The following is a 47253-nucleotide window of genomic DNA, read 5'->3' as shown; positions in this document are numbered from 1 at the left end:
AAGACCCGAAACCCTTCGTCTGGACGAAGACCGCGGACGACATCCTCGAACGCCTCGCCGGATATCTGAACCGAATTCCTGACTCAGGACACTAGCTGGCCCGCGCTGAACTCCCGCCCGTCCACCGCCCGAAAGGCAGAGCCACGTGACCTCCCCCGTTTCCCCTTCGGATCACGTCACCCCCCGTCCCGCTCCGCCCGCCCGGCAGTACGCCCCGTCCCGGCATGCGGCGTGGCTCGGCGCCGCCGCGATCATCACCGACGAGGTCGACCGGGTCCTGCTCGTGCACCCCACCTACCGCGAGGACGGCTCGTGGCTGCTGCCTGGAGGCGTGGTCGAAGCCGGCGAGCACCCGCACGTCACCTGCCGGCGCGAGATCACCGAGGAACTGGGCCTGGATCTGCCTCTGTCGGCCGTGCTCGCCGTCCACTCCTTCTCCCAAAACCACCCCGACCTTCAGCCCGGCACGCCCTGCCCCGGCGAGGTCCGATTCGTCTTCGACGGGGGAACCCTCACCCCCGCCCAGGTGAAGGCGATCCGCCTGCCACCCAAGGAACTCTCCGAGTACGCCTTCCTGGAGACCCGGGACGCGGTCCAGCGGCTGCGCCCCGTGGACGGTCAGATCATGCTCGCCGCCTACCGTGCCCGGCTCGGCAACACCGCCACCGCTCACCTCGCCGACGGCCAGCACATCCTCGACGTCCCGGCGCTGGACCGGCACGACGTCCACGTCCGCTACCGGCCCTTGTGGGACAGCCCTCTCCACCACGGCCGCGTCCCCGATCGGCTGCCCGTACGGCAAGCCTGGGCGTGGTGCTTCGTCCCCGACGGCCGGGTCGTCCTGGTGGCCGATCCCGGCCCGCGGGGCGCGCTGCCGAGGCTGCCCGGCGGCACTGTGGAGAACACCGACGCGACGCCCGAAGACACCCTGCACCGGGAAGCCGCCGAGGAGGCCCAGCTCACCTTGGCCGATCCGGTGCGACTGGGCTGGGTGCTGGACGAGACCGGTGAGGTCTACGGCGGCGTGGGGCCCAACGCCCGGCTCCGCCTGGCCGCCCAGGTCACCGCCATCGGGCCGGCGGCCGTCGACCCCGCCACCGGCCGCCCCTTCGTCCGCCTGCTCGCCACCCCCGCCCAGGCAGCCTCCCTGCTGGGCTGGGGCCCGCCCGGCGCGCGGCAAGCCCAGCTCGCGGTGGACACGGCACGAGAGCGGTGGTGCCTGCCCACCGCCCGCGCCACCACCATCAAGGAGATCCCTGCCGAGGGGATGCGGCAGAGCTGACCCGCACAGCCGCCCCTCCTCGACTCGTCCCGCGCCACGCCCCTCTGAGGTAGCCCCATGCCGCTGTCGCACGACCACATCCGCACCACTGTCGAGACCTACCTCGCCCGTCACCCTCACGAGCACGAGCAGCTCGGCGCCCTCTTGCACGCCCTCGAACGTCCCACCGACATCGCCAGCCGCTCCACCTTCACCGGACACGTCACCTGCGGCGCGATCGTCCTCGACCCGCTCGGCCGCGTCCTGCACGTGCTTCACCTGGCGAGCGGGAAAGTTCTTCTCCCCGGCGGACACGCCGAGCCCTCTGATGAGTCCCTGGCAGGGACGGCGCTGCGGGAGCTGCACGAGGAAACCGGGATCCCGGCCCAGGCGATCACGCTGTGGCCCGGCTACGAGACCGTGCCGTTCGACATCGACATCCACGACATCGACGCAAACCAGGGCAAAGGCGAACCCGGCCACCAGCACTTCGACCTTCGGTTCCTCTTCCGCCTGCACACCACGAACGAGGTGGAGGTGATGCTGCAGGAAGAGGAGGTCGGCGGCATCGAGTGGCGCCCCGTGGACAAGGCGGCCTCCCCTTCCCTGCGCGAGAAGCTCCTCAAACTCCCGCTCCAAGTCAAACCGGAGACGGCCAACGCCTCCGCACTGATCTACAACGACCGCGGCGAGTACCTGCTCCACCTGCGCGACTACCTCCCCGGCGAGATCTGGGAGCCGGGCATGTGGTCCCTGCTGGGCGGCGGCCGAGAGCCCCAGGACGTCACCCTGGAACACACGGTGCGGCGCGAGCTGCACGAGGAAGCCGGCCTCCACATCGCCGACCTGGCCCCGTTCGGCACCGAGGAAGCGACCGACGACGCCGGCAGGACCGTGCCCATCGCCATCTACGCCGGGCGCTGGAACGGTGACCCTCGTGACCTCCACCTGACGGAAGGGGTGATGCTGGCCTGGTTCGCTCCCGGCGACCTCGACCGCCTGCGTATCGCGGCCACCACCCGCGACCTCGTACGGCGCCACGCTGCCAGCCGTTCCGCTAGCACCGCGCCGCGGAGCGGACTCGCATCGCACGAGGAGCGCCGTCCAGCTTCGCCGCACGGCACGGTCCTCAACGTCATCGGTGTCCACCTCTACCTGGAGCGCCCCGACAGGACGGTGTTGCTCGGGCTGCGCCACCCCAACTCCAAGTTCGCGCCCTCCACCTGGCACGTCCTGGCCGGCCACTGCGAGCAGGAGAACGCCATCGCCTGCCTGATTCGGGAGGCTCAGGAGGAAGCCGACCTCCGCATCCGGCGCCAGGACGTCGAACTCGTCCACGTGATCCACCACATCGACAAGGCCGGGGACCGGCCCCGCATGGGCCTCTTCTTCCGCGCACGGACCTGGAGCGGCGAACCAGAGTTGCGCGAACCGGACAAGTGCACCCAGTGGAAGTTCTGGGACCCTGCCGCACTGCCCGACAATCTCGTGTCCTACGCCCGGGTGGCCATCGGAAAGATCCAGAACGGGGAGCTGTACAGCGAGACGGGATGGCCCGCATGACCGGCACACCGAACAGCGCAGCCTGTCGCGCATCCACTGCAACTGCAGCCGGACGTTCGGACACCCGCCTGGTGGTGATCCGCGGCAACTCGGCGTCGGGCAAGTCAAGCGTGGCCCAGGGCCTTAGAGATCGCTACGGCCGCGGCATCGCGATCGTGGGGCAGGACGTAATCCGCCGGAACGTGCTCAGGGAACACGACACCGCTCGCGGCGCCAACATCGCCCTGCTGGGCAGGATCGCACGCGCAGCCCTCGACGCCGGCTTCCACGTCGTGCTCGAAGGGATCCTGTACGCCGACCGCTACGGCCACATGATCACGTCACTGGTACGGGACCACCGCGGCGTCTCCAGCTGCTACTACCTGGACGTGCCGCTGGAGGCGACATTGGTCCGGCATGCCTCGAAGGCGGACGCCGCGTACCTGGCGCACGTCACCGACGACCACCTCACCTCCTGGTACCGCGAGCTGGATCTACTGCCCGGCGGTCTGGAGACCGTGATCCCAGCCGACAGCACGCTGCAGGACACCATCGCGCGGATCGCGCGCGAAACCGATCTGGCCTCTGCCTCCCCTGTCCCGCCACAGCAGTGCAAGCCGTCACAGGGAGACTCGATGAACCCTCTGGTGTTGATGTCCGATCCGCGGGTCGCCGCGATCCCGGTGCGCGAGTGCGGGGAGCCTCTCGTCGACGTGCGTGACCACGACTTCCGCGTCGATCCCCGCAAGCAAGATCCGCTGGGCGCGTTCGCCCACGTCCGCGAGGGCGTCCTCGCCCGACTGACGCACGCCCGCTCACTCCTGCCCGCCGGCACCGACCTGCTGTTCATCGAGGGCTACCGGCCGCTTACCCTCCAGCAACGCTACTTCACCGAGTACCGGGACGAGCTGGCCGCCACTCACCCCGACTGGACAGCTGAGCAGCTGCACCAGGCCGCCAGCCGGTACGTGTCGCCACCGGAGATCGCGCCCCACTCCGCGGGCGCGGCGGTGGACGTGACCCTCGTCGACCAGGACGGTCACGAACTCGACCTCGGCACACGTGTCAATGCCTCCCCGGAGGAGAGCGACGGTGCCTGCTTCACGCACGCTCCGAACCTCAGCGATCGCGCTCGCCACCACCGCGCGCTTCTGCTCAACGCCATGGAGGAAGCGGGTTTTACCAACTACGGAACGGAGTTCTGGCACTTCTCGGTAGCGGACCGGTACGACGCCCTGACGCGGCGGCAGCCGCACGCGCGCTACGGCCCCATCGAACTGGCCTGACTCACCAGCAGTCTCGTCCACTTCCTCGCCACCGGCTCCGATCCGGAGACGCAGGAGCGCGATCACCGCCCCATGGCCGGTCGCGAACCCACGACCGGCCACGGACGGAAGGCATCGAACGGAGGCAGGTATGCCCGACGACATCCAGCAGGCGAGCCCAGCCGTCCCGGGCCCGACGACTGGAGGTGAACCACAAGAGCACCACATGCACCTGCTCGGGCGGTACTACCGGCAGGTGGAAGCAGGGCGCAAGACGATCGAAGTGAGGGTGGCCACCCCCACCAAGCGCACCGTCGCCGTGGGCGACACGGTCGTCTTCCACGACCGGGACACCGGGCGAGAACTCGACGTCATCGTGCAGCGGATCACCCTGTACCCCTCCTTTAAGGACCTGCTCCGCGCGGAGGACACCGCACGTATCAACCCGGACGGGCCGCCCGACGAACTGCTCGCCAACCTCCGCGACATCTACCCGCCAGCCAAGGAAGCCCTCGGCGTTCTCGCCCTCGCTTTCGACCACCGCCCTGCCCGGCCCGGCCGCCCCCTGCCGATGACAGCCGAGGAGTACGCGCAGACCGTCCCCCACCACACGGTGTACGGCTGCCTGTACATCCGCGACGAACACGACCGTCCGGTCCAGCTCCGTTCGGTCTACGGCTCGAGACTCTGGCAGTTCCCCGGCGGCAACCTGGACGCCCCAGGCGAAGACCCCCTGCAGACCGCCCTACGGGAGGCAGTCGAGGAGACCGGCCTCGAACTCGCCCTCACCACGCCGCCCCTGCTCCTGACGCACTTCCTCCACGCCGGACCACGCCAGCCGCTGAACAAGGTGGGGCTCATCTTCGACGGAGGCCGGCTGACCGCCGACCAGCTCGACCGGATCCGACTCGACCCCGCGGAACACGACATGTGGGCCGTCCACGACCTCTCGGCCTGGCGGAAGCTGATGGCCCCGGGCGCCTTCGCCCGCCTCAACGCCGTCGAGCAAGCCCGACGCGGCGAGGGCCCCGCCTATCTGATCACGCACACCTGACCTCTGAACACCCGCACACCAGGAGGCAACCGTGCCCGCCGAGGACACCAACACCCGGGCCTGGCAGATCTACGGCCAGCGCCAACTCGCTCGCGCCTACACCCCGCCCGTCCCCGAGCGGCTCGGCTGGACGCCCTGGGACGGGATCGGACCCGGAGCAGAAGTCCTCGGCGACGTCACCGGCCGCCGCGTCCTGGACATCGGCTCCGGGGCCGGCCACCACGCCGTCCACCTCGCCCAGGCACACGGAGCGCGCGTCACCGGCATCGAGCTGTCCCCGACCCAGCACGAACGCGCCGTCAGCACCCACGCGGACGTGAACGGCGTGGAGTTCGTCCAGGCAGACGTAGCCGAGTACCTGACCGGAGCCGAGCCGTTCGACGCCGCGTACGCGATCGGGACGCTCGCCTTCATCGACCCGCACCGCTCGCTGCCTGCGCTGCGCGATGGCCTGCGTCCCGGCGCCCCGCTGATCCTCTCGCTCCTGCACACCGACCTGCATGGCCGCGGTCCGTCCACGGCAGTGGCACCGCGCGAGGAGATGATCCTGCTGCGCGACGACCCGCCGCTACCGACGCAGATGTGGGTCCTGGCACCGCAGCTGTGGGAGGACCTGCTCACCGAGTACGGCTTCCGCGTCGAAGCCATCGATCTGTTCCCGCACCCCGACGAGAGCGCCTCGGTCATTCAGCAGCTCATCCGCGCCCGGCGCCTTCCCGACCGGTCCACGCGCGTCTCCAGCCGACCCCGCAGCACCCGAGCGCCGGCCGCCCACGCGGCCGTCGGCGTCGGAGCGATCCTGCTCAGCGAGCAGGGCATCCTCTTGGGCCGGCACCGCCGCGGCACCCTCGAACTGCCCGGTGGCAGCATGGAGGCCGGGGAATCCTTCGAGGACGCGGTCGTTCGCGAACTCGCTGAGGAATCCGGTCTAGTCGCTCGGCCCGGCGACGTGGGTCTCCTGGGCACGCTCGTCGACCGCGTCGAAGGTGTCCTACGGGTCACCGTCGGTGCGCTCGTCCACGCCTGGCAAGGACAGCCGGCCACGCAGCCGGGCGAGAGTGTCGGCGACTGGGCGTGGTACCCGCTCGATCAGCTCCCCGACGGCCTGTTCGTGTGCAGCGCCCAGATCCTCACCGCGTGGCGGCCCGACTTGCCCATCGACCACCCGCCCGCGCACTTCACGCGTTTCGCATCCGGACCAGCGGCCACGCCGGGCAACGGCTCAATCTGAACGCCGGCACCGACGTACCTGTCGCGCCACCTCAGCCTTCCCGTCGAAGGAGACAAAAGTGGGCGCGGGGTACTCGTAGAAATCTGAGTATTCGCCGAGGAGCACGAGGGCGCGCGGGAAGGGCCTCCGCCCTTTCAGATCTTCTTGCGAAGAAGAAGATCTCCAACTTCGGGCTCGTGATGGGATGAGGTTGCCGTCCTGGATGGTAGCGGCTGGTGTTGCGCGCGAGATCCTCGAAGTCCCTGCGGTCTATGGGTGTAGTTCAGAGCGTGCGGGCGTGCTGGAAAACGCTGTCGAGCCGTTCACGCAGTCCGGGGTCGGGAATCAACTTCACAGCGCGGGTGAAGTCGTCCTGGGCGACGTCCAGCCGGGGCCGCTGTTGGCGTTCATGGTCGGCGAGGACGGCATTTCCGGCTCCGGTGGCGCGGAGCCGCGCCCGGGCGGCGTAGATCATCGTGAGAGGGAAGGCGAAGCATGCGTGGAGGAACCCGTACGCGGGCCGCTGGGTGCCGCGCCACGGGGAGAAGTATGTCTCGTCGTCGGGGATGGTGATGTGGAGCGCGGCGAGGGCGTCGTTGAGCCAGTTGTGGGCGGCTTCGTGGACGAGGTCGCGGCCCAGCACGGCAGCGTCACCGGTGTGGTCGGTAAAGACGGTCGCCGGGAGCCGGGTAATCGCGAAGCTGCGCAGGGTCTGGTCGGGACTGCGTCGGTCGGTCAGGCAGATCACGGCGGCGTGCGCTTCGACAAGCTCGTCGAGGCCGGTGGCAGCGATGTGGCCGGAGGCATCGTCGGCCAGCGCGGCCAGGGGCTGGGCGGCGCCGGTCGTGTCGGGGCCGAGGACGTAGTACGGGGTGTCGGAGTGCGGGCCGCGGATCATCTCGTCCTCGTTCGGGGCAATCACGATGCGCGGGCCGAGGCGAGTGGAGTGGGCCAGGCGAGCCAGGGCGGGGCCGGCGGCGTTGCGGTACCAGTCGAGGGCGGTCGTGTCGCGGCGGCGTGCGGCGTTTTCGGCGCCTTCGAGCCGGTGGTGTGCCAGGGCGCAGGCCAAGGGCAGTGCCTCGTCGTCCGGCGGCAAGACGGAACCGGGGTCGAGCAGGGTCAGCGCGGCGGCGGTGCGTTCGCGGCGGTGGACGGCGATGACGTCCAGGTCGAGGGCGGCGGCGATGTCGTTCATGTCGGCAGGCTCCTTGGCAACGGGGGCCCCGGTGCCGGGCCGTGGGGCGCCGGCACCGGGTCTGTGATGTGGGGCAGGCCGGATGGGCTGGCCCGATCAGATGGCGCTGTCTGCCTCCGAGGTAGCCGGGGCCGGTTCGGCGCCGGTGGCCGGGGCGCTCCAGGCGTCGGCGGAGACGCTGGAGGTGTGGGCCGTCAGGCGCACGGTGCCGCCGTCGTCGCGCAGCTGGTCCACGGCGGCGAGGAACTCGCCGCACGCATCGGTCGTCATCTCTTCCTCCGTGGGTTGCAGGGACTGGTCGGGATGCAGTGCCTGAGGAGGCGGGCTGCGGATGGGCGGGGGCATGGCCGGTCAGGCTTCGTTGATCAGCCAGCTGATGAACTTGCGTTCGCGCCCTGCGCGGACCGGCTCGGTGCCGTGGGTGACCTGGGATCCATACAGCAGAGCGGTACCGGGCGTGGGGCGCACGTTCCAGCGGGTGCGCGGCATGGTGCGGAACCATTCGGCGGAGTGGTCGGCACCGTCGTGGGTGAACGCCATGCCCGGGTGATAACCGTCGCCGCCGTGCTGGTCGCTCCACAGGACGGCGTGGGAGGCGGTCTCGACGAAGAACTCCCCGCCGTCGTCGGCGTGGTCCAGGACGACGCTGATCCCGGCGAGTTGGCGGACCGGGTCGGTGGGGTTAGGGGCGATGCCGTCGACGTGGGGGGTGATGTGCTGTCCGGGCGCGTACTCGACGTACATCCATTCACGACAGGAGGTCAGGGCGGGCAGGGCTCGCCGCAGTGCGGGCATCGCCCGCTCGACGGCGTGGGCGAGGATTTTGGCCGCGGTCTCGGGCGGCGGGTGGATTTCTAGGCGGCCGGCGGGCTCGTAGACGGTCATGGCCTGCTCGCTGGTGTGGCCGGGGATTGAGTGCAAGGTGGTCGTGCGCTCCGTGTCGAAGCGGCGGATGCCGTCATCGCCGAGGGCGTCATCCACGGCGGCGGTCAGGGTCGTGATCTCGTCGGGGGTGAGGAAGTTCTCGATGCTGGAGACGGTGAGCGTCTCCGCTATGTGGATCATCGTGCCTCCCGGGCGGGGCGGGGCGGGCGAAGGGCGCAGGCGCATCCGGTGACCGCCGGGGCGTGGCGGGCGACGTGCGTGAGCGTGCGTACAGCCTGGTCGAGGTCGGTGAAGTAGTCGGCCCACGTGCTGCCGGGGGCCGGAGTGAGGGCGAGGTTGAGGACCTGGTGACGGCGACCAGTGCGGGCGCTGGTCAGTTCGGTGCGGACAAGGTCCGCGGTGACGGCGGCGGGCAGGAAGCCATCGGCGGCGGCGAGCGTGTGGCACAGCCGGGCGGCGAGCGCGGCGTACTCGGCGCGGGTGCGCGGCAGCAGGCCGACGCGGAATGTGGACGGCGTCAGGCCGGTGCCGGTGTGGGCGTGCCCCTGGCAGGAGTCGTAAGTGATGGCCTTCCAGCTGCGGGTGATCGTGTCGACCAGCGGCCACACTCGCTCCTCTATGCCCTCGCGCCACTGGGGGTGGAGCGGGTCGAGGTCGTCGGCCGCGTGACCGCGGGGCAGGCCGGCGGCATTGATGTTGCCGTGGTCACTGGCCCGGAGCCGGGCCGGGAAACGGTGGGCTGCCGGATCGTCCCAGCGAGCGAGGAAAGCGTCGACATCGTGCATGACGTTCGGGGCGACGGGCCGCCAGTGGGCGCGGAGGCAGAGAGCGCCAGCCGGGTGGTCGGGGGCGGCGAGCAGATGAGTTATGCCGTCGATGAGGCGCACGCGGTGGTCGCAGTACGCGTTATCGCTGCCGGTCGCCTTCAGCATGCGCCAGCGGGTGGCCGTGCACCCGCCGCCGCAGACCCTCCGGTACGGGCAGGGGACGCACTTCATCATCATTTCCCGTCCGGCGGTGAGCAGCGGGTTGGTGTGCTGGGCCTCGGTGACGTCCGGCTCGCTGCGGGCGGCGGCGAGCGGCAGCAGATGGGCCTGGGGCCAGGGAAGTTCGTCGCACGAGCCGAAGCGGCCATCGGGGTAGGCGGTGAAGACGTGGGAGCACTTGTGCGCGGCGAAGTGGCAGTGGGCGGTGTCCAGGCCCTTGATGCGGCGGATCGTGGCGACGGCCGGGTCGAGTTTGATCCGCCGGAAGTGGCCGGCGCCGATCCAGCGGGCAGCGGCCTCGATGACGAACTCGGCGTACTGCGCGGGAGTGATCGCCCAGGCCGCTCCGGCGGTGCCGACCGCACGGGCCTGGAGGCGGCGGCTGGGGCTGGTACGGCGGCCGGTCGCCGTGAGCGGCTTGGTGACGGTGGAATCGAAGGCGGGCAGGAGGTGCACGGCGCGTACCGCGTCGAAGGAGGCGATGTGGTCGATGACCTCCGCGGCGCGGCCCAGGACGGCGGGTGTGACCACGGTGACGATGCCGCAGGTGCGTCCGCGCTCCGCCAGCAGATTGAGGGTGTCCACGATGTGCGGGTAGATCTTGGTGCCGTCGTAGCCGACGCGCCAGGAGTTGCCCTGTTCGTCGCCGTCCATGGAGATGCCGATGTGCAGGCCCGGATAGTGGGCGTCAAACAGGTCGAGCCACTCACCGTCCAGCCGCACGCCGTTGGTCTGCAAGTGGACGCGGTGCACGGTGGGTTGGGCGGCTTGTTCGTCGAGGAGCGCGGCCATGGCGTCCTTGCCGACGGTCAGGGGCTCCCCACCGTGCAGTTCGATCGCGAGAGGCCGCTCACCGAAGATCTGGCCGAGGCGGCGTATGTGCTTGACGGTGATCTGGGCGCCGCCGGGGACGAGTTTGCGTTTCTCGAAGCAGTACAGGCAGTCGACGTCGCAGGTCTCGCCGCGCAGCTTGAGGACGACGGAAACCGCCGCGGCGTTGTCGGTGTCCTCCAAGGGCCGCCACACTTCGGCGCCGACAGTCGTCGTGGGGGTGGTGAGCGTGCTGGGCATCGGGACGTCCCCTGTCGTGGGTGGACGGATGGGTTTCAGGTGCGGGCGCGCCGTGCGACGGAGCGCTGCCAGGCGCGCATCTGGCCGTCGGTGAGCGGAACGCGGACATCGCCCCGGCGCAGGAACCAGCCGTCGCTGTATCGCTGCGGCAGCCAGCCGAAGCCGCCGAGCCCCGCCTCGTCGACCGGCTCCGGCTCGGCGCTGGTGGGCCAGAGCGCGAGCAGGGCGTCGGCGAGGCGGGCCTGGACGGAGGCGAAGAAGGGACTGTGCGCGGCGGCGCTCAGCCACCGCGGCTCGGGCAACGCGGGCACGGGCCTGAACCGGTCAGCGTCCTGGATCGAGCGCGAGGCCGCCCAGCTGGTCATCGACGAGCGCGCGCAGACAGGCGTCGACGTCGAGCGTGCCGAGTCGGCCGACGCAGATCAGCAGCGGGCGCCGCTCGCGTGCCGTAGTAAGGAACTCGGGACCGAACCGGCGCCGGTTCTCGCCGGTGAGCGGGAGCGCCACGACGTGGGCGTCCGCCCACGTCGGCAGCTCGTGGCCGGGGCGGGCGGGCAGGGTGTCGGGCAGGCTGGGCCGGGCCGCGAAGGCGATCTCATCGACGTACGGCGCGAGCGCGGTCGCGCACGCTCGGCCAACGGGGCCGGCACCCCAAATCGCCACCCTCATACGGGAGATCGGCGGGGCGATGCACTGCTCCTTCGTGTGCTGCCCCCTGAACAGGGTGGCGTGCCCGTACGGAATTCGGCGAGCGAGGCCGAGCAATGCGGCCAGCGCCCATTCGGCGACCGCGTCGGCGGCCGGGGCGGGGTTGCGGTGCACGGTGACGCCGCGTGCGGCCAGGGCCTCGACGTCAAGGCCGTCCAGCCCCGACCCGGCGCGGATCACATGCCGAAGCTTCGGCCACCGGGGCAGGCGCTCGGCGTTGAGCCGGTGCCCCGACCTGAGCACAAGCACCTCGGCGCGGGCGGCCAGATTTAGGTCGGCCGTGTCGAGGGACTCAATCACGCGGATCGCGCAGCCGGGAAGGTGCCGCCTGAGCACCACGGGGTCGGCCGCGCCGGGCACAATCACGAGCAGCGGGGCCGTCGAGATGCCGCTCACTGCTCTGCCCTCGCGGGCGCGGTGTAGCGGCCGAAGGCCAGGTCGCCAGCGCCGACGATGACCTCCAGCGGCGACGGCGTGCGATAGTAGTCCTCGCAGGCCGCTTTGACGCCGGGCAGTCCGTTCCACGCCTTCGGATTCGCCTCCAGGTCGGCGTAGTCGTCGACGATCAGCGTGCCGCCCGGGGCCATTCGGGGAACGCAGGCGGTCAGGCAGGTGCGGATGGAGTCGTAGTAGTCGCCGTCCAGGTAGGCGAAGGCGATCCGGTCGGGCAGCTGGTCGGGGAGGGTGTCGGCGAACCAGCCGGGGTGGATCACGGGCGGGCTGCGGCCCCAGCGGTCGTGCAGGGCGAGCACCTGCTCCGGCTCAGCGCGCAGGGATCCGGCCGGGAACAGCTCCGGGTCCTGTTCGCTGCGTTCGGGCAGTCCCTGGAAGGAGTCGTAGACGTGGACGGGGCGTTCGTGCTGTGCGGTGGCGTCCAGCACGGCCCGCATCCATAAGGCCATGGCACCCTGGTAGCAGCCGAGTTCCACGACGGCTCCGGCAACCTGACGAGTGGCGAGGTGTTCCAGTTCGGTGCGGATGGCGGGCAGCCGGTCCGCGTCCACGGTGTCGCCGTGGTGATCGAGGAGCCAGTCGCGCAGTTCGGCGAGGTTCAGCACAGAAGCGGGGCGGGAGTGCATGGTCACCACCGGTCCACGAGGACGTCGCGGTCGGCCGGGTCCCCGGCAAGCGCGTTGAGCAGTTGCTGGTTGACCCGCGGCAGCAGGTACTTGTCCCCGAACTCCTCGAGCGGCACCCATTCGAAGCCGACCTGGATCGGGTCCGGCGGGTCGGACTCGCGCGGCGCGGTGTCCTCGTCGAGGAGCTCGGCGAGGAAGTTGTGCTGGGTCTTGTGGACGGTGCCGAATTCGTCGTTGTACTGCTCGGGGACGTACTCGACGACGAACAGCAGCCGTGAGGTGCGCACCCGGAGCCCGGTCTCGTCCTTGACCTTGCGCACCACGGCGTCGCGCAGCGGCTCGCCGGCCTTCGCCTTGCCGCCGGGCAGGTTGTAGTGGAAGCCGGAGTGGTCGTCGTACGACATGAGCAGGATGCGGCCTTGATGGACGATCGCGGCCTTGACCGACACGCTGATGCGGGGCAGGGCTGTCATGGCGCGGAGTGTTCCTTCCCTCGTCGAGCCCGCCGCGGCCGATGCCCGGCGGATGCTGGTGGTGCGGGGTTGGAGCGGGACGAAGTCCGTGAAGCAGGGCCCGGCGGCATCTACAGGCAGGCGCGGGCAGCCGGGTCGGCGACCTGCAGCAGGTCGGCGACGTCGCTGAGCGGGATGCCACCGGCGGTGAAGGAGCCGGTGGCGGAGAAGGAGGCTGCGACCTGGCGCATCGCGGCGAGCGCGGCGCGAGAGAGGTGGTTGGCGTAAATGGCCAGCGCGAAGCCGGCCTCGCCGAGCCGCTGGGGTGCCAGGTGCGGGAAGGCGGTGGGCACGGTCACCAAAGGCACGTCGCCTGTCCAGGCGGCGCCGGTGGCCAGGGCCTGGCGGCCGGTGGTGTCCTTGGAGTGGATCAGGACGGCGTCCGCTCCGGCCTGCTCGTACGTGCGGGCCCGGCTGATGGCCTCCGGCAGATCGGTGCCGCAGATCAGGGCCTCGGTCCGCCCGATGAGGAGCATCTCGTGCCCGGCTGCGGCCCGCATCACCGCCAACTGTTCCTGCATCAGCGCGGGTTTGGCGAGCTCCTGGGTGCGGTGCAGGGCGAACGAGTTGGTCTTGGGATAGGCACTGTCCTCCAGGCACAGGGCTGCGGCCCCGGCGTGGGCGAGGTCGTCCGCGAAGCGTCGGGCGGTGGCGACCTGGCCGCCGGCGTTGTCGACGTCGACGATGACCGGCAGCGGCGCGGTGCGAGTGAGGGCCCGTACGACGTCGGTCAGGTCGCGGGGGCCGAGCACATTCTCGTCCGGCAGGCCCAGGGCCGTGGAGACCTCCAGGCCCGACACCCACAGGGCATCGAACCCGGCCTCCACGGCGACCTTGGCCGCCACCGCGCTCGCGGCGCCGACGGCGCGCAGGGGCGTGCGGGCTAACCGGGCCTGGGCGAGGCGGTCCTTCAGCGCTGATATGTCCACGTCCGTGTGCGTGCTCACTGGGCTCCTTCGGACAATTCGGGGAGCAGGCCACGCTGGTCGAGGGCCTGCCAGGCGGTGTGCAGGACGGTGGCGCGGTCCTGGGCGGCGTCGATGCGGACCACCGGGCCCAGGGCCGGGTAGGCGGCGGCTTCGTCGGTGACCGTCTGGTAGATCTCCCGGACGCGGGCCTGGATGTCCAGGACGTCCCAGTCCGGGCGGGTGGCGTCGCCCGAGCGGGCGGCGGCCCGCTCCATGGCGGCCTCGGGTGAGATGTCGAGGACCAGCGTGAGGTCGGGGATGACGCCGAGGTGTTCGGCCAGGTGGGGATAGGTCTCCTTCGGGCTCCGGTCGTGCTTGACCGCGAAGAAGGCGAGTTCGGACAGCAGCCACCGGTCCGCGATCACCTGGCGCGCCGGCAGCGACGGCACGATCAGTCGGGTGGCGGTGGCCTGCTTGTCCGCGGCGAGCGCGGCCAGATAGCGGTACTGACTGTCGGCGGACGGCTGGTACTTGCCCTCGACCAGGTCGGCGGCCACCGACGCGTCGAGGAAGTTGGTGGTCAGCACCGCGAGCGGGGTGACCCGGTACAGGCCCTCGAAGAGGCGGAAGAGCCCCTTGCGCAAGGTGGTCTTGCCGGTGCCGTCCATGCCCTCGACAACGATGAACGGGTTGCGCGCGTTCTGCATCGGCTCACTCCACCTGCCCGGCGCCGGTGCCTCCGGCGTACTTCGCGAAACGGCCGCGCCAGGGGATCGACGTGGTCACCAGGTCCACGAGCCGCAGCTCGCCCAGCTCCTCCAGGAGCGCCGGCAGCGTCGGCTCGATGACGATTCCTTCGGTAACGGCCCGGCAGTACGCGAGCCGGACTGCTTCCTCACTCGCGTCGTGCCGCAACTGGTGGGCGAGAACGCGTTGAGCGGTTCCGAGTGCGACGACGCGGACCGCCTCGCGCAGTGTGTCCGGACCGACGGTGTCCTTGACGGGCGTGAGGCTGCTGTGGTGCACGCCGAGGTGCCGGATGGCGGCGAAGACACCGACCCACCAGGCCGATGCAGCGACGACCACTCGCACGGCGCCGCGCAGCGCGTCGTCGGTGACGCCGGGCAGAAGCAGGGCGTGGACGTCCTCGGCGGCGCTGGCCAAAGGGCTGACCGCGGCATCGGGCCGGCCGTGCTCGGCGGGCAGATCTACCCAGGCACTCAAGCTAGCCGCGTCGATGAGCGCCAGGGCCTGTGCGGTGGGCACCTCGGCAGGACGGGCGACCAAGGCAGCAACCGTGATGCCGGTCCCCGCCGTCTGCGTGGTGAGCTGCTCGCGCAACTGCGGCAGGTGCAGGGCGAGGCGCTGGACGTGAAGGCCGTCAGCGAGTACCTCCCACGACTCGTAGAGCGTAGGCGGGGGCAGCGGGGAGGGCGGCACGAGGTCTCCTTCGGACGGCACAGGTGCGGGGTGCACAGGCATCATGGCCACGGGCCGAGGCAGGTTACCGGCCTCGCAGGGCTGTTCCGGGTCGGCGGCACGATCGTGCTGAGCCGGTTCGGCGCCGGGGGCCGGCAGGCAGGCCCATGACACCGAGCCGCAGCGATCGGCATCGGGCCGGCGGCCCCAGCGCAGGCACAGAGCCTCGACGATCTCCAGGCCGCGGCCGTCCTCAGCGTCCGGGCCCGGCCGCGCGGCTACCAGCTCGCCGTGCGGCTGCGGGTCGAAGACCTCCACATGCAGCAGCGCGTGCTGGCGGCGCAGGCGCAGACGAATCCGCTCGGCCTGTGCGTGCTGCACGGCGTTGGTGAACAGCTCTGAGACGATCACCTCGGCAGCCTCGGCGGCGTCCACCTCCACGGACCAGGCCGTCGCGGTGCGCCGCAGGAACCGACGGGCACATCCGGCCATCTTCGCGGTGCCTTCCAGCGTCGTCTCACGGGAAGTCACCGGCTGTGCCGGTCGCGGGTGAGCATCGGTCGGCTCGGGGCGTCGGGTCACGGTGACGCTCATCTCGGCGCCTTCGGGCGCAGGATCACGAACACGGGCATGTGGGGGTCCTTCGTCGGCATGGGGGCGACCGCGACGGTGCGCGGCCGGTGCTTCAAGGACACCGCCACGCTGAACCGGTGCCCAGGTCTTCCAACGGCCCCTCGCCGTCCGGGAACCGGCCCTCGATCGGCCTTTTAGCGGCCTTCTCACCGGCCATCGGCCTTTTGACCCGGCCGACGGCTCCCATCGGATGCAGGCCGCCACTACGGTGGGTGAACACACGTGAGGACTCCCGCCGGGGGACGTATGAGCGAGGCAGCACGCGGTAACCGCCACCTCAAGCGGGAGCGCCGACGCATGCACCTGACACAGGAGCAGAACGCCGAGGAGCTCTCCAAGCTCGCCGCGGCGATGTTCGAGACGGGCGAACTGACGAAGCGCACGTCCGTCAGCCCCCGGCAGTTCCGCCGCTGGGAGAGCGATGCTCCTCCGTGGCCACACCCCGACCACCGCAAACTCTTAGAACGCTTCTACGACAGACCGATCCACGAGCTCGGCTTCAGCACGACCGGAGACACCGCCCCGAGCACTCTCGCCGTCACCGAGCCGGTCCCGCCTGTCATCCGCACGGAATTCGAGACCCACGATCCAGTGAACCGCCGCCAACTCTTCGCCACCGGAGCCGCCGCGCTCGGCTCCGCAGCCGGCGCCGGCCTGCCCTGGCTCTCCCCCACCGCCTCGGCAGCACCAGGCGATGACGAACTGCGGGTCAGCCACGACGACGTGGAGAACCTCCGCTCCGCCGCACACGACCTCGACGCCCTCGACCAGCAGTTCGGCAGCGACCGGCTGTGGCGCGGCGCCCGCAACCAGCTCCTGTGGCTCCACCACCTCATCGACCACGGCACCTACAGCGAACCCGTCGGCCAGGAACTCCATGCGATTGCAGGCCAGTTGACGACCTCGCTCGGGTGGTTCTGCTACGACGCCGACCGGCAGACCGAGGCCCGCGTCTTCTTCTCCGAAGCCCTCAACACCGCGATGCTCGACGGCGACGACGCCCTCGCCACCCGCACCCTGTCCAACATGGCCCGCCAGTCCGTCGACCTCGGCAAAGCCCGCGAAGCGATCCGCTTCTCCCGCTTCGCCCAGGCCCACGCCACCGAGTGGTCCGCGCCGCCCCGCGTCGCGGCACTGCTGGCCATCCGAGAGGCCCAGGGGCACGCTCGCCTCGGCGACGAGATCTCCGCGGGCAACGCCATCAAGCGGGCCTGGAACCACTTCGAGCACGGCACCAGCCAGCGCGATCCCGACTGGACCGGCTTCCTCAACGAGGCCGAACTCACGTGTCTGGAAGGCATGTGCCGCCTCGACCTCGGACAGCACCGGCAGTCCGTCAAACTCCTGGACCGCTCGGCGCAACTCCAGGACATCGCACGCTCCCGCAACCGCGGCATGTGCCTGGCCCGCCTCGCTTACGCCGCCCTCCAAGGCCACGACCTCGATCACAGCGTCCACGCGGTCGACGAGTCCCTGCAGCTGATCGAAGGCGGTATGACCTCCACCCGCAACATCAAGCAGCTCACCCTCGTCCGCAACGGCCTGAGCCTGCACAAGGCCCACCAGCCCGCCCGCGAGATGGCCGAGCGCCTCACCGCATACACCGCGTAAGCACCCGACGAAGGGAACCCAACACCGTGGCGGATATCGACCTCGCTCTCCAGCACTACGGCGGGGACGCGGCTAAGGCGATCGCCGACGAACTAATCGACACGTACGCCGAGATCTACAACGTTCCGCCGTACGCGGACGATCCGTTCTTCTCAGTCGCCTCCTACGCGGACCGGCTGCATGCCGCGTTCACCATGACGGGCTTCGAAACCGTCACGGCACGCCTCAACGGGCAGCTGATCGGCTATGTCCACGGCGTGACCCTGCCCGCCGACAAGCCCTGGTGGACCTCCCTCGGCGACGCTCGGCCAGCCGACGCACAAGCCGCCGCCAAGGCCGAAGAGATCTTCTGGCTCCGTGAACTCATGGTCCGCCCCGCCCACAGCAACCACGGTGTTGGCCGCCGCCTCCACGACGCCGTCATCGCCGGCCGCCGCGACCAGCCCTGGACCGCCCTCACCTGCATCATCGACAACGAGCCGGCGCACGGTGCGTATCTCCGCTGGGGCTACCAGATCATGGGACGCATCAAGCATGCCCCCGAATCCCCCGTGTACGACGCGATGCTCCTCCGCCCCGCCTGATCGCTGGAACACCTGCCGCCTGCGTACAGCCGCAGGCGGCAGCATCGCCATGCCCGCCGCCCATAGCGCTTGAGCGGTATCTCTACAGTGCGACTTCACAGAATCGTTCTCGGTGGCGCCGAGCAGGATCTCAGCGATCGGCGTCCAAGTGCAGCAGCGGTGGTCGAGGTTCTGGTGCACGTGGACAGCTACGAGACGGCTGATGGTGATCTCGACGCGCTTTGGCCATCCTCGGGGAGGCACACGAAATGCTGCCACCCTCTCCGACCGCCGGGCTGTCCTGCTCACTCGGCGCCGCCCCACTGCGATCCCGGAGACATCGGGCCCAATCGATAGGGTGGCCGAACCCAGGTACTCGCCCGCTCCCCGTTCTCACTGATCGAAGTCGTCCGCTGGGACCGCACCGTCACCCGCGACCTGGACTCCGTGATCGGCCTCCAGCTCTCCTACAGCTACAGCAGTCCCGCCCAGCTGGGCGACCACAAGGACGCCTTCGAGCGCGACCTCCGCCAGGCCCTCACCGACTTCAATCGCGCCGGCACCTTTGACGAGCTCGTACGTACCGAAGCCATCATCGCCACTCGACCCCAGTAACCAGCAGCTTCTCAGTGATGCGGATGCCGAACGGGCCGCTGCTATTCTCCGGCCGTCGCTGCCCTCCCCAAGGAGGGCAGCGACGGCATGGGCTCCACCGGATCGTCCGATCCCCATCACCGTGAGCGATACCGCAGAAGTTCGGGCCATCCCGAATGGGCGTGCCCCTTCCGTGAGTGCAGCAGCAAGGTGCCGTGGAGTCTTGTCCGGACCTCACCGGGAACCGCGGAATCGTCAAGCAGTCTGCGCACCCACGCAGGCGTGATATCCGTCTTGTCCACCGTCTCCACCAGCACTGAAGTGGCCAGGGTAGGTTCAATCATCAGCTTACGGGCGAGAACCTCCCGTTCAGCCTCCCTCAGCCCTTCGGTGAGCCGGAGAACGGTACCGGTCCAGGTTCGGGCAATCTCCCGCTTCCATTTGGCTCCGTCCCGCTGGACTTCCTGCAGGGCTTCCGCGGCCATGACCAGTAGCTCCGCTGCCCAGGAGGCGTTGTGATCCGCCATCCTGTCGATGAGAAAGCCGTAGGGTTCAATGATCCTGCTCAGGAACCCTCGCTGAGTCTCATCTCCGACGTCGTACTCGGAGTCCGTTGCCAGGGAGAGGAGGGCTTCGGCCACGTCGTAGGCGTCCTCCATGTTCCCTAGGTTCGCGTACGTCTGGGCCATCACCCGCCTGGCTGTCGCCTCCTGGGCGATGGCTTTCCCCTCGGTTACTCCCGTCGCACGCCGACGAGCACCCGCGTCGATGATTGGCTGGAGTACCTGATGCACCAGGGGTACCGAATCCGGACCCCACCGCCGGGCACGGACTGTGTCCTCGGCCAGCCCGAGCAGGGACTCTCGCAGGTCCTGCGCGGCCGCGGTCTTGAGGGCGTCCGTCATCTCGGTGGCTTGAGGATGGACCTCGACCCCAACATCGAGAAGAGCTCTCCACAGCATGTAGCCCTGGCGTCGGATGTGCGGCAGGGCATGTTTCACCAAGCGCTTGCGGTAGTCGACCAGGCGCGACCACTGAGTCGACGTGAACCAAGCCTGAGCTGTCGACCGGTCCGCCCTGTGCAACTTCGTGACGGCCTGCTGCACGAGGTCGGGCTGATTAGTGCTCTCCGCGTAGGGGAGCAGGTCGTCGATGAGGTGCGGGTGCGTGGTGACCTTGCGCTGTAGGTCTCCTCCGATCCTGGTGACGCTGTCCTTTCCGGTGGTCAGCGCGGTGACACGCTGGCGAGCGTCCGGGGAGGTGAGGAACGTATGCAGCATGCGCTCTGCTTGAGGGTGGCCCCCGGCCGCCGCATCCACCAGGAACACACAGCACGCGTCCGAGGTCAGCCAGTAACGTTCGGCTGCCTCCTCCTGTACGACCGGAAGCAGATCGCGCAGCATGTTATCTGGCAGGTCAGCGTCCTGAAGTGCCCTGCGCATCAGCCATGGGAGTGTCTTGGCCCCGTCCGGATCCTTGTGCTGGCAGGGTAGGGCCTTCAGGGCTTCCTTGCACCGGAGGACGACTTGAGCGGTGAGGGGAGAGGCAGTGACGTTCTCGTCAGCGCCCCACGCTGGTGCGGCCAAGGGCGTGCGTGTGAAGCGCTCCGGCTGGCCGATCAGCGCCTCGGTGAGAACCGCGTTGCAGACCGCGACCTGTTGGTGCGGCTTCCGGGTAGAGAGGCATTCACTCAGGAAGTTGGACACGTGTGCCTCGTCGGCCGCCTGCATGACGGCTGCGGCCCATCCCCGAAGTACCGCGCGGCGACTCAGCGGGCTTGCCCCGCGGTTCTGGTCGGCCTCGAAAGCCTCTGCAACGGCCGGTGCGGCGTCGGCGCACTTGGGTCTGGTGGCAAGGAACAGGCGAGCATAAGCACGTTCCAGGTCGAGACTGGTCATCTTCGGGTTCAGCCGCTCCAGTGCGGTCAGCACTCCCTTGGCCGCGCGACCGGCGAGCCGGGGGGTGTGACACCAGCCGATGACGCCCAGTGTCAGGTCCGTCAATCCCCCGCCGTTGCCGGCCTTGGCGAGCCGCTCTGCGAAGGCGAGCGCTTCGTCCAGCACAGTCTCCGGGTCGGCTGCGGCGATGGCCGAAAGGACGGCCGTGTACGGGTACTCGTTGTATCCCCTGTTGTCGACGGGCCGCTCCCGCAGCCAGTCCAGGCATGCGTGGTCCTGAATGAACCGCCACGCTTCCGTGGCGTTCGTAGCGGCGAGGCGGATCAGTGCCTCCAGAAGCGGTCTGCGCAGGGCAAATCGCTGGCTGTCTGGTCGGTTCCAGATGACCGCAAGGTCCCCGAAGGGCCGTGCCGGATCGGGGTGTACGACCGAGGGCAGCATGGTGAGAAATCGGCGGACGTCGTTGGGTTCAGCACGCTCGAGGGTGGCGCGTCCAAGGGTGACCAGCTCGCCGTCGGGATGCTTGAGCTTCGCATAGACCGGCAGAGCCAGGCTCACCAGCGATGGACGGTCCGAGGTCAGCCAGGGGCCAAGCAGGCCGGCAAGGGGGTCAGTACCCGAGGCGTACCAGCGGTCAGCCATGAGGAGCACCTCGGAGGCCACCTCGCCGAAGAACAGATCGCCTGGGTCCTGCTTCACACGTTCCAGTAGCTCTTGGACCGCCTCGGCACCGCACGTCAGGACGCCTCGCGCAGCCGCGTGCTCGAAGAACGTCTGATGGAAGAACCACAGTCGGTTGACTTGCGGGCGCAGGGTGAAGACACCTCGGGTCCGCAAAATATCGATCGCGGCGGAGGCCCCCACCGGACCGGAGGTCTCCATGGCCCGCAAGCGCGCTTCAAGTTCCGGCCGAGTGATGTCAAGCCGACCGAGAGCGAGCAGGAGCCGCGCGGTCGACTCGGCAAACCCGGAAAGATCGACGTCCTGGTCTTCCTCCGGACGCCGCCATGCCCGCCGATCAGCGCGGATCCGCTTGTGCCAGTACTCGTCGTACAGCCGCGGCGTGTCCACGTCCTCGTCCGGCTTCTCCGGAGCGTAGACCTCGAACAGCAACCGCAATGCGAATGGGTTGGCACACACCTCCCGCAGCGCCCGGCCGCGGGAGGCGGCATTGAGAACGCTGTTCGCCACCTCGTCCGCGGTGAAGGTCCGCACCCCCGCGTAGAAGTGTCGGCTATAGGCGTGCACGGCGGCCCGGCATTCCTCGTCGTCGTACGACAGCAGGTTGATGCGCCTGTTGGGTAGCTGGTCCTCTACACCAGTGGAGCGCAGGAGGGTGGCTTCTACCGGACGGCACGTCACCACTGTGGGAATGCGCAGCCGCACTAGGGAGGTCAGCAGCTCGACGACCACGTTGCGGGTGTCGTCACTGTGCAAGAGCAGGTCGAGGGTGTCGAGGAGCAGGACTGGCCGCTTCTCCGACTGCGCCAGTCCGGGGAGTGCGGCGTGCAGCTGCGGCGGAGAGATTCCCGCCGTGCTTTGGCCTTCCCGCCTCAGCCCGGCGAGTAGATCGCTAGCTCGCACGAGCACGGGCTGCCGTCCTTGAGCGTTCAACTCGTGGTGCAGACCCCACAGCAACGTGGTCTTGCCGTGTCCTGCCTCGCCGACGACCAGGGTGACCTTCCCCTCGTCCAGGCGGCGCAGGATGTCCGCCTCAACATGGCGGCTTACGTACATGCCGCCCGAGAGCATCAGTAACTGCTCGTCAGGTCCCCTGGCCACGATGTTCGCGTCGGAGACGGCACCTTCCGACAGTCGAAGCAGCAGGTCGAGGGCATACTCGGCTTGGGCGTCCGGCGGCTCGTCCGCGGACACGGTGCTCAGTACAGGCACCTCCGCATAACGCTCCATCAGCTCGATGAATTCCGGATGAGTCACGAAAATGTGCGCCGGGCAGGCATGGAGCCTGCGGTTCGCAAATGCGTCGTCGTCATGGATGGCCACACCGACAAGATGGTCGTAGCAGAACACCGCGCTGCCCGAAGCACCCGCCCAAGCCTGCTCGCCATCCTCAGACTCTGCCGGGGCCACATCCTGATCCAGGGCATAGTTCTTGCCGGGGCCGTTACCCCCGGTCAGCACAGGTAGGTTGCCGCGGAGATGCTCAGGCTGCCGCCTGCCGTCGGCCTTGACCGCTGCCTCTGGGAAGCCGATCGCCTCGTACGGCAGCGGCTTCCTTCCGACGGGTTCTCCCCAACGCACTGGGCCCGACACCGGTACCGGTTCGTCCAGCAGGAGAACAGCGACATCCTGCTCGGGATGGACCCACGCCACCGTCGCGGAATGCTCCACCCGGCTGCCCGGCCTCGGGTGGCCGACCCGCACGATGATGCGCGGCCACGCGAGCGATGCCTCCTCCCTGACAACCACGTGCCGGGCCGTCAGTACCAGCCTCGGCGCGATGACGTATCCAGAGCCGAGGCTCCGATACCCGTCCGCGACGCCGCCGCGGACGTCCGCCAGCCTGCGCGCGTCCAACTCAGTCCTCGTCGTCCCACGAGCCGGACCGGTTGTGCGAGATTTCAGGGCTCGACCCGCCGGCTGCCCTGTCCTTGACCTTCAGCTTGAGCGTCAGCTTGTGCGTGCGGCCCGAGGCTCGCGTACCCCCAACGCCTCCCCTTACCACCCCGAACTCCACCTTCCCATCGGCCTGGCCGGTATGGCGCAGCTCCAGCGTGAGCTCCAGCTGAGCCTCCTCCACCTGGAAAGAGAACTGTTCACCACTACCTTGGTCCTGGGCCTGATACAGCTCCTGCCGCAGCTCCTCGATCGCCGCAGCCAGTCCGATCGCCGCCATACGACCCTACCTTCGTCCTCGTGGGGTTCGGGTAGTTCCGAACCAGGTGGAGCCAGCAGTCTGCCAAGGGATCGCCTGATTCACAAAGCAGGTTCGCTGTAGGCGAGTTGGGCCGAGTCTCCGAAAACTCTGGAATGGCGTGGAGCGGGCTGGCCCCCGCGGGCAACGTCTCTCTCCTTCCCCCCGGCGGATCGCTGCTGCAGATCACTCCCCCGAGGGACTCTTCGCCCTCAGACCGGCAACCCCGGACATGTTCGCTATGTTCAGCCCAGGTCACAGCACATCTGCGGACACGCAACCAGGAATCTGGAAGGTCCTCGCCGAAGGACGTGAGGAGGCCGAGCCAGAGAACCTGGGCCTCCAACATCGTCGAGGACGACTGGCTCAAGCAGCGAGTTCACCGACGAACAGGTGAGGGAGCACCCCCTGGCGCTCCCCCCGGCCACCCGATAGGAGGCAAAATTGTTCCGTCGCGGTCATGGGCGACGGCAGCCTGTGGACCGCGCGCACCCAGTGGACCGACGCGCTGCGCGCCCTGATCCAGGAATACCTGGGCGAGGAGCGCAGAGCCGGGGTGGGCAAGAAGTACGCCACGCACAACCGGCCCTACCGCGACATCCTCGCCGAGAGCGCGTTCGGCCGGGTCGAGGAGCACGCCATCGCCGTCGAGCGGGAGTGGACCACGGAGACGGTGATCGGCTACCTGTACTCGACCAGCTTCGCCGCCCGGCCGCTGTTCGGGGAGCAGCTCGACGACTTCGAGCGTCGAGCCCGCGCCCTGCTCGACAAGCACACCGCCGCCGACGGGCTCATCGAGCACGCCTCCTTCCAGGTCGTCCTCGGCCGCCGCGGCTGACCCGCTCCCCACCCATTCGCACCGGGGCGGCCCCTTCCCGCCCCTGCCCCATTTTCTTCTGGAAGGAGCTCACCATGCCCAGCCCTGCAACATGGAGCGACGACGAGCGGCGCCGATTCCTCGACGACGGCGTCCTCATACGCCGGGGCCTGGTCCATGCGTCGTCCTGTCCCGGGCCCGTGGCCTCGTCGGCGGCTGGCTGACCGAGGCGTACGACCCCGCGCGACTCACCGCCTACACCGAACGCACCTTCGCCCCCGAACTGGAAGAGCACCCCGACATCCTCGCCCTCTACCAGCGCAGTGGCCTTATGGAGCTGGCCGGAGATCTGCTGCTGCCCGCGAGGACCGCCCCGGTCAGCCGGGCGCAGATCCAGATCCGGCTGCCGCAGGGCGTCGAGCAGCCGGTGAGGCGGATGCACGTCGACGGCGTCTCCTGCCCCCACCTGGAGCCGCGCGACCTGCGCACGTTCACCCTCATCGTCGGCGTCGTCCTGGACGGCAGCGTCCACCGCGGACGCCGGCACTCTGCACTACGTGCCCGGCGGGCACCACCGGATGGCCCGCTACTTCGCCACGGACTGCGTCCTATGGCAGCCGGCCCAGACCCCCGACGACACCATCCGCCCGGGCGAGAGCCCGGAGGCCGCCGCGTTTCGGGAGGCCGGCGAGGAGACCGGCCTGAGCGACTTCGAGATCGTGCGCAAGCTCGGCGAAAGCGAGTACGACATCAGCCCCTACCGGTTCGAAGTCCAGCGGCGTCACTTCTTCCACCTGGGGCTGACCGAGCCCACCCCTGAGCGGTGGGACAGCCAGGAGGACCATGACGGTGACCAGGAGCCCACCCGTTTCGAGTGTTTCTGGATCCCGCTGGAAGCCGCCCACGTCCTGCAGTCGGGCCAGGGCGCACTGTTGCGCTCGGCTGTCTCGGCGAGCGCCGGCCGCAGGGCGAGGCTGACCGTCACGGCGCAGTCATCTACACCGGTGACGCAGAGGTCATTCGTTCTGCAAGGTCCGGTCCGCGTAGGCAGGTGCCCATATCCGCTGGGGCTACCAGATCATGGACCGCATCAAGCACGCCCCCGAATTCCCGGTGTGCGACGCGATGCTTCTCCGGCCGGCCTGATCCAGAGCAGGACTGCCGCCCACGCCTGACGGCGGGCGGCAGCATCGCACCGAGAGGCGGGCCTGCTGGGCTCCCACCACCGGGTCAGCGCGCCAGATGGAACACCGCCGCCGCCACGATGGTGCCAAGGATCGTGCCGGCGATTACCTGGTTGCGTGTGTGGTCACGCAGTTCGATGCGGGACCAGCCAACGAGGATGACCAGCAGAAAGCCAAGAGCCATCCACGGCCCATAGGTCTGCACGAGCATCGCGCAGGCGCCCGCTGACACGGCCTGATGAACGGAGATCTTCCAGGCGAAGGTGATTGCAGTGAGGATCGCGAGCGTCACCAGCATCGAGACGATGAGGCCAACCATGGTGCGCGGCGCCCCCGCAACGAGCATCAGGACGATGCCGGTGGCTACGGAGAACAGGATGACGGCCATCACGACAAGCCGTGCTGGCTTCGCCCCGACGTGCCTGTCGCCCCAGTGACCTTTGCGAATGCCGTACTTGATGAAGGTGATTGGGATGACGGCCGCGAAAAGGGCGCCGACTACTCCCCAGGCAACGCCTGTCCATTGCGCGGTGTGCCAACCGACCAGCAGGGTGACAGCGATGATCCAGTTCTTCGGTTCAAGCCAGTCCGTAATGCGGCGGGCCAGCCGCGACTCGCTGGGGCGAAGGTCAGTTGTCATGTGAGGAGATCCTTTCCGAATCGCCCTGCCCGTGGAATGGATTACTGCTCTTGCCGGACGAATTCCGAAACGACTGGCGAGGAGAGGTACGCACGGGCAACGGTGCGCAACCATGACAGTTCACTCGCCCTGTCCCGCCCAGTGACACCGAGGGGTGGATATTCAACTCCCCGCAATCGCTCCCCATTTCGGGCGCTCTGGACGGCTGCACGCAACCAGCAGGCTTCCGCGACTGCGTCAGAGTGTTGCGCGTCGACTCCCTCCTGGTGGACGAACTTCCGAGCCTTGGTGTGCATGTCGATTGACACGTACTCGCGAAGCGCTAAGGGCTGTCCCGTAAACGATCTACGGCGCGTAGATCGCGTATCGGCGTGCCTCATCCGACGAGGGTGATGTTGTGGAGTCGGGCGATGCCGAGCATGGCGCGATGAACACCCTCGCCCTTGAGGCGGCAGTCGCGGAGGATCTTCCACGTCTTCATGCGCGCGAAGGCGTGCTCGACGCGGGCGCGGACCTTGCGGTGGGAAGCGTTGTGCTCCTCTTTCCAGGCAGGCAGTTCGACCTGACCGCGTTCACGGCGGTGCGGGATGACCAGGCCGGTACCGCGGTAGCCGCCGTCAGCGATCACCGTTGTCCTGCCGACAGCGGCCTTCGCGCCGGACAGCTCCCATGCCTTGCAGTCGTTGCGGTTGCCGGGCAGAGGTCGGCCGACGGCGACGACAAGCCGGGTGTCGGCGTCGATGACGACCTGGTGATTGGTGGAGTACCGGTAGTTCTTCGAACGCTCGGCGATGCTGTGATCGTGGGTGGGAACCAAGGTGCCGTCTACAATCAGCACGGCATCCTTGCGGAACCGCTGACGCTGGCGCAGAGCGAGGGCGGGCCCGAGGTGGTCGACGATGCGGGCGGCAGACGACTTCGAGATCCCGAACAGCGGAGCGAGCTGTCGCAGTGTCAGGTTGGTTCTCCAGTAAGCAATGACGAGCAGGACGCGGTTCTCCAGCGGCAGACCCCACGGCCGTCCCTTGCGTGCACAGGCCGCTTCTTTCACCCGCAAAGCGGTGATGAGCGTGCCGAACTGCTGCGGACTCAGCCCGGTGAACGGGCCTATCCAGCGGGGCTCCGATGCCGTGATCACACCAGTCATGGCGAGATCATCTCCCGAGTATGGAGGAGTCGTGTGGAGCTACGGGATCTCGGGGTACTGGGGGCGCTTCCGCTTGAGCTTGGCCAGGTCACTGAGATCGATGCCGGTGGCCTTGGCGTACTGCCTGGACCAGTCGGCGACGGCCTGCCGGAAGAGGTAGTCGGGGTAAGGGGCCACCGGTTCCTCGCCGCGGTTCCGCAGCTTGGTGACAGCCGCCCGCTCCAGTTCCTGATCACCGCACTGACGAGCCAGAAGGATGGCCTGTGCAAGCCGGGCCGGTCCGCTGTTGGCCGGTGTGAACGACCAGACCCCCTCCCGGTGGACGTGGGTGTCCGCCAGAAGCAGCAGCCCTAGGTCATGGGAGTCGCGAACGAAGTGCAGGGAGGCTGGACCGTAGCGAGTGACGCCGGCGGCGATCTCGGGGGCGAGCGGGGCGCTGCCTGCCGGCCAGGGATAGCAGGCGGCGGGAGGGATGCTGGACGGACTTGCGTCGCCGGTTGGCGTGGGGTGGTCAATCCGGATGCCCACCCCACCGAAGTCGTCCATCCGATCACGAAGACCGGTGTAGTCCGTGTAGACCATCCAGCTGAAGGCTGACCGGTCGTAGCGGTCCTTCCAGATCGAAAGCATGGTGCACAGGCTTCCCCGGACGAACGTCAGCTTGCCGCCATCGACGCTGACAGGAGCCGTTCCGAGCAACTCGACAAACTGATCGGCCATCCTTCTTACCGTCCAGGGGCGCGTCACGACGGCATGGTAGGCGCTGCCCCCAGGAGCCAGATCGCCAGGGCTCCTGTCAGACCGCCCATCATCCGTAGATCATTTACGGGACAGCCCTTAGTAGCGAACGCAGGACGGAATTGTTCAGTCTCTTCCTGCAGTTGACGCTTCTCCCGACGCCGTCTTGGTCGCGCCTCCATGCTTCGTCACTCTGGGACGGCATCGGATACGGACCGCACCATGAGTAAACGCCTTATCTGTTGCCTTGCTTGCCCATACGTACGCTTCACCGGGTTGCAACTGTGACATCTGCTCTGAACGCAGCCCGGAGAAAGCGGCGTTGGCCTTCTGAAGGTGCTTCAGCCAGGCGGGCGACGTGAACTTGTGCAAGATGACGTGATCAGAGAGCTCAATCAGGGAGATCGGTACCGACGGTGGATCCTGGCTGGCAACCAGAACACTCATGCCCTTGTGCCGCATCTCTCGGACCGTCTCCACGAGTCCTGCGACGAGGTCGGGGCTGTCGATGTATTTGTGCGCCTCGTCGAACACGACCAGCTTATTGAAATGCTCACCGCCGCTGCGTGCCTCGGCGAACAGTTGCATCAGCACGACGAAGAGGCCGAGCGCCTCGTCCTTCTCAATAAACTCGTCACGAAGGTCGACGATGATTAGACGCCCCGGGCGGATGAGGCTGGTGAGCTGGGCGTTGTCGTCGATGTAGTCACTGGCGAGGTCGAGTCGCTCCTGGGCAAGCTGCTTGACATGGTCCGGCATGCCCGAGTCGGCCACGCCCTGTCGGATGACGTCGAGCCTCAGGTCGTTGCGATGCGCTCGCATGATCCGTGTGAGCTGACGGATGTAGATGGACTGGTTGCCCACGGCTCCCATGAGGAACCGCCAGTGGGAAGCCTGCAGCTCGGCGGAGGAGAAGGCAAGCGGCTGGACTGCAATACCAGGAAACTGCCGCTGCCGATCGGCGACTTGGTCGGCCGGCGCGAGCAGCAGGACGTCCTCAAGGGCTCGCGGCTCGGTCCCGTAACGCTCCTTGAGTATCCTCAGCTGAGCCTTGTCGTCGTTGGGGCGGGCCATCGAGGTGAATTCCGGGACGTAGTCCATGGTCTGGCTGTAGTGGAAGACCACGGTTGCCAGCGGGTGCGGGAGCTCGTTCACCGGCGGTGACGGGAGGGAGGCCATCTCGATGATGCTGCCAAGGGTGTAGCTCTTCCCGCCTCCCTGGACGCCGAACAGGCTAATCGTGTGTGTCTCGTTGAGGTCGAGCACGACCGTTCTGCCTGCCACCTCGCCCAGCACGCCGTGCTGTGGCGAGGGGTGGACGACACCGAGAAAGACTCCAGGGGCCGACGAAGCATGCGCTGAAGCCGCAACTGAAGGAGCCAAGGGAGCATCGACGGTGACAGCGTCCGGGAAGCCCTGTGGGGCGTCGACGGTGGCTGAGCGGGGAGGCAAATCGGTGTCACCGGGAGCAGGGACATCGTGTGCACTATCGTGCACGTCACCCCGCTCGGGGTTAGGCTCCGATTCCACCGGACCCTGTCCCGGCCTAGGAGTTACGGAGTCCATTCGGTCCTGCTGGTCCGACGATGCACTCGGGGTGTCGGTAAGTGTCCGGACATCAGTTTCGTCCGGCTCGGTGACGGCCGACTCCGACACCTGAGCGTCCTCGCGGCCACTCTCCGGGGGAGCCTCTGCGTCCTGCGCACGGAATTCCGCGTCGGCCAGGCGTGGCACCGACAGCTGCAGCAGCGCCAAGGTGGGCGCCGTAGCTTCGCCGTCCGGCTCCGGGACCTGCTCCTCCACAAGGTTGTCCCCGAGCTCAGGCAATCCCGGCCGTACGGTGGGGATGGCGTTGATCAGTTCGGTGATCAGGTCGCTGCCGATCCGGTGGAAGTGCACACCATCGTCGAGCTCCCGGTCGGTGCCGCTGCGGGCGAGGTCGAAGATCAGGCCGCTGCGGGTGAAGCTCAGTTTGTACCCCTTGTCGAGGCTGTCGAGCAGAGCGTGTGCCGCCTCGCGGGGTTTGTGGCCCATGGTGCCGTGGCGTGCTGCTCGCTCCAGGTAGAAGCGCAGCATGGAGCCAAGCACAAGGTTCTTGACCGTGCGGTCGACACGATCAGAAGTGGTACGCGCCGGGTCGAAGGACTCGGCTAGGACGGTTTCGCTGCGTTCCAGCTGCTGGGCAACCTTCGTCTTCAGCCTCTGGTAGGCACCGATGTCGTCAAGGGCGGTGTAGCACTTGACCTCGATGAGGTGGCAGACGACGGTCCGTTCCCTGGCATTGAGGTGGAAGAGGGCCAGGTCGCTGCGCTGGAAGGAGAAGGCGTCGCCAAGCTCCCGGGCCAGGCGCCTGGCTTCGCTGTACAGCTCAGGGTGGGCGTCGAGAGGGACGACGATCTGGTTGTGGAGGACGTCCTGGTAGTCCAAGTAGAGGCGGGCCAGGGAGAGGCCAAGGACTTCGGTGCGCTGGTTGGGTGCGGTGGAGGCCAGTTTGAAGGCGAGGTTTCCGGAGAGCAGACGCAGCTGCTCGAAGAAGGTGTTGAGGTGGCGTTCTTCGACGTCGAGTCCATGCTGCTCCGCCGTGGGGCCGAGCAGGGTGCGTAGTTCGTCGACCGAGTTCGAACTCACCATGATCTGGTGGCCCAGCCCGCCGGCGAGAGAAGGCGCGTAGTCGATGACGTATTCGGGCCTACCGTGCTGTCCGGCCTGGTCGAAGTACTCCAGGCCAAGGGTTCGGTCGATGGTGACGACCCAGTCGCCCACCCGATGTGCCTGGTAGAGCAGGGCACGGTCCGCGGTGTCGAGCGACAGGACGGTGCACGGGACGTTGCGCGGTGCCTGTCCGGCCGTAGCGACATTGGCAGCAGCGCTGGCAAGCAGCCCAGGCATCCTGCTCATGAGTGTGGCGAGGTCTTCGGCGTCCTCTGTGGCCAGGGCGGTGCCGAGGCGCGGGACGGTGCGCCAGACGATCTGCTGTCCGTTGTCCTCGTAGGTGGAGGCTGTCGTTTGGACAAGTCCGTGTACCGGCGCGTTGACGATGTCCTGACGTACAACGGAGCTGTACTGTTCGCCGCCGAAGGCGTCGATCATTATGGTCAGGTGGGCGTCGAATTCGGCAGGGCGTTGGTTGAACTCCCGTACGGTGCGGACGGAGTAGACGAGCTTCGCGGTCCGCGTGCCCCCCGCCGTATGCAGAAAGGCTTCAGCCTCGGCGGAGGCGATCTGGTTCTGAGCGCTAAGCAGTTCGCCTAGGGCCGCTCCGGCTTCCTGGGCTTCCGGGTCGGTCACGCACAGGCGGATGTCATACGTGAGGTCGCGGGTGGCCGTGCGTTGCTGCAGTTCGAGGAGCGCGTCGGCGATGATCTCGCCGCGGCCCGCGTTGACGACGTTCAACACGAGGGTGCGGACGTACGGATGGAGGCGGACGTACCTTTCGATGCGGTCGGCCAGCGCGGTCCCGGACAGTGCGCTCGCGCCGTTCGAGGTGCGCGAACTTACGGTGGGGAGGTTCAGGGCGGTGGATAGGCGGCCGAGCAGGCCGCGAGGGTCCGCAGTCTCACTGGGGAGGTAGGCACCCCAGTACGGGGTGAGGTTGTCCGCAGCGGCCATGAGTCGCCCGTCCTGTCGGGGAACGGCGAACGGGAAGCCCAGTGGGGACAGGGCGTCAAGGAGCGATTCCCGGGCCGCGATGATCTGGCGTTTGTCCGCGTCGCCGAGTCGCCCGACCCACTCCTGGCCCATAGCCGACCAGGTCGCCAGCCAGAGCGCGCGCAGGGGATGGGTAGGCGAGACGAGCAGGACCGTGTCGCGCTGCCCGAGGCCGTCGGTGAGGGTGATTGCGGCACAGTCGATCTGCTGAAACCGCGCCAGTGTCACGAGTGCGGCACCACGGGTGTCGTCTGTGGACCGCTCGACCTGGAGCGATTGAGCTGCCACTAGCTCAGCGTACGCCTCAGCATACGCAACTAGGACTTCTCGTACGCGCTCGAAGTCGATCGCCTCGCTCACCAGGAGGTCCCCGGTGTCCGCCCCGCCCGCTGTTTCGTCGATCTGACCGCTCACTGCGGTGAAGTAGGCGTGCCGTGCGGCGAGGAAGGTGTCGAACGCCTCGGCTGCCCGCCCGCTCAGTTCGCGTTCCAGGTTTTCGTCGGTGCTGGTGGGCCATTCGGCTGTGCCATTCGAGTTAAGCACCAATCGGCGCAGCGTGGTGTCGCTGGGCCGCGCCAGCAGGTCCTGCTGGATCTGCACCAACAGAGGGGCGAGGCGGATCTCGGCGCTGCCGGCCGTGTGGATTCTGGCGTTGAGAACCCGCTGTGGACTGCGCGGGGTGATCGCCTTCCAGCGGATATCAGTGACCGTTACACGCGACGGGGCGTCGCCGGCGGCCAGTGCTTCGAACTGCAGGGACCGCAGTGCCTGGACGACGCCGTCGTAACGCCCAGCGCTCCGATCGGGCGGTTCCTCGGTCTCCGCATCGGGGATGACGTAGAAGCGTTCGCTCTCGCCGCCCGGTTGGTCGTGGGCGCTGGGTGCGACGTCGAGCGCGACGTCCGACGCGTCGAGTGGGGTGACGCGCACGTAGTGCCACCCCTCCTCCCAGTCGATCTTGTTCAGACGGCGCAGCGGGGCCCTGAACTCGGCTGTCGCCGTCTTTCCCTTGCCGCGGTAAGCAATCCGTCCGATCGGTCCGCCGGTCTCAGAGACGATCTCCACCCGGAAGCGTTCGAGCCCGTCCACCTTGCGAGGATCCGGCTGCACGGAGAACCGTGCTGTCAGCTCGCGTACGCCCTTCTCGCCAGCGAGCAGGTAGGGCTGCCCCACCATGGCCTCCAACGCTGGATAGGCGCGCAGATCCTCGGGATTGTCTCCGGCAGCCGGCAGACCGAGCTCTTGCACTTCGATGGAGACGGTGGCGCGCCGTCGCTCGTCGATGTGCCAGTTACCGAAGGACAGTCCCCAGTTCTCCCGCTCGACGACGATACGGCGGGTCCAGGCCACCGGATCTTCCAGTCCGCAGCGGGTCGCAAAGCCGGCGAGCCGGGCAGCGAAGTCCGCATCGCTGAGTCCGAGGTCCAGGACGCGCTGACGTTCAGATCGTGTCGATCCGGTCAGCTTGTCGACCAGCCCGCGGTTCCGCTCTACGCGTTCCCTGACGAGGGTAGGGTCGGCGAACAGGTCGAAGTCGGGCACCAGCCCGAAGTGGAAGACGGCGGCGCCAGCGACCTGCTCACGGTACGCGTTGGCCTGAAGTGTCAGCAGGTACATCGTGACAGCACGGTCACCCATGCGACGGTCCGAGCCGTCCCGGAGCGCTGCGAGCAGCTCGTCCACGCCCTGCCGCAGTTGGTCCGGCACCTGGTCGAGAAGGCGCTCTGCCAGCTGCTCGTATGCATCGCCCAGCGGCACCTCTTCGAACGTCGCGATCCCGAAGGAGTCTTCGGCGCTCACGCGCATCCCCGGCGGCACGAAGACCAGCAGAGGGCCTGGGAGGACTTCGTCCTCCGTACGGTTGCGGAGCTCGACCAGCTTGGTGCTGGTGACAGTGACGTCATGGAACGGCAGGTCAGGGGCCAGGTCTTCGGCAGTGCCGAGGACACAGACTGTGGCGTCGGGGCCGAGCGCTCCCCGAAGCCGGCGCACAAGCGGCGCCGCGAGTTCGGCCTCCACCTCTGTGATCCGCATGCAGTGACCAGCGGTCCGCTCACCGACGAGCTTGGCCAGCCGGGGAACGAGGACGCCTTCGAGGGCCTCGCGGAGATCTTTGGGGGTGATCTCTGCCAGTCCGATTGTGCTCATCGGGCCGTCACTCCCATCTTCTCCACTGTGCCAATGGTGTAGCGGGGAGTGATGGTCTGCGTCAGATAGGCATCCGACATGTCCTGGTAATAGCCGATCTCGCGAAGCCGGTTGAGGAATGCCGCCAAGTTGGCGCGCAGCGCTGCCTGGTCGTCGAGGTGTGCTCCTGAGAAACCGTCGGAGTCGGGCACCTGGTCGATGTACAGCCCGTAGCGATCCCGCAAGAGGGCGAGGAACTCATCCACACGCATCGGCGATGTCTGCAGATCACCGGACGAGTCGTTGCCCTCCCGGAGCAGCGACACCTGAAGGAGCACTTCTAGTAGCCGCGCATCCAGCACAAAGCGGCGGGCGGAGTTCTCGCCACCGCTGCGACCGCCACGCGGTTGGGCGAGCAGGGCACCGGGCCGATGCTTGAGCAGCATTGAGTCGAGGCAGTCGACGAAGTAGCGGCGGTAGTAGCGCCCCTTGTAGTGCATCAGCATCTCGACGTACTCGTCGAAGGGGTCAAGATCAAGCTGGGTGATCTGCTTCAGCTCCGCGGGAGTGTCCTCTTCCTCGTCGCGTACCCGGTTGGTCCGCTGCAGGAAGAAGGCGTCGCGATCCTTGCGGTACGACTTGCCGAGCAGCCGCAGAACTTCCTCCGGGGTGAAGTAGTTCCTCCCACGGGGCCGACTGAGTTTGTCTGTCTTGACGGCAAGGTGCTCGGCGAAGTCGTCGAGCTTCTTCACCTGGTAGGTCGCCTGCACAAAACGGGGAATCCGCCGGTACCAGATCTCCGCGCTGCGTTCGGCCAGCGCGGCGGCCGGGGTGCCCGGTGTTCCTTCGACGTCTAGGAAGAGCCGCACCCTGTACGGACAGCGGTCCGCCGCGTCCTCCCCAGCGTGTCCCTTGCGGCAGGACGCGGGGGCCGCGCCCGCCTCGACGACGGCGGGCAGCAGCTTCATCATGCGCAGGTGGTAGAGGGACAGATGGAAGGCGAAGAGGATTTTCAGATAGTCCACGAGCACGGTGCGAGGCATGTGGTCCTGGTGGTACAGCAACCGCATGACGTCCTGGCACAGCTGCCGCGCTGGCTGAGCGCACAGCGGCGGGTAGGGCGTGCGGGGTTTGCTGGTGTCCGGCCGGTCCTGCATCTGGTTTCCGGCCTTCTCCACCAGGTGGAGCAGAGCCTGCGTCTCCACGTCGGTGCCCGGGCCGGGAGTGATCGCCCCGGTGGCCCGGTCCACGTCGGAGAAGAAGAACTCACGCAGGCCGGCCAGGGCACCTGGGTCCTCGGCGAGCATCTCGTACAGCTGCTCGTCGGCCCCGTACGGGCGAGACTTTCGGCTATTGCGGAAGCGGTAGGTGAATCCGTGCAGAGGCCGGGGGCTCGCCACCGCCTCGGTTGCCTTGCCCCGGTTGACAAGATCCAGGAGATGGGTGGCCGTCCAGCGGGTGGTGGTCTCCCGGTCGAAGCCGTCAAACACCTCGGGATGTTGCAGGAACAGCTTGACGAACACATCGACCTCGAGGGTCTTAGCCCGGCTGATCTTGCTGGGCAGTCCCTGGTGCCAGAGCCGGGCCAGGAGCGCAGTGAGGACACGGTCCATGTCCAGCGCCTTGTAGTCGATCCGGCTGATGCCGGGATGGTGGAAGGTGCCCAGGGACCCGGTCAGCGCCATGTCGTCTCCTCCACCCGGTCGGCGCCCTCGGCGAGCGGCTCATCTTCGCTGTCCTGCTGTCGTGCCGTCAGCTCTTCCATGTGCAGTACGGAGTCCTCGGTGCGGTGGATGCGACGCAGGTCGTGTCCGTGTGTCGTTAGCAGCACTTCCTGATACGGGACGGCGGCCAGCCTATTCTTGAACACGGCAAGGGAGAGCTGCTGTCCTTGGAGGTCGGCGACAGACGGCCGGTAGCCACGCTCAAACCGCTGCAGGAGCTCGAACAGGTCGAGCCGGATGTCCAACTCGGCTGTCCCGCCCTGGCTGCTGGCCGGGTCGCGGTAGCTGAGACGCAACGAGGCGCGCCCGGACTCGATGTATGTCGAGTCCGGGGCTTCTCCGGGTTCGAGGCGGAACCCTGCGGAAGGGAATCGACGGAAGCTGCGGACGGTTCCGCGCTGTACGTCCCGCACCTTCAGCGCGAGGGCGTCACCGATCCGCTCGGGGACAACCAGTCCTTCGCCGCGGTTGAGCGCACGCAGGATGCCGTCCCGCTCCTCTGCAAGGGAGCTCCGGGCCGAGAGCAGGTCCATGAAGCGCAGCACCGAGGGGAACGGCAGCATCCGCTCTGCGCGCTCCTCGTCGTGGAGCTCGAAGTAGAGCAGCCGGCGGGCCGCGTCCACGTAGCGGCGGTGCGCTGCCGCCTGGGAGGTGTGAGCGGCAGCCGACCGGCCCAGCTGCTGGAACTGCTGATCCAGCAGTGTGCGGCCGTGGTCGCTGCGGCCATCGACCGCGACCAGCGCACGGTCCTCGAGAAGTCCCGCATAGTCGAGCCGCCGATCGAGCTGTGGCTGAGGAACCGACGCCACGTCGGCCTCCCGCAACAGGGAGAGCAGCCGGTCTCGTTCCCGTGGGGTCCCGTCGGCTGCGGGCGGAGTGCCAAGGTGCGCGGAGAAGTAGAAGCTGTCCAGAATCTCTCGGGCGTCGCCAGCCGCATACAGCTGGTGAATCTCGGCGCAGTCGCGTCCCGAGGTGAGGGTGAAGGCGAGAGCCGACCTCAGGTCCCGGAGGGTGATGTGCAGCTTGCCACGTAGCTGGGTCAGTTCGTAGATCCGCCTCAGCCGCCGCTTGACCTGTGGGCCAGCTGCGGGGTGCTGGAAGGTTTGGGCGTTGTGCCGTGCGTAACAGGTCGCGGCGAGGTCACAGCTCTCGCAGTCCTCCCAAAACCGACTGTGCGTCATCCGGTCGAGCATGCGCTCAAGCAGCGACTCGCCGTCTTGGGGCGTCCCATCCGTGTCGAGGGGACGGGCCGCAACGTCACGCGCGTTGAGATTGACCACGGCTGCGGCCCGTCCGGTTGGCCGGCCCGCCAAGCCCAGGTTGACGAGCTTGGCAAGGTGTGGAAAGCGGTCGTGGTGATGGCTGAGGAAATCGACCAGGCGCCCCTCGTTGATGGCGATCAGCCTGGTCTCGCCTTGAATCGGCCACGCCGAGTCGTCGGCACCGGTGAACGGCGCGAAGAACTCTTCCAAGACCTCGTCGCCGCTGGTCTCGCCTTCGTCCTGGCTTCCGTCGTGGTTGGTGCGGAAGCGGTGACCATCCAGGGTGAAGTCGGTACCGTTCGTCCGCCGCGGCCCGAACGTGGCCCCGAGATCGCGGGCCTGCCGTTCGAAGCTCTCCAGAAACGCGGTCTTGCCGTCGCCCGCGTTGCCAGTGACCACGACGAGCGCGTGCCGACCTTCGCGGAGTGCCGGTACGAGCTCACGATCCAGGACTGTCTCGACATATACGGACATACTATGCGGATCGAGTCCACGAGTGCCTCGGTTACTGCGGCGGCTCTGGCTGTACAGCGTCTGGAGGTGCGCGACGAAGGGATTGCTGTTCGGCTCGGGCCGCAGAGGCTCGTCACCGCTGTTGGTGGCCGGCGGAGCGGGCGACAGTTCGGAGCGCGCAGGCAGTGGCGGCGGTACGGGCGCGATGCGCGCGGATTCCAGGGCCTCCAGTGCGCGCAGCAGCTCTTCAGCTGTGGTGAACCGCTCGCCACGGTAGGGGGAAATGGCCCGCAGCATGATCTCAACTAGGCCCGGTGAGAGGTCTCCGAAGCCGCTGTAGGCGGTGCGCGGATCGACCGGGCGCACCCCGGGCGGCGGATACTCAACGCCTTCCCACGGATACTGTCCACCGGTCAGTGCCTCGTACAATGTGACGCCGAGGCCGAACAAGTCGCGGTCGGTGTATCCGGTGCCGTCAGCAGGGACCTGGTCCAGATCGGGCGGGGTGTAGCGCGGACTGGTGTAGGTGTGCCCTTCGGAGGAGTCCGAGGTCTTGGATATCCCGAAGTCGATCAGTTTGACCCCGTCGTCGGTCCAGAGCAGATTGCTCGGCTTGACGTCGCAGTGCCATACCCCGAGTTCGTGGATGTGCCGCAGCCCGCGGGCCGTGTCGATCGCGAGCCGCAGCACGTCCGCCGCGCCCATCCGCCCGCCGCGGACCACCTCGGCGACGTCCTTGCCGTCAATGAACTCGAAGACCAGGTAGGGGTATTCGTCAGGAGGCAGCAGCCTGTCCGCGTCCACCATCGACACCACGTTGCGATGCGGCGCGTGTTGGAGTCGCTGCAGTACGTCCGCTTCACGGCGCAGCCGCTCCAGGACGGAGTCCCGGTCACGAAGGACCAGCTTCACCGCGCGATCAACGCTCCTGATGGTGTCGTACACCCGGTAGGCCACGCCGAACGATCCGGGGCGGCCCAGCCGGTGCCGCACCAAGTACTTCGTTCCGAGCTGGAAGTCGGTGGGCAGGTCCTTGAAAAACTCAGGGCCGCGCGGTCCATCCACGCCCGCCGCAGAGGCGGACTGGGGCGTGGCGGAGGAGCCGATGCGCTTGGACGGGATGTTTCGCGCGCCCATAGCGAGATCGAGTCGCCGCAGCGCCTCGAGCGCAGTCGGCCGATCCGCCGGGTCCGTCGCGCAGAGCTTCTGGAGCCAATGGGCAAGCTCAACCCGGACACCGGCGCCCTCCAGGCCGCTGACCGGGAGCTGCCCAGCCACGCTTACCTGCTCCGTGGCCGAAGTGAAGGGAAGCTCGCCGGTGAGGAGCTGGTAGCCGATGACGCCAACCGCATAGGTGTCCGACTTCATGCCCATCGCGGCGGGGTCCGCATGACATTCGGGCGCCAAATAGGACCGGTCGGCAACCTGGTGGGCTTCCTGCATCACCGTGTGGACGCGCCGCTGCGCGGTCTTCGCGTACTCGAAGCCGGTCAGCATCGCCCGGCCATCCTGCGCGATCAGGATGGTCGACGGATTCAGCTCTCGGTGGGCGATACGCCGTTGGTGGGCATGGGCGAGTCCCATCAGGACATGCCGGATGATCCGCAGTTTCGCGTCGGCCGTTAGCGGATCCTCGGACCCGGTCAGATGCAGCTTCAGAGCGTGGCCGGGTACGTCGTCGAAGACAGTGACGAAGACGTCCTTGTCCTCGTCCGCGAAGAAGTCCCGCACCCCGACGATGTTCGGGTGCGAAGGCAGCTTGCCCAGCGCCTCGTAGGCGATGCCTATCCGCTTTTGCTGCAGCAGCCGATCGGCCTCCGGAGCGTACGGATCGGCCTTGCGAACGGAGAGCCGGACCGTGCCCGACCCCTGCACGGCCAGCGCATTCTTCGCCCGGTACTCGCTGTGGATGTCGGCACCGTCATCGGGTGCCGTCTCGCTGAGCCGCTCGATGACCTCCCAGCTGCCGAATCGCAGCGGCCCGGACGGCGGTCGGGAGGACCCCTGGACCGTACGCACGATCAGCTCGTGATGCGCCGCGATGTCCGTGTCGAACCGCCCCGAGACCGTGGGGACACGGGTCACATCAGCAAGCCGTCCGATCAGGTCGGGCAGCGTGACGGTGTCCCTGGCATCCTGCTGTCGCGGCGTGCGATCGATGAGCAGGGCATCCCGCGCGGTCAGCACCACAAGCGCGTCGGTGTAAAGCCGGGACAACGGCCGATGGGCCGTCTCCAGGATCGTCTTGAGCTGCTTGGCGTGCCCGCGCAATTTCGGCAGGGGGCTCCGGAACGGGGCCCGCCTTGCCGGATGCCACCGGTTGCCAGCGACCTCAACACGGCCGCGGGTGCCCTTGACGTCGATGACGAACACGGCATGTCCGGTGACGACGACCAGGTCGACCTCGAACAGCTCGTTCCGGTACGGGATTTCAACAGAGTGCAGGACCGTCCAGTCGTCGGGGGCATGATCACGCAAGTGCGCGATCACCCTCCGCTCGGCATCGTTGACGGCCTCCCCAACAGCAACGATCCTGGCACCCATCAGCCAGCGGCCTCCTCGATGGCAGCGGTGAGCAGCGCGAGCGCCTTGTCTTCCAGGATGTCGGCGCGGTCGCGGCATTGGTAGGCATAGCGGACGGTCTGGGCGATGCGAGCCCGGTCGGCGGGCGGCGCAAGCGGGATCGGCATCTCTCGGAGCAAACGGGGATGGTATTCCTGCTGCTTTCCACCCACGCTGAGCGAACGCAGGATTCGAAATGCCACCTCTGACCGAAAGAAGGCAAAAAGATATGCGCCGGGGACGTCTGCATCCCCACTCAAGAGTCGAACGAAGTCCTGGCTGTAGGCATGCTCAAGCCAGGCTCCAGTGACAAGAACTGAGCGGCTGTACACCTCATTCTCGCCGAAAGTTCCACGCGCCGCCACGAGAATCGTCTCGTCCTGTAGACGAATGTCCTCCGGCGCCTGAGCGGCGCTAATCCATCGACCTTCAGGGCGAATCCAAAACGCTTGCCTTTGGCCGATCAGACGAACGCCATGAGAAGGATCAGCATCAATTCGCTTGAAGCGCGCACCAGTCCGCAGTGACCCCCCGGCGCAGATATCACCGAGTGTCGCTCCTGGAACCGAAGCGAGCTTTTCGATCAGCTGCCTTGCCCTCGGCGCAAAGTTCAGCGCTCGCAGAGAGATCGACTCCGCGGCCGGAATCTCAAAACCGAGGTCCCGCTCCTGCTGATGCCAACGGAAGTTATTCAGATCCGGAAGCCCGACACTGTCGAAGAAGTCCTTCGTCGCAGCAACAAGCTCGGCCTGGTACTGCGCGCGCAATCGCGCGCTGTACTCCACCAGCTGGTGAATTCGCCCTTCCAGCTCCTCATCGAACCGAGGTACGGGAAGCCCTGCGATGTGGTGCGGCTCGATGTGCTTCACGGCAGACCCGTAGACCGATCCGCGGACGAGTGACTCCCCGAACCGGCTGAGCAGGAAGGCGTACAGGTACCCGGACTTGATCTCCTCCGGGTCAGGTTCAACCTTGAGCGTGTCCTGCGAAGACCAGCAGTTACCCATGTCAGGTCGGACGTACGCCCTCCTGCCGGCATTGAAGCCTGAGCATGAGATCAAGGTCATCCCGGGCTTGACCTGAAGGTACGACAAGGCCGCCGACGTGGCGTCGGACTTCCGTAGCCGGGGCAGCCCCGTAAGGTCGGCCGCCATCATGTCCTTCGTGCCAACGAACGGCACGCTGTGCTCAGGGTCGGTGAGATAGACCCGGCGAAACATGGGCCCGTTGAAGATGCCCCCGTTGTAGCCGGCCGTCACGCTCGCCAGCGGCACTGTGTCTGGCAAGCGCTCCAGCATCTTCTTCGCTTCCAGGGAGCCCGCGATGTATGGCGATGCGTCGAGCCGGAGCCCCTGATCCGCCAGCCAGTCGGACATCACCGGGTTGGAAGGGCTGGCGACCTTCACGCGCCCGCCTCCGCGCCCTTGCGCGGGTCCACACCCGGCACCGGGTGTTTGGCCCGGAACTCCCGGTATTTCTCCGCGATCACCGGCAGGTCGTTGTCGATGACCGGCTGGCTGCGCTTCAGCGGCCGGGTCACCACCTTGCCCCCGATGCGGAGCCGCTCCATGTCGACCTTCGTCTCCACCACGATGTCCCCATTGGGCTTGCGCTTGTAGAGGTCGTTCCCCCGGCGGTCAAATCCGACCTTCTCGGCGACCGCCATGAAAATCGGATACGGCTTCTCCGTCCCCAGCCTGTGGTTGCGCACCTCCCGGTCGGTCTTCCGCTTCAGGAAGAGAAGTGTGGTGAGGATGTTGACGTTCGCGTCGACGATGAAGGTCTCCACCGGCAGTTCGATGCTCGCGAGCACCCAGCAGTGCTCCAGGATGTACCGGCGGATCGCCTCGTCGGTCGGCCCAGGGTTCGACAGGATGCCGTTGGGTAGGACGATGCCGATACGGCCACCGGGCTTAACCCACTCGATGGCGCGCTGGATGAACAACTGCTCGGGCGCCATACTCGTCGGCGTACTCGTCCCGCTGGCCTCGACCTTGCCGGTCTCCTTGTTTCGCCCCCACGACTTGGCGATGCCGTCGCGGAACGAGGCGAGGACCGACTCGTCGCTGACAGGGATGTCGGCGCCGAACGGAGGGTTGGTGAGAAGCACGTCCACTTCCTCGCCGAGCGGAATTTGCTTCTTCGCGAGCTCGACGTCAGGCAGGTGCCCTCGGGGGAAGGCCAAGGAGTCCATGTGGAAAACATTCCCGGTGGTCTCCGCGAGCGTCATGATGTTCATGGTGGTCGCCCGGACCAAGAACCGGTCGAAGTCCGCACCGAACAGGTGCTTCTCCGCGTACGCTTTCAATCGATCCCGGAAGCGTTCGCGCTGCTCCTCGGTGTCAGGGAAGCCGAAGGTCCCCTCCTCTTTCTGCCAGGTGTGATGCAGGTGGTTAAGCGTCGCCTGGAGGAAGCCACCGGTACCGCAGGTTGGGTCGAGGACAGTTTCGTCCTCCTGGGGATTGAGGATCTCGACCATCAGGTTGACCGCGCCGCGCGGCGTGAAGTATTGCCCCCGGTCGCCGCGCAGGTTCGTGCCGACGAGCTCCTGGTAGGCGATGCCCTTGGCGTCGACGTCCGTGCCGCTCAGGTCGTAGGGCGCAAGCTCGCTGACGATGAAGGCGAGGGCTCCGTCGGACAGGGAGATTTCGTCGGTGGGCTTGAAGACGTCTTTGTACTCGCGCTTGACGTCCTCGAACAGTTCCTTGACCCGGGCGCTGATGGCTGCACGGCCCGCCGGGTCGAAAATCTCCTTTAGGCCCGTACGGAACCTTCCGTGGACGGTTCCCCGGCTGACCCGCTCGTCGTACATCTTCGCGAACAGGAGGTAGAGGAACTGCCAGAAGGCAGCATCCTTCGGCATGCCCTCGTTGCCGTGGATGTAGTTGTGGCAACGTCGGAAGGTCGTCTTGAGCATCTCCGGTTCGGCTCGCCGCAGCCGCTGATGCGAAGCCACGGTCCGGCTGCCTTTCGTCCCCTCTGCGACCTCCCAGTCGCTGCGGTCCTCGAAAGTCGCGCCAAAGTCGCCGATCACCTTCTTGAGGAAGAAGAAGTCGACCCCGTCCGTCCACATGCCGTCCGTGCATTCGGGACGATCTTCGTTGCCCATCAGCTCCTGTAGCTCGGCAAGATCCTTCTCCGCCTGCCGCGGCTCGCGGAGCTTGACCACATTCTTGCCGCGCTTCGGCTCAGGCTTGCAGATCACCACGCGGCGTAGGTTCGCCGTGGTGTGCTGGGCACCGGACTCGAAAATCGCGATGTCGGCCTTCTTCGTCCGCTTACGGGGAGCCCCTTCTTCACTGACCGTGACCGAGAAGTCGCGCGACATGTCATGAGGGTCGATGCCGTGCTCGTGTACCAGTGCACGAACGATCCTCTGCCGGACCTTCTCCTTCGGGGTCTCCTTGATCGCCTCGCCGCTGATGTAGTCGACGACCTGGCCCTCCTCCAAGGTGGTCACCCTGGGCTGGGTGTCCTCCGCCGCAGGATCGGCGTCATCCCCGAGCTGCTGCGGGATGTCCAGGTCCAAGGTCAGTTCCTCCATCAGCGTGCTACTTCTTTCCTGTGCTTGTGGTACTGGGGGTGCTTGTGGGACCTGACTGGTCCGCACCCATCGCAACCCGCAGCCTGCGATTCTACGACCGCAGCGGCTTCATCTGCGGCGCTTCCCTCTAGGCTGCGGGCCCTCTGTCATGCGGTGCGGCGCGAGCCTACAGCGGACCAATGACAATGCCCCTGTCCCCCTGGGCAGCAGGCCCGCCGCACTCCGGGAGCTCCGTCGCTCGGGCGGGCAGCCACCGTCCGCGCCGGGGTCAGTCGCCGGCCGACTCGTCCCCCGTGTCCAGCCCTTCCTCCAGGCGCACGGCCAGCGCCAGCTCATCGAGTGATCCTTCGCCGGGCACGAACCACCGGAGGGTGCCTTGCACCGACGAGCTCACCCCTGAGGCGAGACGGCGCATCTCCCGAGCGAGGCCACTGGGCGAGTACCACTCCTCGTCCGCATGCCATTGCAGTGGGTAGCGGCCACCGTCGTTGCTCCAGGTCGCGCGCGAACGCTTCGGGTCCTCCGCCAGCCACTCTGTCATGTCGCGGCGCTCGGGCTTGCTGTACGGCCGGTACTCGAGGACCGTGCCGTCCGGAATACGCCCCTTGGCGATCAGGGTGGTAACGGCGTTGACCTGACGTCCGCGAGTCTCGGCCGCCGTGACCTGGTAATTGTCTTCCAGGGCAGGCGCGTTGCGACCAGAGTCCAGGCCGCGCAGGGCTGCCCTTACGACCCGCTCGATCCGCTCGGTGTTCCGAACTGCGGCGATGATGTGGCTGGTCTTGCCATACTCCTCGTCGATGGCGGTCAGCGACCAGGCGAGGGTGTCCCGTACCAGGTCGGGGACCTTCGCCAGCTCTGCAGCCCAGTCGTATTCCGGGTCCTCGATTGAACGGGTGTTCAGACGGCGGAAGACGATGTGGGTGACCAGGAGGTCTCCATAGAAGGCGGCTGCATCGGCGCGCCAGAGCAGTCCATCCCGCAGTGCTTGAAGCTGGGTGCGGACCTCGCGGAGAAGCTGGACGCAGCGCCAGACGCGGAATGCGCTCGGGGCCGGCCCGAAGATCTCTTGGTACGTCTCGTCCTCCCACAGGCCGGCGAGGTTCTGATCACGCTTGGCCACGGCAGCGAGTTGGGCGTTCGGGCTCGTGGCGGCCAGAGCCTCAGCGGCCTCCGCCATCGAGCAACCGTGCTCCGGCTCCGGCGTCGTCTCACCCCGCTTGATCACGTAGCTGAGGTGCAGCAGGAGGGCGAAGTCGTCGCGAAGCTGGACCTGTCCACTGTCGAGGGACTTGAAGTCGCGTTCCTCGATCGGGTTCTGCGTATTCGTGGTCGTGGTCACATGATCGCCGAAACCAGGAGGGCAGTCCTCCAGGGAGATCAGACGCACCATCACCCGGCCGTATTGTGCGGTGTCGGGGTCGGCGGTGTACGCCCGATGGATGGCACTCACCGTCTGGGCACCGTTGACCACGCTGGCCCCAGTGAGCTGGAAGTCCCCGACCTTGCCGGGCACCGCCTTGCCGACCGGCTTGATCGTCTCGCAAAGCATGGTGATGCCATTGCTGAAGTACCAGAAGTGCTCCGGCTGCTCAAGCAGAGTGTTCCTGATCTTGATGTTGACGTCGGTCAGATCCAGGGAGTCACGGATATTCCGCGCGAAGAGGCCGCGCCGGTGCTCACCGTAGAGGTCCGCGAGGTCGGGAACGGTCATGGTGCCGTACAGCGCCTTGTACGGAGTCGACTCCTGCACGAAGCCGTCCAGTCGGACCTTAGCGTCGATCCTCGGCGCCGCGGCGTCGCCGAGGATGGCACGGTGGAAGTCACGAAGGTCGAGGATCTTGTACTCGACCATCTCCTCAACCTGGTTCAGCTCCGCGACCTTCTCCTCCAGGAGCTCGCGGACGTCCTGGCTGATAGGAGCCGTCCGCATTAACGCGAGGACAAGTGTGATCTTCGGCGTGCCAACCTCGTACGCCCGCTCGATGTCGGGGACAAATGGCTGGAACCGACTGTTGAACTTACTGAAGTGACGGTCGAGCATCAGGTTCAGGCCCTGGATCATCTTGTGAACCTCGGCCTCACCGAATCCGCCCTTGCCCTGGTCGCTCCATTTGGCCTGCACCAGACAGATTCGCGGCTGGACGGACCTCAGTTCCACGGCGATGGAGTCCAGGCCGCGGTCATCCTGGCCGTCGAAGACGCTGACTGCCGCGGCACGGTCACTGCACGGGTGCTCGATCTGGACGGCGAGTGCGGCCAACCCGCGGCTAAGAAAAGCTTGATGCTGCTTCTCGTCGGATAACCGTGCTTGGTCCGTCATGTCGATGAGGCCGGTGAAGCGCTCCTCGATCGCCTTGCGGACGTACCCGACGTGCAGTTTACTCATGCCCCACTCCCGTCACCGCTCCTGGCCAACGAGACTCTATCGGGGGAAGAACCTTGGTGTTCCCGTTGCTTCATACGTTGGCCGGGGGGACATTTCGCGTGGTCGTCGCAACGTTGCAGGGTTCATGGCGCGAGAGCGCCAGCGAAGGCAAGGGCTGGGGTCTGCCAGCGCAGGGTCTCGCGGGGACGGTTACTGCGGTCCGTGAGGGCTCCATCCCCTGAGGTACGGCTTAAGTTCCTCCGGCGTGGGTTCGTGTGTGTGCGGCATCTCTGGGAGCCTGCTCAAGGGGTCGATCGACCTCACGTACTCCCTTACCCATTGCAGCCAGCGTCGGGCCGATTCCAGAGCCGACTCGTCCGCAGCACCGTCCAACTCGCTGATACGGCGTTCCAATGCCGTGCAGTACGCACTGAGCACAGCGGCCTCTTGCCAGCACCCGGCCTGTTCACGAAGCACCTGGGCAAGTTGTTCGCGGACAGCCTGTTCCCTTGCTACGTCCATGGCAACCTGCCAGCGGACCTCACGTTCTGCCCTGGCCTGCTGTTCATCCTGCCTGCGCCGAGTGTCCTCCCCCGCTCGTGCCTCGATCTCTCCAAGGATCACACCCAGGGCTTCTTCAAGCGTCCGGGTCTTCCGATCCCGCCAGCGACCGGGCCGATCATTCAGGCCATGGGCGATCTCTACGACGAGCCGAGCGGAGCGCTCCGGATCTGTGGATTCCGGGAACTCCTGTCTGACGGTGACGGTATACGCGAAGCCGTCGACAGCGACATCAACTCCGCCTTCGCGCGGGTAGAAGGATGACCGGGTCTTCCGCACCTCGTGGCCTCGTCGGACTGCCTCAGCTGCCAGTCCCTGCAACAGCAGGAGCGACCTTCGGCGCAATGCTGATGGCATCACCAGCCGGCTCTCGTCGTCTTTGAGCGCGGTCACCATCGGATGCAGGTGCCCCAGTCGTGAGGGGACGGGAACCAGAGCCCCGCCCTCCTTCGGCCGCTCACTCCGCGCGTTGGGATGCGGTCCCTCCGCGAGGAACAGCTCCAGCCCCGGCCCACCGTGCGGGACCTTCTCGATGCGTTTACCTGCCGGTTCCAAACCGTGCCGCTTCGCATAGTTGACGACGCGCCGCCATTCCGCGACCTCGTCGTCGTCGGGATCAGTGATCCGGACGCGGCCCTCGGCGACGAGCCGCTCGATCAGCTCCTGTGCCTTCGCCCGCCGAGCTCGCGCGACAGGCCGCTCGCCATAAGGCGGGCGAGGATTGGCCGGCACCGCCGACTCACTGCCGTCGGAGGCCAAAGAGTCGTCGTCGATCATCAGGACCCCACGATCCCGCAAGGCATCGGCTGACCGCCAGGCTCTCGACATCCAGGTTCCAGTGCTCTTGCGTTCGACGAGCCTGTACTGCCGTAAAGAGCCGAAAGACGCCCGTCAGCAGTGGGAGTCCTCTGGGACTTTTCTGGGACTTCCGACCCTATTAACCGGCACGAGCGTGAAAGAACCGAAAGGTCATTCGCGCAGGTCAGCAGCGATCGGCCGCTCATCGTGGCAGGTCACGGCGTTCGCTGGTCTCTTCCGGGACATCTGAAAGCCGTCAGAATTAACGCCGTCGCCCCCCTCTTGACCTGCACTTACGCGAGCCAGGAGGGGATTCGGCTTCGCCCGTGGTACTTCTCAGGGACTCTTGGGCCGAGCCAGGAGTCTGCCGGGCCGAGGGACAGATTGCCCGGAACTGCACACGTGAGGGGC

General features: G+C 67.4%; 35 protein-coding genes. 11 read left to right on the top strand and 24 right to left on the bottom strand.

Translation table 11 applies throughout. The features are described 5' to 3' along the window. Positions 1-145: 145 nt before the first annotated feature. From ACZ44S_RS13565 to ACZ44S_RS13545, 5 genes are all read left to right on the top strand, one after another. Positions 146-1282, top strand: a complete 1137-nt coding sequence (locus ACZ44S_RS13565) for an NUDIX hydrolase (RefSeq protein ID WP_466928064.1) — start codon at positions 146-148, stop codon at positions 1280-1282. Between the two features lie 57 nt (positions 1283-1339). Next, positions 1340-2824, top strand: a complete 1485-nt coding sequence (locus ACZ44S_RS13560) for an NUDIX domain-containing protein (RefSeq protein ID WP_466928063.1) — start codon at positions 1340-1342, stop codon at positions 2822-2824. Beyond that, positions 2821-4089, top strand: a complete 1269-nt coding sequence (locus tag ACZ44S_RS13555; protein ID WP_390994224.1) for a M15 family metallopeptidase — start codon at positions 2821-2823, stop codon at positions 4087-4089. The genes ACZ44S_RS13560 and ACZ44S_RS13555 overlap by 4 nt, the downstream gene beginning before the upstream one ends. 130 nt (positions 4090-4219) lie before the next feature. Beyond that, positions 4220-5122 (top strand): NUDIX domain-containing protein, encoded by a 903-nt coding sequence (locus ACZ44S_RS13550; protein WP_390994225.1) that lies wholly within the window; start codon positions 4220-4222, stop codon positions 5120-5122. A 31-nt stretch (positions 5123-5153) separates the two neighbouring features. Continuing rightward, positions 5154-6353: a bifunctional class I SAM-dependent methyltransferase/NUDIX hydrolase gene (locus ACZ44S_RS13545; RefSeq protein WP_390994226.1), complete on the top strand. Its 1200-nt coding sequence runs from the start codon at positions 5154-5156 to the stop codon at positions 6351-6353. Between the two features lie 262 nt (positions 6354-6615). Here ACZ44S_RS13545 and ACZ44S_RS13540 read toward each other — a convergent pair whose 3' ends face one another. From ACZ44S_RS13540 to ACZ44S_RS13490, 11 genes are all read right to left on the bottom strand, one after another. Continuing rightward, positions 6616-7527, bottom strand: coding sequence for an aKG-HExxH-type peptide beta-hydroxylase (locus tag ACZ44S_RS13540; RefSeq protein ID WP_390994227.1), 912 nt, complete (start codon positions 7525-7527; stop codon positions 6616-6618). 96 nt (positions 7528-7623) lie between these two features. Further along, complete coding sequence (locus ACZ44S_RS13535; RefSeq protein ID WP_390994228.1) at positions 7624-7797, bottom strand: hypothetical protein; 174 nt, start codon at positions 7795-7797, stop codon at positions 7624-7626. An 81-nt stretch (positions 7798-7878) separates the two neighbouring features. Then, a complete protein-coding gene (locus tag ACZ44S_RS13530; RefSeq protein WP_390994229.1) occupies positions 7879-8592 on the bottom strand; it encodes a 2OG-Fe(II) oxygenase in 714 nt (237 codons plus the stop codon). Continuing rightward, complete coding sequence (locus tag ACZ44S_RS13525; protein WP_466928058.1) at positions 8589-10469, bottom strand: radical SAM protein; 1881 nt, start codon at positions 10467-10469, stop codon at positions 8589-8591. The genes ACZ44S_RS13530 and ACZ44S_RS13525 overlap by 4 nt, the downstream gene beginning before the upstream one ends. A 35-nt stretch (positions 10470-10504) precedes the next feature. After that, positions 10505-10771 (bottom strand): hypothetical protein, encoded by a 267-nt coding sequence (locus ACZ44S_RS13520; protein WP_466928055.1) that lies wholly within the window; start codon positions 10769-10771, stop codon positions 10505-10507. Positions 10772-10793: 22 nt separating this feature from the next. After that, a complete protein-coding gene (locus ACZ44S_RS13515) occupies positions 10794-11573 on the bottom strand; it encodes an NAD(P)-dependent oxidoreductase (RefSeq protein WP_466928052.1) in 780 nt (259 codons plus the stop codon). Then, the gene (locus ACZ44S_RS13510; protein WP_466928097.1) at positions 11570-12256 is read right to left on the bottom strand and encodes a TylF/MycF/NovP-related O-methyltransferase; all 687 of its coding nucleotides are present in this window, start codon (positions 12254-12256) and stop codon (positions 11570-11572) included. Before ACZ44S_RS13510 ends, ACZ44S_RS13515 begins: the two co-directional genes overlap by 4 nt. A 2-nt stretch (positions 12257-12258) precedes the next feature. Beyond that, entirely contained in the window at positions 12259-12729 is a 471-nt protein-coding gene (locus tag ACZ44S_RS13505; RefSeq protein ID WP_390994233.1) for an NUDIX domain-containing protein, read from the bottom strand. A 110-nt stretch (positions 12730-12839) separates the two neighbouring features. Further along, a complete protein-coding gene (locus tag ACZ44S_RS13500; protein WP_390994234.1) occupies positions 12840-13715 on the bottom strand; it encodes an isocitrate lyase/phosphoenolpyruvate mutase family protein in 876 nt (291 codons plus the stop codon). After that, positions 13712-14383 carry a dTMP kinase gene (locus ACZ44S_RS13495; protein ID WP_390994235.1) on the bottom strand — a complete coding sequence of 224 codons (672 nt, stop codon included), beginning with the start codon at positions 14381-14383 and terminating at the stop codon, positions 13712-13714. Before ACZ44S_RS13495 ends, ACZ44S_RS13500 begins: the two co-directional genes overlap by 4 nt. A 4-nt stretch (positions 14384-14387) precedes the next feature. Then, positions 14388-15689 carry an ATP-binding protein gene (locus tag ACZ44S_RS13490; RefSeq protein ID WP_466928049.1) on the bottom strand — a complete coding sequence of 434 codons (1302 nt, stop codon included), beginning with the start codon at positions 15687-15689 and terminating at the stop codon, positions 14388-14390. Between the two features lie 336 nt (positions 15690-16025). Between ACZ44S_RS13490 and ACZ44S_RS13485 the strand changes: the two genes are divergently transcribed. The 3 genes from ACZ44S_RS13485 to ACZ44S_RS13475 all read left to right on the top strand — a co-directional run bounded on the left by ACZ44S_RS13485 (position 16026) and on the right by ACZ44S_RS13475 (position 18517). Next, complete coding sequence (locus ACZ44S_RS13485) at positions 16026-17339, top strand: hypothetical protein (RefSeq protein WP_390994237.1); 1314 nt, start codon at positions 16026-16028, stop codon at positions 17337-17339. 26 nt (positions 17340-17365) lie between these two features. Next, a complete protein-coding gene (locus tag ACZ44S_RS13480; protein WP_390994238.1) occupies positions 17366-17923 on the top strand; it encodes a GNAT family N-acetyltransferase in 558 nt (185 codons plus the stop codon). Between the two features lie 426 nt (positions 17924-18349). Next, on the top strand, positions 18350-18517 hold the full coding sequence (locus tag ACZ44S_RS13475; RefSeq protein WP_390994239.1) for a hypothetical protein: 168 nt from the start codon (positions 18350-18352) through the stop codon (positions 18515-18517). A gap of 116 nt (positions 18518-18633) precedes the next feature. Here ACZ44S_RS13475 and ACZ44S_RS13470 read toward each other — a convergent pair whose 3' ends face one another. After that, positions 18634-22932: a trypsin-like peptidase domain-containing protein gene (locus ACZ44S_RS13470; RefSeq protein WP_466928045.1), complete on the bottom strand. Its 4299-nt coding sequence runs from the start codon at positions 22930-22932 to the stop codon at positions 18634-18636. A 1-nt stretch (position 22933) separates the two neighbouring features. Further along, on the bottom strand, positions 22934-23251 hold the full coding sequence (locus ACZ44S_RS13465; protein WP_390994241.1) for a trypco2 family protein: 318 nt from the start codon (positions 23249-23251) through the stop codon (positions 22934-22936). A 478-nt stretch (positions 23252-23729) separates the two neighbouring features. On the opposite strand from ACZ44S_RS13465, the gene ACZ44S_RS13460 reads away from it, so the two are divergent. The 3 genes from ACZ44S_RS13460 to ACZ44S_RS13450 all read left to right on the top strand — a co-directional run bounded on the left by ACZ44S_RS13460 (position 23730) and on the right by ACZ44S_RS13450 (position 25261). Next, entirely contained in the window at positions 23730-24107 is a 378-nt protein-coding gene (locus ACZ44S_RS13460) for a hypothetical protein (RefSeq protein WP_390994242.1), read from the top strand. Between the two features lie 74 nt (positions 24108-24181). Then, positions 24182-24310, top strand: a complete 129-nt coding sequence (locus ACZ44S_RS13455; RefSeq protein WP_390994243.1) for a hypothetical protein — start codon at positions 24182-24184, stop codon at positions 24308-24310. Positions 24311-24643: 333 nt separating this feature from the next. Further along, positions 24644-25261: an NUDIX hydrolase gene (locus ACZ44S_RS13450; protein ID WP_390994244.1), complete on the top strand. Its 618-nt coding sequence runs from the start codon at positions 24644-24646 to the stop codon at positions 25259-25261. 55 nt (positions 25262-25316) lie between these two features. Here the strand turns inward: ACZ44S_RS13450 and ACZ44S_RS13445 are convergent, their stop codons facing one another. The 11 genes from ACZ44S_RS13445 to ACZ44S_RS13395 all read right to left on the bottom strand — a co-directional run bounded on the left by ACZ44S_RS13445 (position 25317) and on the right by ACZ44S_RS13395 (position 46821). Further along, a complete protein-coding gene (locus tag ACZ44S_RS13445; protein ID WP_390994245.1) occupies positions 25317-25910 on the bottom strand; it encodes a phosphatase PAP2 family protein in 594 nt (197 codons plus the stop codon). Positions 25911-25951: 41 nt separating this feature from the next. Then, positions 25952-26206 (bottom strand): DUF6545 domain-containing protein, encoded by a 255-nt coding sequence (locus ACZ44S_RS13440; protein WP_466928095.1) that lies wholly within the window; start codon positions 26204-26206, stop codon positions 25952-25954. Between the two features lie 80 nt (positions 26207-26286). Continuing rightward, positions 26287-27057 (bottom strand): transposase, encoded by a 771-nt coding sequence (locus ACZ44S_RS13435; RefSeq protein WP_386624693.1) that lies wholly within the window; start codon positions 27055-27057, stop codon positions 26287-26289. 39 nt (positions 27058-27096) lie between these two features. Continuing rightward, positions 27097-27777, bottom strand: a complete 681-nt coding sequence (locus ACZ44S_RS13430; protein ID WP_466928042.1) for a hypothetical protein — start codon at positions 27775-27777, stop codon at positions 27097-27099. A gap of 144 nt (positions 27778-27921) precedes the next feature. Further along, on the bottom strand, positions 27922-33591 hold the full coding sequence (gene mads8 / locus ACZ44S_RS13425; protein WP_466928039.1) for a methylation-associated defense system ATP-binding protein MAD8: 5670 nt from the start codon (positions 33589-33591) through the stop codon (positions 27922-27924). Continuing rightward, a complete protein-coding gene (gene mads7, locus ACZ44S_RS13420; protein WP_185393488.1) occupies positions 33588-35255 on the bottom strand; it encodes a methylation-associated defense system protein MAD7 in 1668 nt (555 codons plus the stop codon). Before mads7 ends, mads8 begins: the two co-directional genes overlap by 4 nt. Then, on the bottom strand, positions 35246-39553 hold the full coding sequence (mads6, locus tag ACZ44S_RS13415) for a methylation-associated defense system protein kinase MAD6 (protein WP_466928036.1): 4308 nt from the start codon (positions 39551-39553) through the stop codon (positions 35246-35248). Before mads6 ends, mads7 begins: the two co-directional genes overlap by 10 nt. Beyond that, positions 39553-40977, bottom strand: coding sequence for a methylation-associated defense system restriction endonuclease subunit S MAD5 (gene mads5 / locus ACZ44S_RS13410; protein WP_390994304.1), 1425 nt, complete (start codon positions 40975-40977; stop codon positions 39553-39555). Before mads5 ends, mads6 begins: the two co-directional genes overlap by 1 nt. After that, the gene (gene mads2, locus ACZ44S_RS13405) at positions 40974-43115 is read right to left on the bottom strand and encodes a methylation-associated defense system DNA methyltransferase MAD2 (protein ID WP_390994305.1); all 2142 of its coding nucleotides are present in this window, start codon (positions 43113-43115) and stop codon (positions 40974-40976) included. The genes mads5 and mads2 overlap by 4 nt, the downstream gene beginning before the upstream one ends. Positions 43116-43383: 268 nt before the next feature. Beyond that, a complete protein-coding gene (locus tag ACZ44S_RS13400; protein ID WP_185393484.1) occupies positions 43384-45504 on the bottom strand; it encodes an AIPR family protein in 2121 nt (706 codons plus the stop codon). Between the two features lie 189 nt (positions 45505-45693). Further along, positions 45694-46821 carry a hypothetical protein gene (locus ACZ44S_RS13395; RefSeq protein ID WP_466928031.1) on the bottom strand — a complete coding sequence of 376 codons (1128 nt, stop codon included), beginning with the start codon at positions 46819-46821 and terminating at the stop codon, positions 45694-45696. Between the last annotated feature and the right edge of the window lie 432 nt (positions 46822-47253).

The sequence above is a fragment of the Streptomyces malachitofuscus genome (assembly GCF_055571035.1).
Note: the sequence above shows the minus strand (reverse complement) of the source record. Positions and strands in the feature narration are given on the sequence as shown.

Coding starts and splice junctions, on each gene's coding strand:
- ACZ44S_RS13495 (WP_390994235.1), bottom strand. CDS start 14,383: ATGCAGAACGCGCGCAACCCGTTCATCGTTGTCGAGGGCATGGACGGC.
- ACZ44S_RS13490 (WP_466928049.1), bottom strand. CDS start 15,689: ATGAGCGTCACCGTGACCCGACGCCCCGAGCCGACCGATGCTCACCCG.
- ACZ44S_RS13540 (WP_390994227.1), bottom strand. CDS start 7,527: ATGAACGACATCGCCGCCGCCCTCGACCTGGACGTCATCGCCGTCCAC.
- ACZ44S_RS13505 (WP_390994233.1), bottom strand. CDS start 12,729: ATGACAGCCCTGCCCCGCATCAGCGTGTCGGTCAAGGCCGCGATCGTC.
- ACZ44S_RS13455 (WP_390994243.1), top strand. CDS start 24,182: ATGCCCAGCCCTGCAACATGGAGCGACGACGAGCGGCGCCGATTCCTC.
- mads8 (WP_466928039.1), bottom strand. CDS start 33,591: ATGAGCACAATCGGACTGGCAGAGATCACCCCCAAAGATCTCCGCGAG.
- ACZ44S_RS13530 (WP_390994229.1), bottom strand. CDS start 8,592: ATGATCCACATAGCGGAGACGCTCACCGTCTCCAGCATCGAGAACTTC.
- ACZ44S_RS13555 (WP_390994224.1), top strand. CDS start 2,821: ATGACCGGCACACCGAACAGCGCAGCCTGTCGCGCATCCACTGCAACT.
- ACZ44S_RS13400 (WP_185393484.1), bottom strand. CDS start 45,504: ATGAGTAAACTGCACGTCGGGTACGTCCGCAAGGCGATCGAGGAGCGC.
- ACZ44S_RS13485 (WP_390994237.1), top strand. CDS start 16,026: ATGCACCTGACACAGGAGCAGAACGCCGAGGAGCTCTCCAAGCTCGCC.
- ACZ44S_RS13440 (WP_466928095.1), bottom strand. CDS start 26,206: ATGCACACCAAGGCTCGGAAGTTCGTCCACCAGGAGGGAGTCGACGCG.
- mads6 (WP_466928036.1), bottom strand. CDS start 39,553: ATGGGTGCCAGGATCGTTGCTGTTGGGGAGGCCGTCAACGATGCCGAG.
- ACZ44S_RS13465 (WP_390994241.1), bottom strand. CDS start 23,251: ATGGCGGCGATCGGACTGGCTGCGGCGATCGAGGAGCTGCGGCAGGAG.
- mads2 (WP_390994305.1), bottom strand. CDS start 43,115: ATGGAGGAACTGACCTTGGACCTGGACATCCCGCAGCAGCTCGGGGAT.
- ACZ44S_RS13535 (WP_390994228.1), bottom strand. CDS start 7,797: ATGACGACCGATGCGTGCGGCGAGTTCCTCGCCGCCGTGGACCAGCTG.
- ACZ44S_RS13435 (WP_386624693.1), bottom strand. CDS start 27,057: ATGACTGGTGTGATCACGGCATCGGAGCCCCGCTGGATAGGCCCGTTC.
- ACZ44S_RS13550 (WP_390994225.1), top strand. CDS start 4,220: ATGCCCGACGACATCCAGCAGGCGAGCCCAGCCGTCCCGGGCCCGACG.
- ACZ44S_RS13445 (WP_390994245.1), bottom strand. CDS start 25,910: ATGACAACTGACCTTCGCCCCAGCGAGTCGCGGCTGGCCCGCCGCATT.
- ACZ44S_RS13510 (WP_466928097.1), bottom strand. CDS start 12,256: ATGCACTCCCGCCCCGCTTCTGTGCTGAACCTCGCCGAACTGCGCGAC.
- ACZ44S_RS13460 (WP_390994242.1), top strand. CDS start 23,730: ATGGGCGACGGCAGCCTGTGGACCGCGCGCACCCAGTGGACCGACGCG.
- mads7 (WP_185393488.1), bottom strand. CDS start 35,255: ATGGCGCTGACCGGGTCCCTGGGCACCTTCCACCATCCCGGCATCAGC.
- ACZ44S_RS13430 (WP_466928042.1), bottom strand. CDS start 27,777: ATGGCCGATCAGTTTGTCGAGTTGCTCGGAACGGCTCCTGTCAGCGTC.
- ACZ44S_RS13560 (WP_466928063.1), top strand. CDS start 1,340: ATGCCGCTGTCGCACGACCACATCCGCACCACTGTCGAGACCTACCTC.
- ACZ44S_RS13525 (WP_466928058.1), bottom strand. CDS start 10,469: ATGCCCAGCACGCTCACCACCCCCACGACGACTGTCGGCGCCGAAGTG.
- ACZ44S_RS13395 (WP_466928031.1), bottom strand. CDS start 46,821: ATGATCGACGACGACTCTTTGGCCTCCGACGGCAGTGAGTCGGCGGTG.